The following is a 57671-nucleotide window of genomic DNA, read 5'->3' on the forward strand; positions in this document are numbered from 1 at the left end:
TCTTCTTGGCTACTTTCTTCTTAGCCTTTTTCTTGGCCTTCTTTTTGGTTTTCTTCTTAGCTACTTTCTTCTTGGCCTTTTTCTTAGCGGCCTTTTTCTTGGTCTTCTTCTTAGCTACTTTCTTCTTAGCCTTTTTCTTGGTGGCTTTTTTCTTAGCAGCCTTCTTCTTGGTCTTCTTCTTAGCTACCTTCTTCTTGGCAGCTTTTTTCTTTGTTGCCTTCTTGGCTACGCGTTTCTTCGTAACCTTCTTCTTTGCAGTTTTTTTCTTACTGGCTCTTTTCTTGGTCGCCATTTAACATTCCTCCACGGTAATGTAACAAGGTTATACAAGGTTGAGTATAACTAACCTGTTGGATAATGCTACATTTTTTTATGTTTTACAACGTGACTTAGATCGTAAATATTCTCGCAACGGTCGTGTCAAAAAATGGTTTTGCTATGTAAATCCGACAACCTCGATTCTTTGATTTACTTTACGGCCTTATCTCTTAATGATGTGCCGCTGAAAGCCGCGTCAGCTAAGGTTTTCAGAGGTATCAGGGGGTTTGAGCTTTAGTAGTGCCAGTTAGCCCATTCTGGCTATATAGCAGTGTAAACACCCCCCATGAAAATACGAGTGTCGGCTTTCCGACACCTGAAAAATTGTTTCAGGGGGTAAAAAAAACCCGCATAGATCGGAAACGGGCATGATGACCATGCAAGTGTTAAGCACCATGGTGTACTTCACGTTGGCTGAGTTTCCATCTTCAGTATGTGATGCCATTCGGCCTTGCTGACAGGCATGATTGAGAGCCGGTTACCACGTTGCACAAGTTTCATATTCTTGAGTGTTTTTTCTGTCTTGATTTCAGCCAGTGTGATGGTGCGTTTGAGCTTCCGTTTGTAGCGGACATCGACCATATACCAGCGCGGCTTGGCGGGGTTACTTTTGGGATCGAAATACTTTTGTCTCGGGTCGAAAGCGGTATGATCGACATACCCCTCCTTGACTACCTCCATAATGCCGACTATGCCTGGCTCGACACAGTTCGAGTGATAAAAGAAAACCTGGTCGCCCTTTTTCATCTCATCACGCAGCATGTTGCGTGCCTGATAATTACGTACACCATCCCAGGCTTCGGTTTTGCGTGGACGTGACTTGAGGTGCTCGATGCCGAAGACATCCGGTTCGGATTTCATTATCCAGTATTTCATTTCAGCCCCTCCCAGCGTTGTTGTATGAAAGCAACGTTTCGCCCCGCGCCCGGTATGGATTCCGGCAGTTTGTTTATCAGCATTTTCTTATGAAAAATAACTGCTTGCAATCAGTATGTGTTTTGATTTATATATTAACCTAGTAGTTAACGTGGTCTTCCGAAACGGCAAGCAAAGGAATGCTGGTAACGATAAGGGATATCGGGTCGGCCGTCGGTCGGTTGATGGAGGAGATAACATAATGAGAAGAAGAAAACCGGATTTGCTGTTACTCATGACGATCGTGATTGGTCTCGGTGTTGTGGTCAGCGGTTACGCGCTGGATATGGGTGAGCGAAAGACCCTGCCGATACAGCAAGCCAATAATTAATTCGTACGAAAAAATGCCATAAAAAAGGCCCGCTGCAGCGGGCCTTTTTTATGTGGCAGGGTAAAACTTCCGGTCGGTAAATACTCCCTGCAGGGGCACATCCCAGGCTTGCTGCGGGAGGGCCTCCAGCCGTTGGAAGTCATGGGCGACACCGAGCAGGTGTGGGTGGCGCCAGTGCCGGCGGCGACGCAGGAAGGCGAAACTACGGTCGTAATAGCCCCCCCCCATACCGATGCGGTTACCGGCGGCATCAAAGGCCACCAGTGGTGTCAGTACCAGATCGAGTTGTCGCGGTTGGCGGATCTGGTGGCGGCTTGCCACCGGTTCAGGGATACCGTAGCGGTTCAGTTCCAGGCGGCTGTCTTGGGTCATCGGCGCAAACACGAGTCGCTGGCCGGGCGAGGCCAATACCGGCAGATAACAGCGTTTGTGCATGGACCAGGCCGTCGGCATGAGTTCACTGATATCGATCTCGCCGTCGTTAGGCAAAAACAGGGCAATGTGCTGGGCACGCATGAAGAGTGGGTGGCGCAGGATCAGGTCGAGGGCCCGATCGGAGGCCTGGCGGTGTTCACGTGCCGACAGGGCACGGCGCTGGCTGCGCATCTGCTTGCGCAAGGCCGGGGTATTCAGGTGTTGACTCATAAGCAGGAAGACATCCTCCGCCTGTGCCGTTGCGTTCCGTTGTCCTTGAACCAGTGGTTCAAGTGGGGAAAGGGGACAGGACATCAGGCTTTCCGCCAGCAGCGGACTTGCACACAATCCTGACACAGTTCTCCCCGGGAGGTAATACTAGGCTCAAGAAAATACCGGGTCTGCTATCGAACACTGCAGAGGATGCCTAAACACTATATGGGGATCGTAACGGAAAAGTCCAGCGAGGAGAACCGTGGCCTCGGCCTTTGACTAGAGTTCGAGCTGCCTGTTACGGGTCAGGGCGGTCTCGATCTTTTCCTGCAAGGACTGGATGCGGGAACTCATGGATTTGACGTAGTTCTCGCTTTTGCCCTTTTGTGCCAGCAGGTCGTGGGCCATGTTCAGGGCCGCCATCATGGCAATGCGGTCTTGTCCAACCACGCCGCTGTCGCGAACTTCCTTCATACGGGTATTCAGATAATGTGCCGAGGCAAGCAGGGAGTCGTGCTCAGATTCCGGACAGGCAATACGGAACTCCTTGTCGAGGATCTTGATCGTGACTGCCAGGTTGTCGTCATTCATGGCTGTTTTCCATAGCTTTAAGGCGGTTAATCATGGCCTCAACGCGGCTGCGTGCGAGTTCGGTCTTTTCAATCAGTTTGGCGCGCTCGGACATCAGGCTGCCTTGATGTTGACGTAAGGACTGGTTCTCATCCTTGAGGGTGGCGCAGGTATCGATCAATTCCTCAATACGTGCCTCGAGTTGCCTGAGGTCCAGTTCTTCTTTTTCATTATTGTCTGTGCTCATGCAGGCACTATAAATTGGCTGGCAGACAGGGTCAACGCCGAAAATGGCTAGCGCAGGGGCGTGACAGGGCATTTTATGCCAGGCGAGGAAAGGCGCATAATAGGTCCTGTTTTGAATAGTACCCGGGATGTAACACCGAATGTCGATTGTGAACACACTGCCTGACTACGATGAATTGAACGATGCCCTGGCAAGGCTGGAGATTGTTACCGATGCAGCAGAGTGCCATGGCATGCTCTGTGGCCTGATCTGTGCCGATAAGCAGGCCCGCCAACACTGGTTGGCGGAGGTCCTGCCAGCGGGGCGTGAGAGTGGTGATCTGTTGGTGAAGGAGTTACAGGCGCTGCTCGAGACGGTATATAGTATTACCCGGGGACAATTCGATGCGGCCGAGTTCGGCGTGCGCCTGTTATTGCCGGATGATAATGAGGCCCTGTCTGTTCGCCTGCAGGCCCTGGCACAATGGTGTGAGGGCTTTTACCTTGGCCTGGGTATCGCCGGTATTAACGACCTGGACACCTTGCCGGTGGATAGTCGCGAGATCGTGCAGGACATGATCGATATCGCCCAGGTCGGGCTGGATGAAGGTGAGGTCAACGAAGAGGATGAAATTGCCTTTGCCGAAGTGACGGAATACCTGCGCGTCGGTGTCCTGCTCATCCATGAAGAGCTCTCCACGCCTAAGCAGGCCACACAACATTAACCCGCCGGACTGTATTCAATGATCGTCAAACCCAATGAATTTCAACGCCGCCGTCGTCAGTTACTGAATATGATGGAGGTGGGAGATATCGCCATCCTGCCGGCCGCTGGTGTGCGTATGCGTAACCGTGATGTCGAACACCGTTACCGACCCGACAGTGACTTCTTTTACCTCACGGGTTTCCCTGAGCCGGAGGCGGTGGCGGTGTTTATCCCCGGTCGCAAGCACGGTGAGTACATCCTGTTTTGCCGCGAGCGCGACCCACGCATGGAGACCTGGAACGGCCCACGTGCTGGGCAGGATGGCGCCTGTGACATCTATGGTGCCGATGATTCCTTCCCAATTGATGACATCGACGAGATCCTGCCGGGCCTGATGGAAAACACCCGGCGCGTGTTTCACTCCATGGGCTATAACCCCGAGTTTGATACGCATGTCATCAACTGGGTCAACGCCCTGCGCGACAAGGCCCGCTCCGGCGTGCATGCCCCGGGTGAATTCGTCGCATTGGATCACCTGTTACACGAGATGCGCCTGTTCAAGAGTGCCGCCGAGATCCGCACCATGAAACAGGCCGCAAAGATTTCTGTTAACGCCCACCAACGTGCCATGCGTGCCTGCCGACCGGGGATGATGGAGTATGAACTTGAGGCGGAACTGCTGTACGCATTCACCCTCGGGGGCAGTGTCGCGCCAGCCTATAATTCGATCGTCGGTGCCGGCGCCAACGGCTGCATCCTGCATTATGTCGATAATCGTGCCGAGATGCAGGATGGCGATCTGGTTCTTATCGATGCCGGTTGTGAACTCGAATGTTATGCCTCGGATATCACGCGCACCTTCCCGGTCAACGGCAGGTTTTCCAAATCACAGCGTGCCCTCTACGAGTTGGTACTGGCTGCACAAGAGGCAGCGATCGAGCAGGTGCAACCGGGCAAGCACTGGAACGACCCGCACGAGGCCGCAGTGCGTGTGATCACAGAGGGGCTGGTGGAGCTGGGCATACTTAAGGGTCGTCTGCCAACCCTGATCAAGAACGAGGCCTATAAACCTTATTACATGCATCGCACCGGTCACTGGATAGGTATGGATGTGCATGACGTCGGGGATTACAAACTGGGTGACGAGTGGCGCCTGCTGGAGAAGGGCATGGTCATGACCGTCGAACCGGGCCTGTATATCCCGGCCGGTACGAAAGGCGTGGCGAAGAAGTGGTGGGATATTGGCATTCGCATCGAAGACGATGTGCACGTGACGAAAGACGGTTACGATGTGTTGACCGGTGCGCTGCAAAAGACCCCGGACGATATTGAAGCGCTGATGACTAAATAGTATTTATGGAAACTCACTTTGACATTGTGATTGTCGGTGGCGGCCTGGTCGGAGCCAGCCTCGCCTGCGCCCTGGGTGGACAGGACCTGCGCATTGCCGTGGTCGAGGCCGTGCCATTCGGTGCCGCCGGTCAGCCGAGTTATGACGACCGCACAGTGGCGCTGGCCTATGGCTCACGCCGTATCTTTGAGGGTATGGGGATCTGGTCGGCGATAGAACAGGGGGGTGTCAGTGCGATTGAAAAGATCCATGTCTCGGATCGTGGTCACATGGGTAAGACGCGTCTGGATTGTGCCGATGAAGGCCTCGATGCGCTCGGTTACGTGGTCGAAAACCGTGTCCTCGGTGCGGTCCTTTCTACACACCTGCAGCAGCTAGATAATGTCAGCCTGTTATGCCCGGCCACAGTCACGCAACTGCACTGTGATACCGGCTCGGCAACACTGGAGATTGAATACGAGGGCAGCGTGCGAAGTCTGCAGGCGAAGTTGTTGGTGGCCGCTGATGGGGGAGATTCGTTTGTGCGTGAGCAGGCGAATATTCGCAGTTTTGGCACCGACTATGGACAGACCGCGGTGATCACGAATGTCAGTTGTCAGCGCCCACACCGGCACGTGGCCTATGAGCGTTTTACCGACAGTGGACCGCTGGCTGTTTTACCCTTAGCGGATATGGGTGGTGAGCACCGTTGCTCGATCGTCTGGTCGGTAAAAAAGGCGCAGCTGGATGAAATGCTGGCACTTGATGATGAAACCTTCCTGAAACGCTTACAGGCGCGTTTCGGTGACCACCTGGGCACGTTTACCCGTGCCGGCAAACGTGTCGCCTATCCCTTGTCACTGCGTCAGGCGCGTGAACATGTACGTGAACGCCTGGCCTTGATCGGCAATGCCGCGCATACGATTCATCCGATCGCCGGACAGGGTTTTAACCTGGGTCTGCGTGATGTCGCGGTACTGGCACAGGTGCTGGCCGAGGCGCAACAGGTCGGGCAGGACATCGGCACACTGGCAGTGTTGAAAAACTACGCCCGTTGGCGCCGTCGCGATCACCTGCGTGTGATCGGTTTCACTGACAGCATGGTACGGTTGTTCTCAAACAAGCTTACACCCCTGGCACTGGCGCGTAATATCGGCCTGGTTGCGGCTGACATCTTGCCGCCGATGAAGCGCCTTATCACCCGGCAGGCCATGGGCTTGACCGGCAAGCTACCGCGTTTGGCGCGTGGTTTGAAGTTGAGATGATAAAAGCCCAACGCAGAGACGCTGGCCCAATAGAACCGCTTTACGGTTCATTATGGGTACCCTAACCATCGTTCCGATGGTTCAGGGCAAGGCGCAGGGAACGCAAAGGTAATAACATAATTACGTCACACCGGCGCAGGCCGGTGTCCACATTAGGGCCATTGGATTCCGGCCTACGCCGGAATGATGATAGAGATTAATATGGGGTTGAATAGTGAAGCAGGATTTTGACATCGTCATCGTTGGCGCCGGCATGGTCGGTGCGACACTGGCCTGCGCGTTGGGCGAGGCGCGCCTGCGTGTCGCCCTCATTGAGGCACAACCCTTTAAGCATGATTGGCCTGCGGAGAGTTTCGATCAACGGGTGTCTGCGATCACGCGTGCCTCGCAAAATATCTTTACCTCGCTCGACGCCTGGCAGGGCATGTGTGCCGCGCGGGTGTCCCCTTATCGCGATATGCACGTCTGGGATGCCACGGGTGACGGCGTGATCCATTTTGACAGCGCCGATATCGGTGAGCCGCTGCTCGGGCATATCATCGAGAACCGCGTGATCCAGTCGGCCCTGCTCAAGCGTGTGGCCGCCCTCGATACGATTGAGCTGATAACACCGGCCCGTGTCGCCAGCCTTGATGTGCAGGTCGGGCAGGTGCAGGTCCGCCTCGATAGCGAACGGGTTATTCACGCAGCCCTTATTGTCGGTGCCGATGGTGGCCGTTCGCCGCTACGTGAGTTGGCCGGTATCGAGGTACAGGGCTGGTCATACGGGCAAGAGGCCGTGGTGGCACGCATCGAGACCTCTGCGCCGCACCAGGAGACTGCCTGGCAGCGTTTTTTACCCGATGGCCCACTGGCCTTCCTGCCGCTTGCCGATGGTAGCAGTTCGATTGTCTGGAGCACATCGCCTGAGCATGCCCGTGAACTGCTCGCCATGGAGGATTCTGCATTCCTTGACGCCCTGCAAGAGAGCTTTGGTGATCGGCTTGGCCGTATGCTTGGTTGTGGGCCACGCGCGAGTTTCCCCTTGCGTATGCAACACGCCAAACAGTACACACAAGCGCGCCTGGCCCTGATCGGCGACGCCGCGCATACCATTCATCCGCTGGCCGGGCAGGGTGTTAACCTGGGTCTTGCCGATGCCGCTGTGCTGGCGGAGGTCCTGGTCGAAGCACACCGCCAATACCAGGATATAGGGGCGCTTCGTGTCTTGCGCCGTTATGAACGCTGGCGTAAGGGTGACAACATGACCATGATCACGAGCATGGAGAGTTTTAAACGCCTGTTTGGTTCGCACCATCCTGCACTGCGCTGGTTACGCAATACCGGTCTGCGCTTGACCGACAAGCTGGGCCCGGCGAAGAACCTGATCATGCGTCAGGCTATGGGGTTGGAGGGAGAGCTGTCACAACTTGCGCGTGGTAAGCGCTTGTAACTTAAATCTAGTAAGTAACGCAAAGGTCGCAGAGGCGCAGAGGTAGTAATAATTGTTATCACTGCTGTTCCGTTGGCATAGCCGTAATACTTCATAAGTCCTTAATTCAGTTAGCGCCGGCCTATTCAATAGTCGGAGTTATTCCTTCTCCCTGAGGGAGAAGGCTAGGATGAGGGGGATGGTAAATAATGGCTTATACGGTATACCCCCTCACCCCAACCCTCTCCCAGAGGGAGAGGGGGCTATTGGGACAGCAGTGCACAATTATAGATCTTTTTATTTTTGAATATCTCGGCGGTCTCTGCGTCTTTGCGACCTTTGCGTTTATTACCGGGAATAAAAAAAGGAGCAACCTGAATGTCTCTCATCGATATTATTGCCATGGTTATTTCGCTGGCGGCGGTCTTCAGTTTTATTAATCATCGCACGATTCGCCTGCCAAACACGATCGGCGTCATGCTTATTGCCCTGATATTTTCCCTGCTGTTGTTGCTTGCCGATCAGTTTGTCAGTGGCATTAGTGAGTACGCCCTGGGCATCCTCAATAACATCGATTTTAATCGCACTCTCATGGAGGGCATGTTGAGCCTGCTGTTATTTGCCGGTGCCCTACACGTCAACCTCGATGACCTGGCGAAACAAAAATGGATCATCGGCAGCCTTGCCAGCGGAGGGGTCATTATTTCGACCTTCATCATTGGCGCCATGAGCTGGATGGTCTTTGACCTGCTGGATCTGTCCATCGGTTTTGGTTATTGCCTGTTATTTGGTGCACTCATCTCGCCGACCGACCCGATCGCCGTACTCGGCATACTGAAAAAGACCGGTGTGCCGAAGAGCCTCGAGACCAAGATCACCGGCGAGTCACTATTCAATGACGGGGTGGGTGTGGTCGTGTTTCTTGCCCTGCTGGGCATCGTTACGGGTGGTGAGGAGATCGATGCCGGTCATATCGCGGTACTGTTCGCGCAAGAGGCACTCGGTGGCGGTGTGCTGGGCCTGTTACTCGGTTGGCTGGCCTATAGCATGTTGCGACAGGTGGATAACTATCAGGTCGAGGTGTTGATCACGCTGGCCCTGGTCATGGGCGGTTATGCGCTGGCCGGTGCCTTGCACCTGTCCGGGCCGATTGCCATGGTCGTGGCCGGTTTGCTGATCGGTAACCACGGCCGGCGATTGGCCATGTCGGACACGACCCGTGAGCACCTCGATACCTTTTGGGAACTGGTGGATGAGGTGTTGAATGCCGTGTTGTTTGTACTTATTGGCCTCGAGGTACTCGTGCTTAGCCACGACGGCTCTATCTGGTTGGCCGCCGCCGTGCTGATCCCGGTTGTCCTGTTGGCGCGTTTTGTCAGTGTCGGTATCCCGGTCAGCCTGTTGCGCCTGCGTCTGGACTTTAGCCCCGGCGCCGTGCGCGTGCTGACCTGGGGCGGCTTGCGTGGCGGGATATCGGTGGCGCTGGCCCTGTCCCTGCCGCTGGGTATCGAGCGGGATACCTTACTCGCCGTGACCTACGCCGTAGTGATCTTCTCTATCGTCGTTCAGGGGCTGACCATCGGTCGCCTGGTGGCGCATACCTCGTCGGCAGGCTGACTTACAAGTAGATACTCTATTGTAAGTGGGCACTCACTTCATGGGCTTGTCAGTATTGAGTATTCACTTATAGAAATTGCTAGTATTAAAATAATGTCTGCATACTACTTGCATAATAAATGAGAATCATTATCATTAACATTCAAGCCATACTGGCAGGCGTAACAACAGCCTGGCCAGCATTTGATGTGATTTTCTTTATATAGAGGTGTGTGATGAAAAATGTCCTGCAACGCCTGTTGCTTGTTGTGTTACTGACCGCCCTGGGTGGTGTGGCCGCTCAGGCCGATGAGCTGGTGGTGTACTCCGGTCGCAAGGACACCTTTATCAAACCGGTGATCGAGCAGTTTACTGCCGAGACCGGTATCAAGGTGGTCCTGCATTCGGCCAAGTCGACCGCCTTGCTTAACAAACTGCGTATCGAGGCAGACCGTACCGTCGCCGATCTCTATATCAGTAACGACGCCGGTAACCTGCAAACCGGCAGCAAGCTCGGTCTGTTCCAGCCGGTCAGCACCGAGATAGCCAAGGTCATCCCGGCCAACCTGCGTGCCGGGGATAATACCTGGCTGGGTCTGTCGGCCCGTGCCCGTGTGCTGGTCGTGAACAAGAACGCCAAGGACATTGACTTTATCAAGTCCGTGTTCGACCTGGCGGACCCGCGCCTGAAAGACCGCCTCGCGATCACGCACAGCAGTAACGAAAGTTTCATAGCCGGTGTGACGGTTTACATGCTCAGTGAAGGCAAGGAAAAAACCACGGCCTGGTTGCAGGGTATGAAGACCAATGCCGATAACAAGTTGTTCTCCAAGCACAGCAAGATCGTCAAGGCCGTGGCGGATGGCAAGAAGGACGTGGGTCTGGTGAACCACTATTATCTCTATCGCCACCTCGCCAAATATCCGGATGCGCCGGTACGTATCCTCATGCCCGACCAGGGTGAAAAGGGTATGGGTGTGGCCTGGAACGTGGCCGGTATCGCCATGAGCAAGTACACGAAGAAAAAGGCCATGGCCGAGAAGCTGATCAGCTTCCTGGTCTCAAAGACCGGTCAGACAACATTTGCCGGGGCCAACAGGGAATACCCGGTACGAGAAGGCGTGTCGGCGGCGGCAGAGATCCCGCCTGCAGGCAATTACCACGTGGCCGATGTGCCGATGTCTGCATTGGGTACCCACCGTATCGAGACCCTCGACCTGCTTGATGCGGTGGGTATGCCGTAAACGGAATGCCGTTAGTCGAAGCCCAAACTCTGCCGGGGCCTGCCATACCCGTAAAGTTATGGCAGGCCTTGTCGCGTCGGCTTGGCTGGTTGGGGGTGGCGGCCGGCCTGGTCGTGATGGTTGCCGCCATTCCCCTGTTGTTCGTCCTTTATAGTAGTAGCCAGTTATCCCTTGAAGGCTGGCAGGCGCTCTGGAGTCAGCGCCTGCCTGGCCTGCTGGGCAATACCCTGTCGCTGGCGGTGTTGGTGGCGGTGGGCTGTTTTGCCCTCGGTGTGTCATCGGCCTGGTTGGTGGCGCGCCGACGCTTTGTCGGCCGAGGCCTGGCGAGCTGGCTCATGGTCTTGCCCCTGACCATCCCTACCTATGTCTTTGCGCATATCTACACGACCCTGTTCGAGGCCGATGGCTGGTTGGGGCGGACCTGGCTGGCGGTGTTCGGTGAAAGTGTCGCGATCCCTGAGCTTTACAATATCTGGGGGGTCACATTCATTCTTTCACTGGCCGGCTTTTCCTATGTGTTCCTGCTCGTGCGCACGGCGCTTGCGCATAGCAACCCGAACCTTGAGGAGGCGGCACGTATTCAGGGGGCGCGCCCCTGGCAGGTATTCTGGCGTGTGAACCTGCCGTTATTGCGTCCGGCGATTGCGGCGGGCCTGGCGCTGGTGGTCCTGCACGTCCTCTCCGATTTCGGTGCGGTCAGCATGTTGCGTTACCAGACCTTTACCCTGAGCATTTACCTGCAGATGAATAGCCGCTTTGATTACCAGGGCGCGGCGGGCCTGAGTATGGTGCTGGTGATGCTGAGCCTGATGTTTCTCGTGCTCGAGCGCTTCTCGCGTCGCAAACAACGCTATTACGCCAGCGCCCAGCAACGCCTGGCGGTGCTGCGTCCGGCCACGGCTCTTGAGCAAGTGTTGATCTGGGGTTGGCTCGGTCTCATAACCCTGTTTGCCTTTGGCCTGCCGCTGGCCTGGATGCTCGACTGGAGCTGGCAGGCCTGGCAGCAGGAACTGATCGATATGACTTTCTGGGGCTATGTCTCAAATTCCTTGATCGTCGCCGCCGGGGCAGCGACGATCGCCATGGTCTGCGCCTTCCCGGTGGCCTTCTTCCATACGCGCAAACGCTCGCTGCTGAGCACCAGTTATCTGCAGCTGTCGAGTATCGGTTTTGTCCTGCCTGGCCCGGTCATTGCCCTCGGTGTCCTCAGTTTCATCCTCGCCGTGTTTGCGCCCTTATACGGCGGTCTGGCGGCCCTGTTGATGGCCCTGGTGGTGCGTTTTCTGCCCCTGGCGGTGCAGTCACAGGAGGCCTCCCTGCAACAATTGACGCCGTCGATTGAACAGGCCGGGCGCAGCCTTGGTGCCGGGCCATTGGAAAACCTGCGTCGCGTGATCCTGCCGATGATCCGCGGTGGTATGGCCGGGGCCTGGGTGCTGGTGTTTATCGACGCCCTGAAGGAATTGCCGGCGACCCTGATCCTGCGGCCGACCGGTTTTGATACCCTGCCGGTGCGGATCTGGATCGAGGCCAGCGAGGAGATGCTGGAACTGGCGGCCCCGGCTGCCCTGATGCTGGTCGTCGGAACCCTGCCCGCGTTATGGTTAATGATGCGTGGTGAGAAAAGGCTCGAGTGATCCGGTATTGGGAGTCGATCCCTGACCCTGATATAGGGTATAGTCCGCTTGCAACAAATGCTCTTGTGGGAGAGGTTTTGTGTCTGTGCAGAGAACCACAGGCAGGAAACGCCGAAGGCGCAACATCCACCCGGAAACGCTCAGGCAAAAGGACCGCAGGAGAGACGTTGTCTCTGGAGAGCGATCGTGTCGATCCACCGAAGGGGCTCAAGCTCTCAGGTTCAGGACAGAGGGGTGGCGAATAACCATATCAGTAAGGTTATTCGCCACCCTTTTTTTTGTTTTATACGTTAGATTTTTGAAATGAGAATGACGAATGGCTAAACAAACACCGCTGTACGACAAGCACGTCGTGATGGACGCGAAGATGGTGGATTTTGGTGGCTGGGATATGCCGCTGCGCTATGGCTCGCAGATCGATGAGCACCACCAGGTGAGAAAGGATGCGGGCATGTTCGATGTCTCGCACATGAGCGTGGTCGATTTTACCGGTGCGCAGGTAGGCGAATTCCTGCGCAAATTGTTTGCGAATAATGTCGATCGCCTGACCACACAGGGCAAGGCGCTGTATACCTGCATGCTCAACGAAAAAGGCGGAGTCATTGATGACCTGATCGTCTATTACATGGACGACAACTGGTTCCGTGTTGTCTTCAATGCCGCTACGCATGACAAAGACCTCGCCTGGGCCCGGCAACAGGCCGCGGCCTTTGCCGTCGAGATCACCGAACCGACGGGTCTGGCCATGATCGCCGTGCAGGGGCCCAATGCCCGTGCCAAGGTCTGTGCCGTATTTGATGAGCCGGAGCGCTCCATCGTCTCCGGGCTTGCGCCGTTCACGGCCGCCCAGGTCGGTGACTGGTTTGTCTCACGCACCGGTTATACCGGTGAAGACGGCTTTGAAATCATCCTGCCGGGTGCACAGGCCGGTGACCTGTGGCGTTCCCTGTATGGTGAGGGTGTGCAGCCGATCGGCCTTGGGGCACGCGATACCCTGCGTCTTGAGGCCGGCATGAATCTGTATGGCACTGACATGGATGAACAGACCTCGCCACTGGTGTCGGGGCTGGGCTGGACCGTGGCCTGGGAACCGGCATCGCGTAATTTTATTGGTCGTGAGGCACTGGAAAAGGCCCGCGCTGAAGGCGTCACACAAAAGTTCGTCGGACTCATCCTTGAGGACAAGGGTGTGCTGCGCAGTCACCAGAAGGTCATTGTCAATGGCCACAACGATGGTGAGATCACCAGTGGTGGCTTTTCGCCGACCCTGGGCAAGTCCATCGCCTTTGCCCGCGTGCCCAAAGATGCCACGGGCACCTGCAAGGTCGAAATACGCAATAAGCAGGTGACCGCACAAATCGTTAAACTGCCGTTTGTTCGTAACGGTAAAGCCGTACAGTAGTATTTCGGAGAATTTTTATGAGTAACGTACCAACAGAACTGAAATATACCAAGTCACACGAGTGGGTCGCCATTGATGGTGATACCGCGACGGTTGGCATTACCGACCACGCCCAGGACCTGCTCGGCGATATGGTTTTTATCGAACTGCCGGAAGTCGGCGATAGTGTCGAGGCAGGTAAAGAGTGTGCCGTGGTCGAGTCGGTGAAGGCCGCCTCGGATGTCTACAGTCCACTCTCCGGTGAAGTTGTGGAAGTTAATGAGACACTGGCGGACAGCCCGGAAACGGTCAACAGTGACCCTTATGCCGGTGGCTGGTTGTATAAGGTCAAGATGAGCAATGCCGCTGAAGTCGATGCCATGCTCGATGCCGCTGCCTATAGCGGTGTCGCGGCTGAAGACGCGCACTAATTTTTAATTATTTATTTCGACCGGGCGCGTCGCGTAATGGCGCGTCCGGTTGTCTATTTTACGTACAGGGTTTAACCCATGCCGTTTATACCGCATACCGAAGAAGATATCCGTAGCATGCTTGAGGCGATTGGCGCCGACAGTATTGATGACCTGTTTGACGAGATCCCGGCCGCGCTGCGCAGCGGCAAGCTCGACACCGTACCCGCAACCGCCAGTGAGATGGATGTCTCGCGTCTCATGCATGCACGTGCCGCAGAGGATGCCGGCGCACTGTGTTTTATCGGTGCCGGGGCCTATGAACACCACATACCTGCAGCGGTGTGGGAGATCACCACGCGCGGCGAATTCTACAGCGCCTACACGCCTTACCAGGCCGAGGCCAGTCAGGGCACGTTACAGTTGCTGTATGAATTCCAGACCATGATGGCCTCGCTGACGGGCATGGATGTCTCGAATGCCTCGTTGTATGACGGTGCCTCCGGTATGGCCGAGGCCGTACTCATGGCCGTGCGTGCAAACCGCAAGTCAAAGTCAAAGCGCATCCTTGTGCCACGCACCACGCATCCGCATTACCGCGATACCACGCATACCCTGGTCAAGAACCAGGGCATCGTCCTTGAAGAGATCGACTATGACCGCGACAGCGGCGTGCTTGATCCGTCCATGCTGCCGGCCGAGCCGGGTGATATCACCGCCGTGGTGATCCCCTATCCGAATTTCTTTGGTGGCCTGGAAGATGTCGACACCCTGACCAACTGGGCGCATCAGCACGGCGCGCTGGTCATCGCCGTGGTCAACCCGTTCGCCCTCGGTCTGTTGAAGTCTCCGGGGCAATGGGGTGATAACGGCGCCGACATCGTCTGCGGTGAAGGTCAGCCGCTGGGCATACCGCTGGCCTCCGGCGGCCCTTACTATGGCATCATGTGTTGCAAGCAGGCCTATGTGCGGCAGATGCCGGGTCGTATCGTTGGCCGTACCGTCGACCTTGATGGCAAGCCGGGTTATACCCTGACCCTGCAGGCACGTGAACAGCATATCCGCCGTTCCAAGGCGACCTCGAACATCTGTACCAACCAGGGACTGATGGTGACGGCCTCAACCATTCACATGAGCCTGATCGGTGCCGAGGGCCTGAAGCGGGCTGCGGCGCAGTCACACGCCAACCGCCAGGCTCTTATGCAGCGCCTGACGCAGATCGAGGGTGTACAACAGTGTTTCGAAGGTCCGGGTTTCCACGAGTTTGTCCTGCAACTCGAGCTGCCCGTCGACGACGTGCTGCGGGCCCTGGCGTCGGGTAATATTCTCGGTGGTTATGCCCTGGCAGAAGATTACCCGGAACTTGGCGAGGCCCTGCTGGTGTGTGCGACAGAAACAAAGTCTGCAGCCGACATCGAGGCCTATGCCGAGAAACTTGAACGTGTATTCGTGATGTAAAAGGCGGCACGTTGTCCCGTACCACCCAAAAAATGCGCTGATGCCTGTAGTCCGGCGTGCAAAGCAAGATAAGGAGAAAATAAGATGGCAAAGATTACCCTGAAAGGAAATGCAATTAATACCAATGGTGAGTTGCCGGCCGTTGGCGGTCAGGCACCGGATTTTAAACTGGTGGATGGTGAGCTGAATGATCGCAGCCTGGCTGATTATGCCGGCAAGAAAAAGCTGCTCAACATCGTACCGAGCCTGGATACGCCGGTGTGTGCGACCTCGACAAAGAAGTTTAACGACTACGCCAAAGGGCGCGATGATACCGTCATGCTCATGATCGCCGCTGATCTGCCGTTTGCCATGAGCCGCTTCTGCGGTGCCGAGGGTGCCGACAAGGTGATCCCCCTGTCGCTGATGCGTTCCAAGTCCTTTGCCAAGGATTACGGTGTGCTGATCACCGATGGTCCGCTTGCCGGTATTACCGCGCGTGCCGTGGTGGTGCTCGATGCAAACGACAAGGTTGTCTACACCGAACTGGTGCCGGAGATCGCTCAGGAACCGGATTATGATGCGGCGATAGCAGCATTGGATTGATTTTGTACATGGCAAGGATTGTTCCTGACAATCCTGTTGCATTTCCGCCGTCCATGGCGGTCAGATGTACTTATGCCGTGAAGGCCATGGATGATGTACATAAACGTACGAATGTCACGAGAGGGCAGGAAGCCCGGAGTGACTGGACGGGAACGGCTTGTGAATGATGGTTGCTGATTGGTTTTTAAGTTCATCAATCAGCAATCTGCATTCATCAATATGTTTATCGAGGAGGTTGTGATGAAAACAATCGGAACATTCAGTATTGGCATATTTGCCCTATTGCTTGTTGCCTGTGAGCCTGCCTCGAAGACACAACAGGCCAAGCAACCACCGGGTGCAGAGTTAAAGATAGTGACGCACCCTGACTACCCGATGCAGGCAAGACAGGTCGCCGAGGGTGTGTATGCGGTCATCACCCCGGCGCGTGATTTCCCCAACGCCGAGAACAAGGGCTGGAACTCGAACAGCGGTTTTGTCGTCACGGCTGAGGGTGTGCTGGTGGTCGATACCGGTTCCTCGGAAAAGATTGGTGCCGCCCTGCGCGAGACCATCCGCACAGTAACTGACAAGCCGGTGAAGTGGGTGGTGAACACGCATGGCCATGGTGATCACTGGTTGGGCACGCATGCCTTTATCGGCGAGGGTGCCGAGGTGATTGCCAGCGACACGGTCGCCGGGCGTATCGAGAATGAAGGTGAGTACTGGGTCAACCTGTTTAACAGTATGACCGAAGGTGCGATTGGCCAACCGCAGACCGTGGTGCCGGCAACGCGTGTAACCGGGCATATGAAACGTCGCCTCGGTGGTCTGGAGGTTGAACTGCTGCCTTCTGGCAGCAGCCATTCGCCCGGCGATGTGTTGGTGTGGTTGCCCGGCAAAAAGGTCTTGATCGCGGGAGATGTGGTCTACACCGATCGTGCACCGGCTACCTTTGATGGCAAGGTAAAACAGTGGATTGCCTTTCTGACCGAGCTTGAGGCGATGCCGGTTGAGGTCGTGATCCCCGGGCATGGCAATGTCGGCAGTAAGGCGGATATCACGCGGCAGCGAGATTACCTCGCAGCCATCTGGGCAAGCGTTAGCGCCGGTTTCGAAGAAGAACGGCAGGCCTTTGAGATCATCCCGCAGGCCAGGGCAAACACCGCGCAGTTTGCCGAGTTTTATCCGGGCTACGAGAAAAACCTGCCCGAGTCCGTCTCGCATGTGTACCTGCAGGTTGAAGCGGCTGCTTTTTAATAAGGCCCAAGGCAGAGATGCCGAGGATGCAAAGGTTTTTTTAAGTGTGTAGTTCGGTACTGAGTTTTTTGGATAGTAATAGTATTTAGGTAGATATATTTTATTTTCTCTCAGCGTCCTTTGCGCCTCGGCGTCTCTGCGTTGGGCTTTTTTGTAGGAATGAATACGTGTTGATATTTGAACAATCCCGTCCCGGTCGTCGTGACCCGGCCCAGGCCCCACAACAAATGGCCGATGTTAGCGCCATCCCAGCCAGCTTCCTGCGTGAAGACAGCCCGACCCTGCCGGAGGTCTCTGAGATGCAGGCCGTGCGTCATTACACGCGACTGTCGCAGAAAAATTTTTCCATCGACACGCAGTTTTACCCGCTCGGTTCCTGCACCATGAAATACAATCCGCGTGCCTGCAACTCGCTGGCAATGCTGCCGGGTTTCCTTGGTCGTCACCCGCTTGGCCCCGTGAGCCATGCACAGGGTTTCATGGCCTGCATGTATGAGTTGCAGGAGATGCTCAAGGACGTGACCGGCATGACTGAGGTCTCGCTGACCCCGGCCGCCGGGGCGCAGGGCGAGTTTGCCGGCGTTGCCATGATCCGTGCCTACCATGATGCCAATCAAGACACTGCGCGCAGCGAGATCCTCGTCCCGGATGCCGCCCACGGTACCAACCCGGCTACCGCGGTCATGTGCGGTTACACGGTGCGCGAGATCCCGACCAATAATGACGGCGATGTCGATATTGAGGCGCTGAAGGCCGCCGTCGGTCCACAGACCGCCGGGCTCATGCTGACCAACCCGTCCACGCTGGGCGTGTTCGAGCGCAAGATCAAAGAGATTGCCGGTATCGTCCACGAGGCCGGTGGTCTGCTTTACTATGATGGTGCCAACCTGAATGCGATCCTCGGCAAGGTCCGTCCGGGTGACATGGGTTTTGACGTCATCCACATGAATCTGCACAAGACCTTTTCTACTCCGCACGGCGGTGGCGGCCCGGGCGCCGGTCCGGTCGGCGTTAATGCGCGCCTCAAACCCTTCCTGCCCGTGCCGATGGTGGCCAAGGAGGCGGATGGTTATCGCTGGCTGACGGAGAAGGATGTGCCGCAGACCATCGGCCGTCTGTCGACCTTCATGGGCAATGCCGGGGTACTCATGCGTGCCTATATCTATGCGCGCCTGCTCGGTCGCGAGGGCATGCACCGCGTCGCCGAGTTTGCGACCCTGAATGCCAACTATATGCTGGCGCGCATGCGTGATGCCGGTTTTGAACTGGCCTTCCCGAACCGTCGTGCCACACACGAGTTCATCGTCACCCTGCGTCGTGAGGCCAAGGAGCAGGGCACCAATGCGATGGACTTTGCCAAGCGACTACTGGATCATGGTTACCACGCGCCAACTACCTACTTCCCGTTGCTGGTTCCCGAGTGCCTGTTGATCGAGCCGACCGAGACCGAGGCCAAGGAAGAGCTGGATGGCTTTATTGCGGCCATGGTGGCGATCGCCGATGAGGCGAAACACGCGCCAGATATGCTTAAGACCGCACCGCATACTTTGCCGGTGCGCCGCCTCGATGACGTCAAGGCCGCGCGGGAGCTGGACCTGGCCTGGAAACCGTAGAAAGATACTCACACGAAAAGAATAGGGGAAAACGATGTCAGCTCTGATTTGTGGTTCTTATGCCTATGACACCATTATGCTGTTCCACGACAAGTTCGCCAATCACATCCTGCCGGACAAGGTGCATATCCTGAATGTATCCTTCCTCGTGCCGGATATGCGTCGCGAGTTCGGTGGTTGTGCCGGCAATATTGCCTATAACCTGAACCTGCTCGGCGGCGATGCCTTGCCGATGGCGACCGTCGGTAATGATTTTGCCCCGTATGCACAGTGGATGGACGATTGTGGTATCTCGCGCCTGCATATCAAGGAACTCGAGCATACTTATACCGGTCAGGCCTTTATCACCACCGATATGAGTGACAACCAGATCACCGCCTTCCACCCGGGGGCGATGGGTTTCTCACACGAGAACCAGGTCGAGGATGCCAGTGGCGTGACCCTGGGTATCGTTTCGCCGGACGGTCGTGACGGCATGATTGAACATGCCCGCCAGTTTGCCGAGGCCGGTATCCCGTTTATCTTCGATCCGGGTCAGGGCATGCCTATGTTTGACGGCGATGACCTGAAGACCTTCATCGAACAGGCCACCTACATCACCGTCAATGATTACGAGATGCAGCTGCTGCAGGACCGTACCGGGCTGTCGCCACATGAGATCGCCGAACGCGTCGAGGCCCTGATTGTGACTCTCGGTGGCAAGGGTTCGCACATCTACACCGCCAACAAGCGCATCGATATCCCGACTGCCACGGCCAGGGAACTGAATGACCCAACCGGTTGTGGAGACGCCTTTCGCGGCGGTCTGCTGTACGGCATGATGAATGACATGGACTGGGAAAACAGCGGACGAGTGGCGGCACTCATGGGGGCGACCAAGATCGAGCATCACGGTACGCAGAACCACAGTTTCACCCGTGACGAATTTGATGCCCGCTTCAAGGAGGCCTTTGGTTACTGCCTCTAGGCATGCACCAGAGGACAGAAAAAGCCGCCCCCGGGGCGGTTTTTTTGTGCTCATGTTTTTCATACAAACGGCAGCAAACTTGGTATGGCCTGATATGATGAGTGGTGTCAGGTCAGTGAACAGCAGGTGAACCATGGGCTTTTATTCTCGCGTACTCTTTCCCTGGGGCATGAACTGGCTCATGTCCGGGGAACCGTTTGATTCCGCTCGAGCGAACCTGTTGAATAGGGTTTCGGGCAAGGTGCTGGAGATCGGGTTTGGCAGCGGCCTCAACCTGCCGCATTATCCCCATAGCCTCTCCGCACTCACGGCCATCGACCCGAACCCGGGTATGCGCCGCTATGCCGAGGCGCGCATGTTACAAAGTCCGATCAAAGTGGAACATTGCGAACTGAATGGCGAGGCCCTGCCAATGGCGGACGCCAGTTTTGATACCGTGGTCAGCACCTGGACCCTGTGCAGTATTGAGCATGCAGAACAGGCACTGGCCGAGATTCACCGTGTACTAAAGCCGGGTGGCCGGTTTGTCTTTCTTGAACATGGCCTGAGTGATGAGCCCGGGATACAGCGTTGGCAGCACCGCCTGAACCCGATACAAAAGGTCATTGGTGATGGTTGCAACCTGAACCGGAATATCCGTGAACTGGTGGCGGCGGCGGGTTTTCGTTCCCTGGAGGTGGAAAATTTCTACCTGGAAAAGACACCACGTCTGCTCGGTTATATGTACCGCGGAGAGGCGCTGAAATAGGCTCGTGCGCCTGTTTGTGATGTATTTACGGTTTATTTTTTTATTGGCGGCTATAATTTTTAATAAGTAGTCCTGGAGAATAATAATGAAACAGACGCTGTTGGTTTTGCTGGTGGCTATCGGTCTGGCTGGCTGTATTACCGCCCCCGAAAATACCTCGGGCCGTGTTGTGATGCATGGCGACAGGGCGAGTGTCGATATCCGCTTCAATGATCATGATCGTCGACTGATCCATGATTACTACAGCAAACATCGCAAAAAGGCTAAACGTACGCCCCCTGGTCTCGCCAAGCGTGGCGGTAACCTGCCGCCGGGCCTGGCCAAGCGTGAGCGCCTGCCACCTGGGCTGCAAGGGCGTGGCCTGCCGGAGTCACTCGAATCAAGCCTCTCGCCACTGCCGGGTGACTTCGTGCGAGTAAAGGTGGGGACGGATATCGTGCTGATGAACCGCAACACCCGCGTGGTCTTCGACATCCTTTACGGTGTGGACTGATATACTCCTGGCAGGGATTTCTTTTTGCCGGGAACCATGTCTGAGAACGAATACCATTTTAGCCTGAACCTCAGCGCCGCCGAGTATATGCAATACTATCAGGGCAGTGCGCAGAGCGTGGTTGTTACCACATACCAGGGCCTGCGGGTCAAGTTTCCGGCCTCGGCCCTGCGCCCGTATGTCAGCGAGGGCGGGGTACATGGTCAGTTTGTACTGCTGACCGATGCCAACAATAAAATGCGTGATCTACGCCGTATTTAATTCAACTACGTTTTACCTTTGTTCTCTGATGGTTCGAGGCAAAAAAAGCCGCGCATAAGCGCGGCAAATGTGGAACGGAGAAGGTTGTCGATTTTATTCTTGCAGTTGAGCCAGTAGCTCCTCACCTTGACGGCGGATCGTCTCGGCCAGTTCTACATCAATGGTGATCTTGGTCACCTTTACACACTTCTTCCACGCGGCACTGAGTGCCAGGTACTCCTCAGGCAGTGAGGAGATACTGTGGATCATCTTTTCAGCAGCGGCCTTGATACTCGCATCCGACTTTGAACCCAGTTCAACCTGTAGCATGCTGATTAACCGCCACTTAACATTTTTATGCGAGGGGGCATCGGTATTCTGCTTAGGCGCTTCGTGGGGTGTCCCGTCAGCATTTTCAGCCATCGCTTTGGGGCGTTCCCTCTGCGGCTGAGTAATCTCAATAAAACCCTCTGTGAAAAGTGTCTCAAGGGATTCATCCAGGTCATCATAGAGCGGTGCCATGGTATGCAGCTCACCCACATTACGCTGTCCGTCAACGATGATTAATGCGCGCATCAGTGAGTGCGGCAGCTTTACGTACCTGTCAGTGAGGGCGTTTTGCCCTTTTTCTGTCCTGACGTAAAGCGTATCGATATTCATTCCGCATGTTTCCCCGGAGGACGGCTTAGTCCATTAATTCCGTGATAACGGTATGAATCAGTTTCACTGTTATGACGACGTAAATGGCACCGAACAGGAAAATCAGTGCGACGATCAGGCGTAGCAGATCTTCCGGTATCTGGTTGAAAAACGGCGTGGCCAGGTAACCCAGGCTAAACAGGCTGACCAGTCCGGTGAGCATGCCCCATTTTTTGCCGACCAGGCCGCCGGGGATACTGTTCTTCAGTCTTAAGGTCAGCCACAGACAATAGAACATGATCAGGATGGCGCTGGCGGTAATAATCATCACGATGTCGATATTCACGGATTCTCCCCATTTTAGAAATGTTGCAGTTAGCTATTATATGTTTCTTTTTAGCAACAATGTTGTATTAATAATACAACTAGAATTAGTGCAAAATGTAACGAAGCAGCATTATAGGTAAATATGATGAAACAGGGAAGGAATAAATTTTTACAAATAGTAATTATTAACAATGACTTACGGTTAACAAGGTCATTTGCCACGGTTATCCAGCATCTGGCGCATGCGTGCAGGGCTGAATCCATTCATGCGTTGCTGGCCGACCAGGATGATGGGTACGCCGCGCCCCTTGAGCCTTTTGTAGTCACGTTTGCCCTTGTCACTGTTCTCGACATCGTATTCCTGAAAACGGATGCCATTCGCCTTCAGCCAGTTCTTGGCCTTTACGCAGACGCCACACCAGGTGGTGGAATAGACCGTGACGCCGGCCGCCCGGCCCTGTACGCCGGTCGGGCGGGCAAGGGTCTTGTCGATGAAGATCTTCGAGGGGGCACCATAGGTGTTGATACGACCGAGGTCGACGGTTTCCGTATTGTCGGCCGACTGCGGGCTATCGCCAAAATGCACACGACCGTTTTCATCGGTCCACTTGTAGATATCGGCCCCAGCCACGCCGAATGGCAAGAGTAAGCTGAGCAGCAGTAACAGCCTTTTCATGTCTATGCTTCCGTCCCTGTTCGTGAATGGCTACGGTGAACCGCTATTTTTCCGGCCATAAATAAAAACATAGACGTTTTACGCCTAAATTAATACGAATAGCGCCGACTGCAGGCAAGCCAGTGATTTTCCAGACAAGTAGGTATATTGTTATAAGAGACTATAAGTGAATGACACAATGTGCTGTAGCAACCGTTCACGTACAGCATAAGCCATTCGAATCAAAAGCAGATGAGAGTGGTTATGTATTTAATGACGTAAGGATATCAGGGAGTGAAAGCTGTTGGATATTTTTGATTTCGCAGACGAACTGGGGCCGGCAAAGGTCATCCATGTCCATGAACCATCCATTAACCTGAAGGCCATCCTGGTCGTTGATAATGTTGCCAAGGGGCCGTCTATTGGTGGGGTGCGCATGGCAGCGGATGTTAGCATTGAGGAATGTGTTCGTCTGGCCCGCGCCATGACCCTGAAGAATGCCGCCGCCGGCCTGCCGCATGGTGGTGGCAAGGCCGTCTTATTCGGGGATCCGAAAATGCCAAAGGCCGACAAGGAGGTCCTCATCCGTGGCCTGGCCAATGCCTTGCGCAACGAAGAGGCATACATCTTCGCCCCTGATATGGGCACGGACGAGGAGTGCATGGCCTGGGTACGGGATGAGATTGGCCGGGTCGTGGCACTGCCCCGCGAGATCGGCGGTATCCCGCTGGACGAGATCGGCGCCACAGGCTGGGGACTTAGCCATGTCACCGAGGTGGCGCTCGAGTTCTGTGACTTTGGATTAAAGGGTGCGCGCCTCGCCATCCAGGGCTTTGGTGCGGTGGGTACGCACACGGCGCGTTTTCTCACCAACAAGGGTGCCGTGCTTGTCGCCGTGGCCGACTCGGCAGGGGCCACTCACAACCCGGATGGCCTGGATGTGAACGAGCTGCTCAGGTTAAAAGGGGAAGGTAGAAGTGTGGCCGAGTACGCGAAGGGCACGGCCATTGAGCGCGACGCGATTATCGATGTCGAGTGTGATATCTGGATACCGGCGGCGCGCCCAGACGTTATTCATGAGGACAATGTGCGGCGGCTGAATACAAAGCTGGTGGTGGAGGGCGCCAATATACCCATTACCCACGGCGCAGAAAAGATCCTCGCCGAGCGGGGCATTCTCTGTGTACCTGACTTCATCGCCAATGCCGGTGGCGTGATCTGTGCGGCGATGGAATACCACGGCGCCAATGAGTCAGCGGCCTTTCAGACCATCGAGGACAAGCTACGCCGCAACACGCGACAGGTACTCGAGGCGGCGGAGAGTAAAAACATCCTGCCACGCCAGGCCTCAACGGAAATGGCCTTGCAGCGGGTGAAAAAGGCCATGAGTTTCCGCCGTTATTCGCTGTTCTCGTCGGGTCCGGGTTTCCTCTAGGCGAGGGCCAGGCTTATGTACCGGATTCGTTTTCATGGGCGTGGAGGACAGGGCATGAAGACGGCCAGTCGTATCCTCGGCACGGCCTTCTTTCTTGAAGGGTTTGAGGTTCAGGATGCCCCCCGTTATGGCGCGGAGCGACGTGGTGCGCCGATCTTCGCCTATGTGCGTGCCGCCCGGCAGCCCATCAACGAACGCGGCATTATTCAACGGCCGGACCTCGTGATCGTCGCTGATGATTCCCTTGTGCCCGTGCCGGCGGCCGGTGTGCTCGGCGGACTGACGGCGAACACGTTGTTGTTGATCAACAGCCATGACCCCGCCGAGACCTGGACCGAGCGCCTGCGTTGCAGGTCGCCCATCATCATTTTGCCGATAACAGGCGAGGTCGAAGACCGTGCCGAGATGCCGTATATCGGTGCGACCTGTGCCGGTGCCGCGGCGCGCCTGGTCGGCGTGATCAGTCGCGAGGCATTGGCGGCGGCGATCCGTGAAGAACTCGTCGCACTGGGTCCTGACATTATCGAGCGGAATCTTGATAAGGCGCTGGCCGCCTTCGACACCATGCAGGCTCATGCCGGTGCCGTCAGCGAGGCGGCCGAGGTCTTGGCAAGCAGCTATACCCCACCCGACTGGATCAACCTGCCGTTCGAAGATGCGCGCAGATCGGCCCCCGTGATCCACGCCGGCCTGACCAGTGTCGAGGTAAAGACCGGTTTGTGGCGCACCCTGCGTCCGGTGATCGACTATGAGCGCTGTGTGCATTGCTGGTGGGTGTGCAGCAGTTTTTGTCCGGATGGCGCTATTGCCGTGACCGACGAGAAGTTACCGGTGATCGATTATGACCACTGCAAGGGTTGCATGATATGTGTCGCGCAGTGTCCGCCGCACGCGATTGAGGCGGTCCCGGAGCACGAGGCCCAACAACAGGAAGCCAGCGACAAACAAGGGGTCGGGAAATGAGCCGCCGCCTGCTGACCGGCAATGCCGCCGCCGCCTGGGCCGCACGGCTGGCGAGGGTCGACTATATACCGGCCTTCCCGATTACCCCGCAGACCGAAATCATCGAGTCGCTGGCCAACTGGATAGATAATGGCGAGATGGCCGGCCGCCTCGTCACACTCGAGTCGGAACATTCCATGCTCACCGCCGCCGGTGCGGCGGCCGCGACCGGGGTGCGTGTGTATAGCGCGACCTCGAGCCAGGGCCTGTTGTACGGCATGGAGATGCTCTACAACGTCGCCGGCTGGCGCACGCCGTTTGTGCTGACCAATGTCTCGCGTGGCCTGTCCGCACCGATCACCCTCGAGGCCGACCATAACGATATACTCGCCGCCCGTGATTCCGGTTGCCTGCAGATCCACTGTGCGACCTGCCAGGAAGTGCTCGACAGCACGCTCATGGCCTACCGTCTCGCCGAGGACGAACGCGTGCGCCTGCCGGTGATCGTCAACATGGACGGCTTTTATCTGTCCTTCACCCGCGAGCCGGTGCTGATCCCGGCGGCCAGCGACGTGGATGCCTTCCTGCCGCCCTTTGACCCGGAGAACATCGCCTTCCGTGCGTCTGCGCCGGCCAGCCAGGCCGTGGCCGTGCTCGGCGGTTCGCCGTATTCATATTTCCGTTACGAAATGCATCTGGCCGCCATGCAGGCGCTTGAGGTCTACGAAGAGATCGCCACGAAATTCGCTGAAAAATTTGGCCGCCGCCATGATGCCGTCGAGGCCTATCACTGCGAGGATGCCGAGATCGTGCTGGTCATGATGGGTTCGTTTGCGACCAAGGCCAGGGCCGCCGTCGACCAGTTACGCGCCGCCGGCCAGGCGGTGGGACTGTTACGGCCTCGCCTGTTGCGGCCGTTCCCGGCCGCACACCTGCAACGTCTGCTCGCCGGTAAACAGGGCGTAGTGGTGATCGATCAGAATCTGTCGATGGGCAAGGGCGGGGTGCTGCATGCCGAGCTGGCCTCTGTGCTTTATGGGCGCAAGGATGCCCCGCCCATACTGACCAGTTTTATCGGCGGGCTGGGTGGTCGTGATATTACTGCCGAGGAATTTTTTGAGATGGTCAAGGTCACGCGCGAGGCCGTGGCTAGCGGTAACACACCACCGCCGAGGTTATTGTATAACCGTGATGAACTGCGAGAGGTACACAAGCTGCAGGCCATTGCCCATGTCGAGCGCGAGGAACTGGGTAAAGGGGGAGACAAGCCATGACGGATGAAACGACAAGTGCCTTCCGGCGCATGAAGGACCTGCCCTCGACCCACCTGCTGGGCACGGGCACGCCGATGTGTTCCGGTTGCGGGGGCCTGCAGGCCCTGCATGAGATTTATGACATCCTCGGTGAAAAGACCGTGTTTGTGAACGCCGCCGGCTGCATGACCTTGCTGTCGGTCTATCCATTTACTCCGTTCCGCGGTTCCTGGCTGTATACGGCGATGGCCTCGGCACCGGCCGGCGCGCAGGGTGTGCGTGACGCGCTTGATATCCTGCTCGAAAAGAAACGCATCCCGCCTGAAGATGACCTCGATGTCGTGGTCCTGACTGGTGACGGCTCCGCCTACGGCATGGGTCTGTCCGCAACCTCCGGGGCGATGGAGCGTGATCTCGACTTTTTGTATATCTGCTACGACAACGAGGGTTACGGCAATACCGGCCAGCAGTACTCCGGCGCGACGCCACACGCCGCCAAGACCGCGACGAGCAAGGGCGCACACGGCTTTGCTGGTTACAAGAAAGACCTGTTCTCGATCTGGGCCGCGCACAAGCCCGCCTATGTCGCCACCGTGATCGGTTCCGAGCCACTCGACCTGGCGCGCAAGATCGAAAAGGCCAAGAGTATGAAGGGACCGCGCATGATCATCGCACTCGCCCCCTGTCCACCTGGCTGGGACTACGACCCGAAGGACAGCGTCGAGATCGGCAAGCTCGCGGTGAAGAGCGGGGTCTGGCCCCTGAAAGAATATGTCGATGGCGAGGTCGTGCATACGAAGCTGCCGCATCCACGCATACCCATCGAAGAGTATTTACAGAAACAGGGACGGTTTGCCCACCTGTTCACGCCAAGGCGTGATGAGGCATTGCTGGCACAACTGCAGGCAAAGGTGGATGCGTATTGGGAAGGGATAGAGTGAGGTTTCCCCCCACCCTAACCCTCCCCCTGAAAGGGGGAGGGGATAAGCATTGCCACCTCTCTGTGAGAAATGAAGAGACAAGTAATTCCCTCTCCTGCAGGAGGTGGAGGGGTAAGTATTGCCTCCTCTCCTTGCGGGAGGGATTGAGGGGAAGGGGGGATAATAATAAGCAATATATTTTATCCCCCTCCCCTTGCGGGAGGGGGGCTAGGGGGAGGGGAAGAAAGTGACAGGTACTGAACTAACATGACACACACGAACAAAAGTTATTTTCATCGTGGCGGTACCGAGTCATTACTCGGTGCGACTATACCGGAGTATTTTGCCGAAATTGTGCAGCGCTTCCCCGACCATGAGGCCGTCGTTGCCATAGCGCAGAACCGCCGTCTCAGTTATGCCCAGCTCGCCAAGGCCGTCGATGAGCTTGCCCGCGGGCTGGTCGGTATGGGCTTTGCCAAGGGCGATCGCATCGGCATCTGGTCAACCAATAATATCGAATGGTTGTTGTTGCAGATGGCCACGGCACGCATCGGTGCGATCCTCGTCAATATCAACCCCGCCTATCGAACGCGAGAACTGGCCTATGCACTGCAGCGATCCGAGGTGCAGGGCCTGTTTGTGATCCCGAGTTTTCGCAGCAGCGACTATATCGCCATGCTGGTCGAACTCATCCCAGCACTCAAGGACACGGCGGCCGGCGCATGGCAAAGCAAGGACTATCCCTTGCTGCGCCACATCGTTGTCTATGACCCCTCGGCGGCGGATATAACGGCGCGACCGCATGCCGGTTTTACCCTCTGGCAAGAGGTGCTGGCCGCCGCCGAACAGGTTACGAAGGCAAGACTCGATGAGATGAGTACGTTATTAGATCGCGATGACCCCATCAACATCCAGTACACCTCCGGCACCACCGGCTTCCCCAAGGCCGTGCTGCTCAGCCATCACAATATCCTCAACAATGCCTGGTTCTCAGCACAGGCCATGCATTTTAGTGAAGCAGATCGCCTGGTTGTGCCGGTGCCGTTTTATCATTGTTTCGGCATGGTGCTGGCCAACCTGCTATGCCTGTCGACCGGCGCCTGTCTTGTTATCCCCTGCGAACACTTCGACGCACTGCAGGTTCTGCAGGCCGTCGAGCAGGAAAAGTGCACTGCCATTCATGGCGTGCCGACCATGTTCATCGCCGAACTCGAACACCCCCGGTTCACTGACTTCGACCTTTCATCACTGCGCACCGGGATCATGGCCGGTGCCTCGTGTCCGCCGGCGCTCATGCAGCGCGTCATGCAGGACATGCACTGCAGCGAGATCCTGATCGGTTATGGTGAAACCGAGGCCTCGCCGATCACCCATCTGACGACGAGAGACGATACGCTGCAACGGCGTACCGAGACGGTCGGCAAGAACCTGCCACACCAGGAGGTCAAGGTCGTTGACCTCGAATCCGGGCAGACGCTGGCACTCGGCGAGGTCGGCGAGATCTGCTTTCGTGGTTACCACATCATGAGCGGCTATTACGCTGACGAGCAGGCGACCCACAAGGCCATCGACGAACATGGCTGGCTGCATTCCGGTGACCTCGGCACGATGGATGCCGACGGCTATGTACAGATCACCGGCCGTCTGAAGGAGATGATCATACGCGGTGGCGAGAACATTTACCCGCGCGAGATCGAAGACTTTATTTTCACGCACCCAAAGGTGGCGGGTGTAGCCGTGTTCGGTATACCGGACGAGTTCTATGGCGAGGAGGTCATGGCCTGGGTCCAGCTGCATGCGGGCGAAACCGCCAGCGAGGAGGAGATCCGTGAATACTGCAAGGAACGCATCGCGCACTTCAAGGTGCCGAAGCACATCCACTTTGTCGACGAGTTTCCGATGACGGTGACCGGCAAGTTGCAAAAATTCCGTATGCGCGAGATGGAGATGGAAAACCTCCAGGTCTGACGGGCCGCGCCATGAGTTTCTGTCCCTTTCCCTCCGACGAGGCGGTACAATCCCCGACTATGAATGAATATAGTGACGTTCTGCAGCTGAAGAAAAACGAAGACCGGCGCCTGCGCGCCGGCCACCTGTGGGTATATAGCAACGAGGTTGATACGAAGGTCACACCCCTGGTCGATCTTGCCCCGGGCAGCCTGGTCACGCTGCTTGCCCACAACGGTAAGCCACTGGGTACGGCCTATGTGAACCCGCACTCCCTGATTTGTGCGCGTCTAATCAGCAACCAAATCGGCCAGCTATTGGATCGTGATTATTTTGTGCAGCGTCTGCAGCGCGCCTTGCGCCTGCGTGAACGGTTTTATCCGAAACCCTATTACCGCCTCGTCTTCGCCGAGGCCGATGGCCTGCCCGGACTGGTCATCGATCGCTATGCCGGGGTCTGTGTGGTACAGGTCACGACTGCAGGTATGGAGCAGGTGCGCGAGGTCTTGCTCGAGGCCCTGCTCGAGGTGGTCAGGCCGACGGCCGTGTTATGGCGCAACGACAGCAGCGCCCGCCAGCAGGAGGGGCTGGAGACTTACGTCGAGCCTGCCTTGGGCGAGGTGCCGAAATACGTCGAGGTCGAAGAGGGCGGCCTACGTTTCCGGGTGTCATTACTGGAGGGACAGAAGACCGGCTGGTTTTATGATCAGCGCGATAACCGCCTGCGTCTGCGCGAGTATGTGCGCGGGGCGAACGTCCTCGATGTGTTCGCCTACCTCGGCGGCTGGGGTATCGGCGCCGCGGCGGCCGGTGCTGATGCCGTGACCTGTATCGACGCCTCGGCCCCGGCCTGCGCCGGGATCAGGGCCAACGCGGAACTGAATGGTCTGAGCGACAAGGTGACAGTGCTGCAGGGCGATGCCTTTGAGGTCATGAAATCCCTGCGTGGTCAGCATTTTGAGGTCATCAATGTCGACCCACCGGCCTTCATCAAGCGACGTAAGGACGTCAAGGCCGGGCAACAGGCCTACCGGCGCATTAACGAGCAAGCCATGCAGCTGCTCGGTGATGACGGCATCCTGGTCACTTCGTCGTGCTCGCACCATCTGCATGAGGATGCCTATTTGCGTCTGCTGGCTCAGGCCGCCAGCAATACGGGTCACCAGTACCAGATTCTGGAACAGCGCTATCAGGGCCCGGATCACCCGGTGCACCCGGCTATCGCCGAGACCCGTTACCTGAAGACCTTTATCCTGCGCGTGTTCCGCCCCTGACTGCGAGTGGCGTGTTAAGATAGCCCATTATTATGATTATTCACGATATTGACCCGGTTGCCTTCAGTCTCGGCGACTTCAAAGTTCATTGGTATGGCATCACCTACCTGGTCGGTTTTGCGTTGGCGTGGTGGCTGGGTAACGTACGTGCCCGTCAGCCCGGTTCGGACTGGAATGCCGAGCAGGTCAGCGACATCATCTTCTATGCCGCGGTCGGTGTCATCGCCGGGGGCCGCCTCGGTTACATGCTTTTTTATAATCCTTTCCTGCCGGCAGGCGAGGCCTCACAATTTTGGGAGGTCTGGAAAGGCGGCATGTCCTTCCACGGCGGGTTGATCGGTGTGCTGGGGGCGATGTGGCTGTTCGGCCGGCGTTACCAGAAATCCTTTTTTCAGGTCGCGGACTTTGTTGCGCCGCTGGTGCCGCTGGGGCTGGGTGCCGGGCGCATCGGTAACTATATCAATGGCGAGTTGTGGGGCAAGGTCTCGGATGTGCCGTGGGCGATAGTCTTCCCCAGCGGCGGGCCCCTGCCGCGCCACCCGTCGATGCTGTATGAATTTTTTCTTGAAGGCCTGGTATTGTTTGCCCTGCTCTGGTGGTTTAGTAAAAAGGCGCCGCCGCGTATGGCGATATCCGGTCTGTTCCTGCTTGGCTATGGCGGTTTTCGTTTCCTGGTCGAGTTTGTGCGTGAGCCGGATCGGCAGCTGGGTTACCTGGCCTTTGACTGGTTTACCATGGGCCAGGCCCTGTCCCTGCCGATGATCGCAGGCGGCGGCGCACTCATGTGGTGGGCCTACCGGTCGGCAGGAAAAACGGCACATATTAATTAAGAGACGTTTCAGGAGAGAACAGCAGCATGCAGCAGTATCTCGATCTCATGCGCCACGTGCGCGACCACGGTACGCAAAAGGGCGATCGTACCGGCACCGGCACCAAGAGTGTGTTTGGTTATCAAATGCGCTTTGACCTGCAGCAGGGCTTCCCGCTGGTCACTACCAAGAAGTGCCACATGCGCTCGATCATCCATGAATTGCTGTGGTTCCTGAAGGGCGATACCAACACGAAATACCTGAAGGATAACGGCGTCAGTATCTGGGATGGCTGGGCCGATGAAAACGGTGACCTCGGTCCCGTGTATGGTTATCAGTGGCGTAACTGGCCGACCCCGGATGGCCGTCACATAGACCAGGTACAGGAAGTGGTCGGGCAATTGAAGAACAACCCGAATTCACGACGTATTATCATTAATGCCTGGAACGTTGCCGACCTGCCGGATGAGAGCATTTCGCCACAGGCCAATGTCAAAAATCACAAAATGGCGCTGGCACCCTGTCATGCCTTTATCCAGTTCTATGTCGCCGATGGCAAACTCTCCTGCCAGCTCTACCAGCGCAGTGCCGATATCTTCCTCGGTGTGCCCTTCAATATCGCCTCTTATGCGCTCATGACCATGATGCTGGCGCAGGTTTGCGATCTTGAAGCGGGTGACTTTATTCATACCTTAGGCGATGCCCACCTTTACAGTAATCATGCCGAGCAGGTCGAAGAACAATTGAGCCGCACACCCTATGCCCTGCCGACTATGAAGATAAACCCGGCAGTGAAGGATATCTTCGCCTTCGGTTTTGAAGATTTCGAGCTGGTCGGTTATGAATCACACCCGCACATTAAGGCACCGGTAGCGATTTAATGGCGGTAATTTAGTCCTGTTCAAGAGGTTCGGTTTGCAGCATGTCAGACGCGTATATCTTTGATGTAGAAGAAAGCAATTTTCAGAGCATTGTTGTTGAAAACTCGCACAAGCTGCCGGTGCTGGTCGATTTCTGGGCCGACTGGTGTCAGCCCTGCCAGAGCCTGATCCCGATCCTGCACAAGATCGCCGAGGACTTTGCCGGCCAGATCATCCTTGCCAAGGTCAACAGCGATCAGCAGCAGGCACTGGTGCAGCAATACGGTGTGCGCAGCCTGCCAACGGTGAAACTGTTTGTGAACGGCGAGGTTGTGGATGAATTCACCGGTGCCTTACCTGAGTCGGATATTCTCGCCAGACTGGACAAATATCTGCAACGTGAATCCGATGCCATGATGGCCGCTGCGGTAGCCGAGTACGAGCAGGGCAATATCGAATCGGCCATTGCGCATATGCGTCAGGCCGCCGAGTCCGACCCGAATAATACGCGTGTGCAGGTCACTTATGCGCGGGTGTTACTCGAGCATGGACAAACCGATGCGCTGACGGATTTTATTGAGAACCTGTCGGCGACCATGCAGGCCTTGCCGGATGTCGTCGCCATCAAGGCACAACTGGATATTGTCGGCCAGCTGGGCGAGGGTGTACAGGTTGAAGACTTATTGGCACGTATCGCGGCGAATGAAAAGGACTCTGCGGCACGCGAACAGCTGAGTGCCGTTTACGTTAGCCGGGGTGATTTTGCCGCGGCACTGGAGCAGTTGCTCGAGATCATGAAACGTGACCGGGCCTATAATGATGATGCCGGGCGCAAGGGCCTGCTGCGGCTGTTTGACATGCTGGGCGCGGAGAATCCATTGACCGCCGAGTACCGGCGCAAGATGTCCTCATTATTGTTCTGAGAGACTAGTCGAGCATTCTCTCGATGAGTTGTTTGATGTTCTTCGGCTCGAAGGGCTTGTCGCATATGGCGGATACCCCGGCCTGCTGCACTACGGCCAGCCGGCTTTGATCCTGTTCACTGGAGACCATGAGGATAGGCACACTGGCCTGCTGGCTGTTCTGGCGTACCTGCTCGACGAGTTCCTTGCCATCCATCTCCGGCATGTTCAGATCGGTGACGATCAGGTCATAGTAATTGCCGAGCACCAACTCGAAGGCCTGCTGACCATTTTCGGCCTCGGTGATGTTCTCAATACCCATTGAGCGCAGGATATTTGCCAGGTGACGACGCGACAGGCCGCTGTCATCGACAAGCAGTACGTTGAGGTCGTCATAGGCGATGGTGCGGGTGTTCAGGTTGCCGGGGTCAAAATAGTCCAGTGTCGAATACAGGCCGGTACGCAGTTGCTCGAGCTCAAAGGGTTTGGGCAGGATGGCAATTGCCCCCGCCTGGCGAATAGGCTCCAGGTAACGGTAGTCGGTCTCGCTCGAGATCAGCATAAATGGCGTATCGGCATGCTGCTGACCATTGCGTAAGGCCTGCAATAAATCCGTACCGGTCATGTCCGGCAGGTGCATGGCGCTGATCAGTAGGTCTGGCTGCTGTTGCTGGAGATAATCGAGCGCCTGTTGCGCATCCTGCACCCAGTGGATATGTTCAACCCGCAACTGACGCAGATAGGACTCGATAATAAGGTGTTGGGCTGAAGAGGGCTCTACCAACAGGACTTGTAATTGTTCTATTGCTACACTGCTCATGGTTATTTAGCTTAGCATGTTATACACAGCTTGCTAGTCGGTTTTAGAAACATTTATTCAAGACAAAAGACATGAAAATATCCCTGATCGCCGCCATGGCCGATAATCGTGTTATCGGCCTCAATAACGCCCTACCTTGGAAGCTGCCGGCAGACATGCAGTGGTTTCGCAGGCATACCCTGGGTAAACCCATTATCATGGGGCGCAAGACCTTTGAATCCTTCGGTGGTCGTACCCTGCCGGACCGTACCAATATTGTCATTACCCGTGACAGAGACTATGAGGCTGATGGCGACGTAATCGTTGTGCATGATATCGACGCGGCGCTGGCCGCCGCCGGGGATGTCGAGGAGGTTATGATCATCGGCGGCGCCTCATTCTACGCGCAGATGCTGCCACGCGCCGACCGCTTTTATGTTACGCGTGTGCACGGTCGCTTCGAGGGCGATGCCTGGTTCCCCGATTACGAGGGCTATGACTGGAAAGAAATCAGCCGCGAGGAACATGCGGTTGATGACAAGAACCCTTATGCCTGCAGTTTTCTCGTCCTTGAGAAAAACTGATTTCCTGACTTACGAATGTGCTTGCCGGAAAGAAATCAACCGCGAAGAACTCGCGGCCGGTAGTAACAACAGTCGTAGTTGTAGCGCCCTGGTTATTTGTAGGTTGTAACTCGCATCATGCGCAGGCCGACCGCCAGCAACGGCAACAGCCCGAGTACCGAGACCACGGTGGCACCAACCGGTAAATCTGCGCTGAAGGATAACCATAGCCCGGCGACTGCGCCGGATATCCCCAGCCCCCAACCCAATAGCAGGCGACCGAGTAATGAATGGGTGACCAGTGAGGCACTGAAGGCGGGGATGATCAGGAAGGCAAACACCAGCAATACCCCGGCAACATTGACGGCGAGGGTAATAACAATGGCAAACGATGCAAAGAACAGGAATTCCCACAGGAAGCCGGGCGGATGGGCCTCCTCTGTTGCAAACGACAAGGCATAAAACCGTTTTCGATAGAGCCCATGTAAAATAGCCAGGGTTAGATAGCTGCCTGCCACTACCGCAATTTCCTGCCAGCGTATCCAGAGGATGTTGCCATTGAACAGGGATTTAAGTTCCTCCATGCCCTGGCTCGAACGGCTGAGGATGACAATGGAAAGCGCGGTAGACACCACATAGACACAACCAATGATAACCTCACGCGTGGTTTTACCCGGGATGCGGCGCAGGCCGGCAAAGGCCAGCGCGGCGGCAAGTGTGGCGCCGAAGGCATAAAGCTGTGCGCTCAAACCATGCGGTTCTTCTCCCAGTAAAAAGGCGAAACTGACCCCCAGGGCGGCGACCTGGGCCAGTGCCAGGTCAACGAAGATGATACCGCGCGCCAACACATGCAGCCCCAGATAGGTATGGGTCACGATCATCAAGGCACTCATGACAAATGCCGGCAACAGGATTAACCAGGGCTCCATGTTATTTCCTCCCCGCGCTCAGCACGGCGACAATGGCGTCAATCAAATCGAAATAGGTGTGAATACCGGGTTGTGCCCCCACCGACTGGGGTAGTACGGCCACGCGGATACCTGTTTGCTCTGTTAGATAACGCGCTGAGCGCCGTTCGTAATACGGTTCCATTATGAGCCAGTCAATCTCCTCGGTCTTAATGCGTGTCACCAGTGCGCCCAGTGAGGCCGCACTGGGGGCGATGCCAGGCCTGGGTTCTATTTCATCGACGATATGAAAGCCGAAGGCATCGGCTAAATATATAAACGACTTATGATAGGCGATGACCGGCCTGCCTTTGAGTTGTGCCAGTCCGGCGTGCCAGTCGGGCAGTTTATTCTCCAGCCTTTGTGCAAAAGCTCCGAGGCGGCGTTGGTAATCGCCTTTATGTGTAGGGTCCAGTTCAGCCAAACGCGCGGCGATGGCCCGCGCCATGCGTAAGCCGTTGCGTGGGTCCAGCCAGTAATGGGGATTGCCTTTGGCGTGTACGTCACCCATGGCCCGGGATAGTGGGCCGCTGGCTTTATCCAGTAATGGCACGACCTCGGAGAGGTCCAGGTAACCGGGGTTGCCGGGTTGTACCCTCGCATTACGCGCCGACTGCAGCAGTGGTGGTAGCCAGCCGATCTCCATGTCGGCACCAATAACTAACAGCAGATCGGCACGATAAACCTCGCGGATCATGCTGGGTTTGGCGGCAGCAAAATGTGGGTCGCGGGTACCGGGTGTCAGGCTCTGCACCGTCACCTGTTCGCCGCCCACGGCCTCGGCGATGGCCGCCAGGTCCTGTGTGGTCGTCACGATGCGTAATGTCGCGTGGCTTGAAAAAGAGATCGCCAATAACAGCGAACCCAGCAGGCATATAAATACTTTTTTCATATGTCCCCCTTAAAATACGTGTGCGGCATGGCTACCGAGGTTGAATTCCATCTGTAACCAGAGCGAGTCAGCGGTCTTATCGGGCAAGTGTTGTGTCCAGTCGCGGTTATATTGCAAGCGGACTTTGCTGTATTCGCTGGGATACCAGGTCAGATTGGGCGACAAGCGCTTGCGGATATCGCGCAGTGGGTCGGTTGAGGTATTGCCGTCCGCACTCGCGTATTCGGCACGCAGGCCTGCTACCCAGCCAGGTCTGAAGCCCCAGGTGGCCTGGGTAAACAGTCCCCAATCTTTGAGGGTTTCATGGTTGGGGTCGCCTGCGTCACCCGCCTCATAGCGACGTTTCAATACTTCGCTATGCCAGGCGACGAAAGGAAAACCACGCTGGCTGTAGATGGGCTGCCACTTCAGATACATATCTGCACCAACGATATTGGTATCCGTCGTCGTGCCGCTGGCGTTAGGCCCCCATAACCCGGAGACACCGAGGTTCATGCTAAGTGTATCCGACAGATCGAAGCCATTCAGCCAACGCGCGGTATAGAGCAAGTCACCCACGTCACGTGCATCCCTGTCGATCAGGTTATGGCCGCCGATCGCTTCCCCCGGGGCATTCAGGAAACTGGTGACGGTTTCACCCTTCGGATTCTGGATGCCGAAATACAGTTCCGAGTACCAGTCCGTGGGCATCAGCCAGGAGGCACGCAGACCCTGGCTACGTAAACCATCGCCGCCAAAAAAGCGTGATAACACTACGGGTTGATCAACAAAGTCCCAGGTGTGGGGGTGTTGGGGATTCTGTCGGCCAAACTCGGTAAAGTACTGGCCGCCTTTGACTTGCAGACCCCAGGGTAAGCTGCGGGTAGTGAAAAAGGCCTCTTCCAGTTCTACCACCGTCTCACCATCGGCGTCGATCTGAAAAATGATATTGGCCTGGGCGTCAAAGTAAGGGCCGACTGTACCGCCTAGAGACAATTCGACGTTCTGCACGGTGAAGCCGTTCTGGTTAGGGTCGTGCGCGCCGGCTTGTAAGCCTTCCAGTGCATCGTTATCGACACTGGAGCCACCGACTGTGAACAGGCCGGTCAGGCCTATCTTGAAGTCACTATTGCTTGCCACTACGGTAGAGGCTGGTGGTATGGCAGGGGATATGGATGTGGCGGCATTATCTGATTGTGCCTCAAGTCCCTGCAGGCGCTGCTCCAATGCATTGATCTGCTGTTCATAGGTTTGTTGCAGGTGCTGCATTTGTTGCCTGATTTCGGCTAATTGCTGGCGCAAGACCTCAGACTCCTCTTCGGCAACGGCAGTGAGTGGATAGAGGGATAGCAGACCCATGACGGCTACCAGTCGTTTTATACGAAAGTATGAATAATCCATAGTGGATACCTGTTCTGATTCATCAGTTATACATTGCCGCTGACGACGTGCATGCAAAACAGCATGCGGATTAACAGTCAGCGGTTAGTTAAGGAATGGATCAGGACAGGGGTGGGGCGCGCGCCCACTGGACAAGGAGAAGGTGCGAGTATTGATATTCTGTATCGGCAACAGGAGGTGCATACGCCAGGGTCTGCAATGGGGCGAGCAGGCTGGGCGTGGCCAAAGCGGCCACCGGTACATGGTTGAGACGGCAGACCTCGCATTCATCGTGTACATTCTGGCCATCGCCACTGACGAAGTCATGGAGAGAAACGTGCGCGGCAGCGAAGAGCAGGGTGAACACCAGCACCATCTGGATGAGACGGTTCTGTTCTGTGCGCTGCTGGAATGCCTTTCTGAACATACGATTATGATCGCATAGATAGTACTTGGAATTCGACACATTTATTATCTCGAATTACAAATTTCCTCGTTGCAGACGGGCCGTTGAGAGGAATCACTGCCGCCCGAATGGCATAGGCCACCGGCCAGGCATTTATATCATATTTTCAGTTTTTGTGGGTGAATGCGAGGATCCGCCCCTGGCCCTGTTCTGCCAGTAGCAACCGGCCCTGTGCATCAAAGGCTATACCCTGGGGGTTGTGCAGGTGACTGGCGATAACCGACATTTTGTTATTGTGATAATTTAGCAGCCGACCCGAGTTGGTACGGTCCTCGGTTATCCACAGGTCATCATTGCTTGCACAGAATACGACCCCCGGTTTGTGCAGGCCTTCGAGCAAGACCTTCTGTACACCCTTCTCCAGTAACAATATACGGCCACTGGCCTTCTCGGCAATATAGATAAGTCCCGTCTTGCCAATGCATACACCCTCGGCTTTATTCAAATTATTTAATAGCATATTGACATCGCCGTTCTTCAATACCCGCACCAGCCGCCCCGGGTTGCGGTCTTCAACGACGAGAAAGTTGCCATTGTTATCTGCACTGATACCTTCCGCTGACTGCAGCCTGGCCAATGTCCTGGAGCGGTGGTTCGATGGGGTAAAGCGAATCAATCGGCCATTACTGCTTTCTTCCGAAATAATAAAATCATTGCCGTCTGCAATCATGCCATCCGGTTTATCAAGACCATCGAGCACATGCTCACGGACACCATCGTGCAAGCTGAGCAAATAGCCCTGTCCTGATTTATCTTCAAGCAGGGCGTAAATATTTCCCTTGGCATCGGTATCAACGGCTGAAATATTCGGCAGGTCACGGGCAACGACCGTATATTGCCAGGCCGCCTCGGCAGAGACCGGCATGTAGAGATAGTAAATGACTGTGCTGGCCACCAAGAGAGAGATCAGCCCTGAGGCAAGCAGAAGTTTTTTGAATGCAGACAGATGGCGATGAAAAAATGCTGTTGTTATCATTTTCCCTGACCACGCTGAGTGAAGAGTGCAAGCTCGTGCATAATAGAGATAACCCTGTCCTGTTTCTCAATAAAGAATGCCTTTTCATCATTCACCGGTGCATCATCGGCGGTTGTCACCGCATTGTTAATAAAACCGGCTGATTTCAATGGCAGTACGGCTTTGTAGTCATTGCCGATATAACCAATATTGTTCCAGTCAGAGACCACGGTATATTGTCGTCTGTAATCACCGAGCAGATCATTGCCGAGCGAATAATCAGCGGGTGGGTTCATTACCCCCATGTGTGGCAACAGTGTTGCAGGGATATCAACATGACTGGTCATCCGATCAACAACACTTGCCCCCGTGCCCGGCGCCGATATAACCAGCGGCACCCTGATCTGTTCTTCAGAAAACTGTGAGCCATGCCCCCAGCGACCTTTCTCCATAAATTCCTCACCGTGGTCGCCGGTAATGATAATAAGAGTATTCTCGGCAAGATTTTTTTGCTGCACATACTCGAGCACACGGCCAATCTGACCGTCCAGGTGATGGACTGAATTAATATAGCGGTTCTTGATGAGCGGCATTCCTTCACGATTGATAGATGTCGCATAATTAAAATCTTCGAGGTAGTCGGTGCGGATAATGCTTTCGGCAGGGAAATAATAGCGCGAATGGGGTGATTCAAAAAACATAAAGGTCATAAATGGTCGGCTCGCATCGCGATGTTCAATAAAGTCGATAAGCTTGCCGACATTCACCTGATCACTCTGCCAGCCCGTTTTTGCCGGGGCTTCATGCAGGTGGCTGGTTGCTATATTTGAAAAAATCGTCTTGTCGAACTCGGGATAGGTGAACACCGCACTGGTATACATTTCGTACTGGTAATGCTGTTGCTGAATGATATCCATGAGCACCGGGCTGCGATGCGCATCAAGAAATGAAAACCAATAGGCACCGTGCAGACCATAGAACATGGAAAACATGCCCATGCGCGTCATGTTTGCACCACTGTAATGATGGGTGAACCGGTGCGATTCCTCGGCAAAGGCCCAGGTGGCCGGCATTATCTCAGGGGTCAACATGTCCGCGCGCAAGGATTCGGCAACCAGCCAGATAATATTCAGTGGTTTGTCTTTTTTTTGTACCTTGATCGGTGCTTGCGGGTAAACAAGTTGTGAGGCCTTTACCTGCATCGTATTCTGATGGCTACGTTCGACATTAAGGCCTAACCTCTTTGCCCAGGATCTGAATGTCATCGGCAGGTAGAAGGGAAATGCAGTGGATGCTGCCAGTACCGGGGTATGCCCCTGGATAGAACTTATCCCGTAGGTCACTCGCTCACCAAGCGTGGCGATGATAAATATCGCCAGTACATAACGGTATAGTCTTATTTGTCGGGTGTTACTATCGGCAGCCCGTTTGCCGTGTAGCTGTAGTAGCAGCCATAAGATTACAGACTGGAGGCTAAAGAAGCCGGCTACAAACAGGCCATAGGTGAGGCTCGAAGAATCACTGCCCCCCATCGACTCGATACCCCCTGGTGTTGTAATCAGGTTCCAGACAAAACCGTTCAGGTGGTAGCCGAATATGCTGTAGACAGCATGGTCAGCATAGAGCATAACCAGCGTCAGGCTCGTTACTAACACGGCGATGCCGTAGACCATTTTACGCAGTAATGCTGCGTTGCCCGGTATCCAGCTATAAAGCTGCACTGCAAGCTTGCTCACAAGCAGGGCCGGCAGTAAATAAATAAATCCGTAGGTCAGAAATACCGCCGTGGTGAATAGTCCACTGCGCAGATCGAGAATGTTTATGCCGTGGAGATTTTCTGAAAGCACCGCCAGCACGATGAAATACGTGGCAAAGAAATAGTGATTAATGAGTCTGGAAAGTGTTTGTGGCGGCATAACATGATGTCCAGTAAGTCAGTTTTATTATATTTGGCTCATGTCGGAAATAGATTCAATAATAGGCTCGATGAGGAAAATGCGTAGCGCCTATTACATGATGCCGACGGGAGTCAATCGACTATGTTATAGGTGCTACCTTAAGACAGGCTTAACGGTTGCCAGAATCACATCAAGATGTGATGTAACCAGTCTCTGAATTACTTGTGGGGTTTGCGCGCACCGGGGCAGTCGATACTGAAGATGCGGCGGTCTTCGAGGCGCAGGGCGGTAAGGGCATGCCCCCAGAGGCACCCCGTGTCCAGGCCATAGACATTGTCGTGGTCGATAAAACCGAGACTCGACCAGTGGCCGAAGAGTATTGTGTGCTCGCGTGTGCGGCGGCCCTTGAGTTCAAACCAGGGTGCATAGCCGGCAGGCTGGCTGCCGGGCGGGCCTTTCTCATCAAGGGCCAGTCGGCCATGTTCATCGCAATAGCGCAGGCGACTAAAACAATTGGTGATAAAGCGCAGGCGGTCAAGGCCCTCGAGGTTGTCATCCCAGCGGTCGGGGAGATTGCCGTACATGTGCTCAAGAAAATGCACGTAGTCCGGGCCCTGTAATACGGCCTCGACTTCCTTGGCGCAGGCCTGGGCGGTGGCCAGGTCCCACTGGGGCGGCAGGCCGGCATGGACCATGCTCAGGCCCAGTTGCCCATCGTGATGCATGAGTGGCAGGTGGCGCAGCCAGTAGAGGAGTTCGACGCCGTCCTCGGCCTCGATGACGTCATGCAGGTTATCGTGTTTGGCGTATTTCAGGTGGCCCTCGGCCACGGCCAGCAGGTGCAGGTCGTGATTGCCGAGCACGATAGTGGCGCGGTCGCCGAGGCCCAGGATAAGGCGCAGGACACCAGCAGAATCAGGACCCCGGTTGACCAGATCGCCGACTAACCAGAGTCGGTCTGCGGCGGTGTCGAAATCGATATGTTCGAGCAGGCGTTGGAGTTCGTTCAGGCAGCCCTGGATGTCACCGATGGCATAGGTTGCCATTAGTGCAGGGTATTGGGCATCGTCAGTGAAAACGCGGGGATTTCTGCGTCGAATTCGACGCCATCGTCGGCTAACATCCGGTAACTACCATTCATGTCGCCATAAGGGGTTTCAAGGATGGTGCCACTGGTATAACGAAACCCCTCACCGGGACGCATATAGGGCTGCTCACCAATCACGCCCTCACCGCGGACCTCCTCGATCTTGCCGTTGGCGTGGTTGATCACCCAGTGTCGGGTCATCAGGCGCGCCGGGACCTTGCCGTCATTGCGGAGGGTAATCGTGTAGGTGAAGACGAAGCGGTTTGCCTCTGGCTCCGATTGCTCGGGGATATAGTCGGTCTCTACGTCGATGTGGATATTGTGGTCTGACTCAGAACTCATCATGTTTTACCTGTGTGCCGGCCCATCTGCCCAGCAGTGAATAGGCAAAGGATACATGGCCGGGGCCCGAGATTAAATAGTCCCGAGCCCGCTTCCGGGGGCTATTTCGTGTGTATCCGTTCACAGTTCAGAAAATGAGGACTATAGTTGAAGGAAACCGGGCCGATATGAATAATATGAAGGTCTTATTCCCGGAATGTGCGCCAGGCCCGCTTTTGCTGTGATGGCAGTCGCGGAAGGTCGTTGGCAAAACCGGAGAATAAGGATCAGCTATCTGTCAGCGGGTGGCAAGGAGCCAGAAAATGTATAAGCGTAAAACTAAACCAGATTTATTGTTCATCCTTACCATATTCGTCTGTTTGGGCGTGTTGGTGACCGCCACGGTCAATGCGGACGAGTGGGGCATTAACCTGAGCGGTGAGGCGGGTTGTAGCGAGGCCGTTGGCGAGTGGCAGGGTTGTTCACAGTGGCTGGGTAGCAACCAGGAGGAGCCCGCCCCAAACCGTGCCGCCCTGCGCCTGAGTAGTGACGAGCGCCCGGGTCTGGGGCTGGTCTGGTACTACACACAAAGCCAGGCCTCTGCGGGGGCCGAACAGCGGGAAAATGCCCTGCTGTCCTCTCCGCTGCTGGAAAATAGCCGTGCCCAGGGTCAATTTGGTCTGGCCGTCAAGCAGCAATACCGACACTTTGGCCTGAGCCTGGGTATCGAGGCCGAGCGCCCCGAGGGCCTCACCGACGAACCCTTGCTGTACTTCGGCCTGAGTAATCGCTGGTAAGCATTTACCTGTCTCCCCGACGGGCACAAATCCCCGAGCAGTGCTAAAATGGCCCACTTGAGCCACCCGACGGGGGTGGCCGGGCGCTTCAGACCTCGCCCTGAAGACGGTTGAGTTAAGTTAGAGCACTTTTTCATGACAACACCTATCCGAGTCGGCGTAGTGGGCGTCGGTTACCTGGGCAATATCCACGCAAAAATCTATTCGAATATGGGCCACGTTGAGCTGGTCGGTGTTGTCGATAACGACGCCTCAACGGTTGAGAAAGTGGCCGCCGAATATGGTTGTGCCGCATATACCGATCCGGGTGAACTCATCGGCAAGGTCGATGCGATCAGCATCGTCGTGCCGACCTCTCTGCATTTGGAGATGGCCAAGCCCTTCCTCGATGCCGGTATTCACATGCTCATGGAAAAGCCACTGGCTCCGAGTTATGAAGAATCCCTGGCGCTGGTTGAGCACGCCGAAAAATCCGGTGTGGTGTTTCAGGTCGGCCATCTTGAACGCTTTAATGGCGGTGTTATGGCACTGGCCGAACGCATCAAGAATCCACGTTTTCTTGAAGTCACCCGCATCGGTCCCTTTGTTGCCCGTGCCACGGATGTCGACGTGGTAACTGATCTCATGATCCACGATATCGATATCGTTATGTCGCTGGTCAATTCACCGATTAAAAGCATTGCCGCGAACGGCACACCAGTGATCACGGATCACATCGACATCGCCAATGTGCGCCTCGAATTTGAAAGTGGCGCCGTGGCCAATGTTACCGCCAGTCGTGTCTCGACCAAGCAACAACGTCGTATTCGTATATTTGAACAGCAACATTACTATGGTCTCGATTACACCAATCAGCAGATCACCATGGCCACTACCGAACCACCGGCTGACGGTGAGCAGTGGCCAAAGATTATTAGTGAAGAACTCGATATCGAAACGCGCCTGCCGCTGAATGCCGAGCTCGATGCCTTTATTGAAACCGTACAGAACAACGGCACACCGCTGGTCACCGGGCGTATTGCCCTTGAGGCCGTGCGTGTGGCACATATCATCAAGGAGAAAATGACTGCATGTCTGGCGTAAACGATCCTATCCCGTTTCTGGACCTGTCCGGAGAATACCACGCAGTGGAAGCAGAATGGTTTGCCGCCATTCATGAAACCGGCCAGAGTGGCCGTTACATCCTCGGCCCGAACGAGCAGGCCTTTGAGGAAGAACTGGCCGCGCATGTCGGCACGAAGTTTTCCCTTGGTGTTGCAAACGGTACCGATGCCTTGCTGCTGTCTCTGCGTGCCCTCGACATCGGCCCGGGCGACGAGGTCATCACCACGCCTTACACCTTTTATGCCACGGCCGAGGTCATCAGCCTGGTCGGTGCAACACCGGTGTTTGCCGATATCCTCGAAGATTGTTTTACCCTCGACCCGGCCAGTGTCAAGACCAAGATCACCGACAAGACCCGGGCCATTATGCCAGTGCACATCTTTGGTCACCCGGCACGCATGGATGAACTCAATGCAATAGCCAGGGAACATGACCTCGCCGTCATCGAAGATGCCGCCCAGGCCTACGGTGCCGATGTCGGTGGCAAGCGCGTCGGCAGTCTTGGTAACGCCGGGGGTTTCAGTTTCTATCCGACCAAGGTGCTGGGCTGCTATGGTGATGGCGGCATGATCACCACCGATGATGAAGCTATGCTTGAAAGGCTCAAGAAACTGCGTAACCACGGTGCCAGTGCGCCGTTCATGCACGACACGGTCGGCTACAATAGCCGTCTCGATGAGATCCAGGCCGCGCTGTTGCGCATCAAGTTGCGCAAGCTCGATGATGATGTCGCCAAGCGTCGTGCTGTGGCCGCACGCTACACCGAGTTGTTCGCCGGCTCTGTCGTCAAGGCGCCAACACTACCGGCTAACGGCGGTCATGCCTTTAACCTTTATACCATCCGTATGCCGGAACGGGACCGCGTGCGCGGGGTCATGAACGACAACGGCATCCCGAGTTCGCAATGTTACCCGCTGGGGCTGCACCTGCAAGAGGTTTATGAACACCTTGGTTACAAGGTCGGAGACCTGCCGGTCTGTGACCAGGCCAGTACCGAGGCGCTTTCGTTGCCGGTGTATCCGGCCATGAAGATGGAGCACGTCGAGCGCATCGCCGACACGATAATAAAAGCACTTGGCTAAATTCAACAGTTAAGCATACTTATGTCGTTCCAGCTGACTTATGTGTTATTAACGCAGAGGGCGCAAAGGCGCAAAGGCGCAAAGTTCGTTGAGAAATAATGAAAGCGACAAGGTAACAAAACAGCGTCAATTGTAAACGATCTAATCGATGGATCCGGGTATGGGCATATTCGAGGCTATAGTAATAGCTTTTTTGCTTGTTATAAGTAATTCTTTGTGTTCTCTGCGCCTTTGCGAGCTTTGCGTTAAAGTTCGGAAATAAATATTATTATTAAACTTCGCCAATCGCCCGGATTGTTTTGCTGACGGCGGCTTCATCCTTGGCACACACAGTAATGTGACCGATCTTGCGACCGGGGCGTTCATCCTTGCCGTAGAGGTGCAGGTGGGCATGCGGCTGGGCAAGGACCTTTCTGTTATCAGGGAGTTTGCCGATCAGGTTCAGCATCACGCTATGCCCGAGCAGGGCCGTGGAACCGAGTGGCCAGTCGAGGATGGCACGTATGTGGTTTTCAAACTGACTGGTCTCGGCACCCTCAATGGTCCAGTGGCCGGAGTTGTGCACACGCGGGGCCATCTCGTTAACCAGTAATGCATCACCGACCTGAAAAAACTCGATGGCGAGCACGCCGACATAGTCGAGGTGCTCGAGTAAGCGCTCGGCATAAGATTCGGCAAGTTTCTGCATCGGGTCATTAGCCAGTGCCGTGGACTTGCGCAGGATACCCTCGCGGTGTTCGTTCTCGGTCAGCGGGTAGAAGGCCATCTTGCCGGAGACACTGCGCGCGGCGATGATCGAGACCTCGCGGTCAAAGGGTACAAAGGCCTCGATAATGGCCGGGACACCGTGCAGGGCCTCCCAGGCCGCGGCCAGTTCTGATGCATCACGGATAAATTGCTGACCCTTGCCATCATAGCCCTCGGTGCGGGTTTTGATGATCGCCGGCAGGCCGATCGTCGCCACCGCCTGTTGCAGGTCTTCGAGGCTGGTCAGGTTGACGAACCCGGCGGTCTTGACCCCGAGTTCATTAAACAGGGTTTTTTCATGCAGGCGGTCACGCGCCGTGGCCAGTGCCTGGGGAGGCGGGTAGACGGGCAACTGGCGGTTGAGATACTCGACGGACTCGGCGGGCACACTCTCGAATTCATAGGTGACAAGGTCAACCTGCGCGGCGAGTTGCTCGAGGGCCTGTTTATCATCGAAGCGGGCGTGCAGGTGCTCACCGACGGTCGCGGCACAGGCGTCATGGGCCTGGCAGAGAAACACAAAGTCCACACCGAGCGGGGTACCGGCCAGAGACAACATACGGGCCAGTTGCCCACCGCCGAGGATGCCTACCTTCATGCGCCGTTCTTCGGGTTCGGGTTGTCGAGCACACGTTCGGTCTGCGCCGCACGATAGGCCTTGAGTGCCTCACGGATCTCCGGATATTTATTGCCGAGCATGGCGGCAGCGAGCAGGGCGGCATTGGTGGCGCCGGCATTGCCGATGGCGAGTGTGCCGACGGGGATACCCGCCGGCATCTGGGCGATGGAGAGCAGTGAGTCCATACCATTGAGGGCCTTGGACTGTACGGGCACGCCGAGCACAGGCAGGGCAGTCTTGGCCGCCGTCATGCCAGGCAGGTGCGCGGCACCGCCGGCACCGGCAATGATGACCTCGATGCCACGGCCTTCGGCGGCCTCGGCATAGGCAAAGAGTTTGTCCGGGGTACGATGGGCCGAGACAACCTCGGCCTCATAGGCGATGCCCAGTGCCTCAAGTGCCTCGGTGGTGTGTTTCATGGTTTCCCAGTCAGAGGTGGAACCCATGATGATGCCCACTAATGGCTGCATTGCGCTGTCTCCGGTTTGTGCATGGTCGTGTGTCGTGCCGCCACGCAAATGGGTAAACCGCAATTATAGCGTAAAACTACCCCTTTACGCCCTATAAAGTCGGGATACGAATAGCGGGGTTAGGCCGGGCCGGGGCAGTTTTCAACCGGGATATTGGCCAGGCCGACAAACTCGGCAATGCTGAGGGTTTCGGGGCGGCGCATCGGGTCGATGCCGATGGCCTCCATCTGCGCAGCGGGAATGAAGGACTTCAGTGATTTGCGCAGAGTCTTACGTCGCTGCGTAAAGGCGTGATTGACGAGCTGGGCAAAATATTTCTCATCACGGGCCGGGTGGGGCAGTTCGGCATGCGGAGTCAGACGCACGATCGCCGAGTCGATTTTGGGCTGTGGCGAAAAGGCGGTGGGCGGGACGACAAACAGATTATCGACCTGGCAACGGTACTGCACCATAATGCTGAGCCGACCGTAATCGCCACCGCCGGGAAGGGCTGCCATGCGTTCGACCACCTCCTTTTGCAACATGAAGTACATATCTTTAATGATGTCGGCCTGTTCGAGCAGGTGAAACAGCAGGGGGGTAGAGATATTATACGGCAGGTTACCGACCACGCGCAGCTTTTTATCTGCAGCTTTCTGTAATTGACGGAAATCAAACTTCAGCGCGTCGGCACTGTGTATATGCAGGCCGGGATATTGCTCACGTAAGGGTTCGAGCCTTGCGACCAGGTCACGGTCGATCTCGATAACATCGAGTGCATCAAGCTGTTCCAGCAATTTTCGGGTCAGGGCGGCCTGACCCGGACCGATCTCGACCATGTTGTCGTCGCTCTGCGGGTTAATCGCATCAACGATTCGCGCGATGATGCTGGCATCACTGAGAAAATTCTGGCCGAAACGTTTACGCGCCTTGTGCCCACCACTCACGATGCGGACACCATATCGAGCGCAGTGTTAATGGCGATGGTCATGCTACCGGCATCGGCACGGCCCGTGCCGGCGAGCTCGAGGGCCGTACCGTGATCCACCGAGGTACGGATGATCGGCAGGCCGAGGGTAATGTTTACTGCGCGACCAAACCCCATGTGTTTGAGTACCGGCAGACCCTGATCATGATACATGGCCAGCACCGCATCGGCCCGTTGCAGGTAAGGCGGCGTAAACAGGGTATCGGCCGGTAGCGGGCCTTGTAACTGCAGGCCCTCGCTACGCAATGCCTCAAGTGCCGGCTCAATCACCTCGATCTCTTCACGGCCGAGGTGGCCACCCTCACCGGCATGTGGGTTCAGCCCGCAGACGAGGATGTTTGGCCGTTTAATGGCAAAGTGGCGGCGCAGTTCACTGTTGAGAATGCGCAGGATAGTCGTCAGGGACTCGCGCGTAATATTCCTGCTGACCTCGGCAAGGGGCAGGTGGGTAGTGGCCAGTGCCACGCGCAGGCCTTCGGTGGCCAGCATCATCACCGGCGGGGTATCGATGTGGCACAGCCCGGCGAGGTACTCGGTGTGACCGCTGAAGCGGGCGCCGGCCTCGTTGATAATACCCTTATGGACGGGGGCGGTGACGAGGGCGGAAAATTCCTCATTCAGGCAGCCCATGGTGGCCTGGCGTATCAGTTCGAGCACGTAATCGGCATTGGCCGTATTCAGTTGCCCGGCCTCGCAGGTCGCCTCAAGGGGAATGTGCAGGAGGCTGATCTGCCCGGGGCGGGGGCTGTCGGCAGCATACTCGGGCCAGTCGAATGGCATACCGAGCTGAAGCGCGCGTTGTTCGAACAGTGGACGATCGCCGAGTACCACGAGCTCGGCAGACGCAGGCGCCTTGAGTTGTAGGCACAGGTCGGGGCCGATACCGGCGGGTTCACCCGAGGTGATCGCAAGTCGTGGGGTCACGTTGTTCATGACGGGAGTGTATCGCCTGACGGCGAACTCTGCAGTGGCAAATTTATTAGAAGTTGTCTTCGAGACGGTACTCAACATAGGCCTCGTCACGCAGACGGCGCAGCCAGGTCTCGGTCTCTTCCTCGGTCTTGCGCTCGGTGAGGAATTCACGGGCCTTGTTCTTGAGGAACTGCTCAGTATCGTCATGGGTGCGGCGGTCGATCAGTTGTACGATATGCCAGCCAAACGGTGAACGGAACGGCTGGCTGATTTGTCCTGGCGCAAGATTGTTCATCTCTGCCTCAAACTGCGGCACCAGGGCTCCGGGGCTGGTCCAGCCCAGATCACCGCCGTTAGCGGCCGAACCACGGTCATCGGAGTGGGCGCGGGCGAGGGTGGCAAAGTCTTCACCGCCTTCAAGACGTATCAGTAACTGATTAAGACGGCTACGGGCGTCATCATCTGAGGTCAATTCGTTAGTACGGATGAGAATATGTCGGGACAGACTCTGCTTGGTGACATGGCGTTGGTCCTGACCACGCACATCGGTGAGCTGCACGATGTGAAAGCCGCTCGGGCTACGGATCGGGTCACTGATATCACCTTTACCCATGCTCGTAACGACATCGCTAAACAGGCTGGGCAACTGGGCGGCCTTACGCCAGCCAAGGTCACCGCCCTCAAAGGCCTGCTGACCGGCGGAACTCGCGGCAGCGACCTGACCGAAGTCGGCACCGCTACGCAATTTGGCGACAGTGGCATTGGCCGTGCGCTGCGCGGCATCGACTTGCTCGGCGCTGGCGGCCTCGGGCAGCTGGATCAAAATGTGTGACAGGCGGAATTCATTGGCGCCGCTGGCCTGATTCTTATTGGTGGCGAGGAAGTTGCTGACTTCCTGATCGGTGACGTTGATGCGTTGCTTGACCGCACGTTGCAGCAGCTGGCTGATGGTCATCTCGCGGCGGATATCTTCACGGAATACGTTAAAGTCAAAACCGTCGCGCTCGAGGGTGTTGCGGAACTGGGCAATGGTCATTTTGTTCTGGGTGGCAATGCGCGCAATGGCGGCATTCAGTTGCTGCTCACTGACGCGGACGCCGGTTCGCTCGGCGGCTTGCAGTTGCAGACGCGAGAGTATGAGACGTTCGAGCACCTGCTTGCGCAGGATGTCTTCGGGTGGCAACGCGGTCTTGCGCTGTTCAAGTTGTCCCTTGATGGTTCGCAGGCGCGTCGCCAGCTCACTTTCCATGATGACATCATCATTGACCACGGCAATAATACGATCGACGGGCAGGACAGCGGCTTGCACCGACAGGGCAGCCAGCAATGTGCTTAACAGGATTAAACTACGCATGATATTTTCTCTACAGACTTAAAACTCACCGTCGAGGGGCTCCCGGCCATAGCCGAGTATACCATCACCGATGATCTTGGTGACCTTGTCGCCAAAGCTGGTCAGACCCTTTAGCTCAAGCTGGAAGAGAATGGCAAAGTTTTCGTCTTCCTGATCCAGGTCGTTAATGTATTGGCGTGCGACGACGCGACCAATCCAGCAACAGCTTTCATACTCGAGGCCGGCAAAGGCATCGATGACTCGTGTGCGGTCGATGGCATAATTCCAGCGACCAACGGCGTTCCAACGGTCACTCAGTGGCCAGCTGATCGAGGTATCGACTTGTTCGAGCAGACCGCGGCGACGGCGGTAGGCCAGGTTAAAGACGCGATCAGCATCCGGCTGGTAACGGGTCGAGAATACATTTTTCTCAGTGACATCATCATGCACATCCCATTGCGCACCGGCACGGACACTCCAGGCGCGACTCAACCGGGCACTGACCTCGGCGACCACGTCAGAGCTGTCGTCGGTTTGATCCACCTGCCCCGGCAGGTTGACCTCGCGGTCTTCAAAATAATGAATCTGGCCGATGCTGGCCGAGAGGCGTTCGAGACCACTCTGCTGATCGATGATACGCGTTGTCAGGGCGGCGGTCAGCTGGTTGGCATCGCCAACCCGGTCGGCACCGCTGAAGCGGTTCTCGCGGAACAGTTGGGAAAAGCTGAAATCAAACAGACCCGTGTCGAAGACCTGGTCTCGCCCGGCTTCGTTGACGATCAGGCCATCCTGGTTGCGGTGTGCGACGTTCAGGTAATACAGGCGCGGCTCCAGGGTCTGGATCATGTTGCGCCCGGCCCAGGTCATGTCGCGGTCGAAGAACAGACCGCTGTCGATACTGAAGATCGGCACGGTGCGGTCCGGACTGTCATCAATGTTGGCGGCCACGTCATCGAGGTTGTAGCGGGTATGGCGCAGGGCGAACTTCGGCGTGACATAGCCGTAACTGTTCTGCAGCGGCAGGCTCACACTGGGTTCGATATCGATACGCGTGCCGGTGGCATTGGTATCGTGCGCAAATTGTACCGCCTCGGCACGCAGCCCGTAGTCGAGACCAAAGTGCTGGTCCGGCAGGTTCATGTTGAAGGTGATCTGGGGCAGGCGTTCGTAGGGTCTTCCGGCATTGCCGACGGTTTCATAGCCCTGCAACAGACCCGCGACATTCCAGAAATCGCCTGCATAATTAAGATTCACGTAACGGTTCAGGTGGGTCTGGCTGGTCAGGGAGATGTCGGTGCCGAGGTCTTCAAAATATTCGTCATCCGAGACGTAGTTGAGGTCGGCACTGGCGCTCAGACGCGGTGTAAAACGGACCTGGTTCTTGTAGGCAAACAGGTAACGGTCATCGTTATACAGGTCATCGCTCGGCAATATTTCGGCGTTGAACTGGCCCTCGTTGTCGACGTTGAGGAAGCGGTATTCACCGGCCAGTTGCAGGCCACGTTTGCCCATGTAGCGCGGGGTCAACGTGGCATCGCGGTTCGGCGCGATGTTCCAGTAATAAGGGGCGATGATCTCAAAGCCATCATCGTCGGAGCTGCCGAAACTCGGGGTCAGGAAACCGGTCTTGCGACGGTTATCGATCGGGAAGGTCATCCACGGCGTATAGAAGAATGGGATCCCCTTGAAGGCGACCGAGACATCCCGCGCGGTACCGACCCCCTCTTTGTGGTCGAGGTCGATCTTGTCAGCATTCAGCTGCCAGTCACGATTGCCACTCGGGCAGGTCGTGTAGGTAGCGGCAGTGAGTTTACTCTGATTCGCGGCGCCGTCACGATGGATCTGGTCGGCCGTACCACGACCATGGCGATCGTAGAGCAGAAAATCGGCCTGTTCCACCGTGCCCTGATCGGTGTTCAGGTCAAACCTGATGGTTTCGCCGTCAATGCGCATCTGATTATCCTGCAGACTGGCGTTGCCCTTGGCGGTCATGAGCTCCTTGTCGCGGTCATAATCAACGGCATCGGCACTCAGGCGCTGGTCGGCACGACGGATATCGACATTACCGCGGAAATGAGAGATCCCTTCTTTGGCGACATCGGCCTCATCAGCGGTCAGTTGCACTTCCGCACCGGCACGGCCCGTGGGGGGTACCGGGACCTTGGCCGGGCGCGGCTCGCTGGGGCACAGCCCCCAGGTGTCGTCTTTGGTGGTGTCCTTCGCTAGTGCAGTCGGCTGGGGTGTGTCGGGTGTTTGCGGCGCGGTGCGCGGCTCGGCGGTGGAAACGGCCGGTCGTGTCTCCTGCTCACGCGGGGGCTGCGGGGCGGGTGCAGCCACGCGCCGGGGTTCCGGGCTCGGTTGTTCCGGTGCCGGGGCTGCCTCCGCGGCGGCAGGGGCCGGTTCCGGTTCAGATACCGCGTCTTCTGTTGGTCTGACCGGCAGGCTTGCCGCCGGGGGCGTGATCGGGCCCTGGGCCTCGACCGGTGCCGGGATCGGAGCAGGTTCAGCGGCAGGCAGCTCACCGGCACGGCATTGCCACAGGCCGCTCGGAGACTGTTTACAGTCCCAGCCGCTTGCCGAGGCCGCGTGCACCGCCGGTATATGCCAGATTGTCAGCCCTGCACCGAGCAAGGCACTAAAGAGTTTTGGAGTATTTTTCACAGAGTGATGTCTAAAATCGTGTTTTATTATTCCCACCCCCATCGTGGGGTCGACTAAAATCGCATAGAATGGCGGCTGCTTCAAATTTATTATCAGGGATAGCTGGAAATCGTGATAGAAAAATCAATAAAAAGCCTACCCAGGCAATTACGCATCGCAGTGGTCATTATTGGTACGACTTTCCTTATTATAGTACTCCTGCTACTGACCCGGCCAGATAAAACTTCCGAGCCGGAGCCATTGGCGGCGGTATCGGTGCGAGGCTTCGTGGTCAAGGCCGTGGATTTACGGCCCGAGGTCGAGGTCACTGGACGACTACAACCGGCCAACCGCGCCCTGCTGCGCTTTGAGGTCAGCGGTCAGCTGGCCAGGCGTCATGTTGAGCCTGGGCAGGTCGTCGAGAAAGAGGCACTGTTGCTGAGCCTGGAAGAGGGCGATGCGCGAGATGCCCTGGCCGAGGCGCAGGCAAATATGGACATGGAGCGGGCCGCTATCAAGCGCGATCGCCGACTCCTTAAAATATCCATTAAAGACAGGAAGTTGCAGGAAAACGAGGTGGCCAGGATGGTGAAGCTTGGCGCCAAATCACTGGCCTCGGCCTCGCTGCTGGACCAGTCCCGCCAGCGCCTGTTGCAACTGGAGTCTGCCGAGGCGCAACTGCAATACAGCGTTGAGACGGCCACGGCACGACTGAGTGCGCTTCAGGCGGCCCTGGCACGGGCGCAACGTAATCTGGCCCGAACCGAGCTGCGCGCGCCCTTTGCCGGTACGGTGAACACGGTCGAGGTCGAAGCGGGTGACTACGTCACCCCGGCGAGCATGGCCATGGAGTTGGTGGACCTGGCGCAGATAGATTTTTATACCGAGGTCACAGGTTCCACGGCGGCCGCCCTGCACCTGCAACAGCCGGTAAACATCCGTGTGGCGGGACGCGAGATTGAAGGACAGGTCATTGCCCTGCGCAGCGACCCCGACCCAAGCACCTTTACCCATGCCCTACGCATTCGTCTGCCGGGTGAGGGCCTGTTGCCGGGTGGGCTGGCCACTACGCGCCTGCCGCTGACCCGCCTCGAGTCGGTGCTGGCCGTGCCGATAGCAGGTGTCCTGCAAGAGGAAGGGCGTGCCTATGCCTTCGTCATCCGTGACGGTCAGCTCGAACGTCGCGAGGTGGGCAGTGGTTTGCGGCATGCGGAACAACTGGTCATCACGCGCGGCCTGCGCGCGGGTGACATCATCGTTGCCAATGACGTCGCTGCCCTGAGTCACGGCCAGTCCGTGCGCCTCAGCCAGTAAAATCTATGTTCCTGATCCGCTTTAGTATCAATAACCCGCTACTGACCAACATGCTGTTGGTCATCGTCCTGATCATGGGCGTGCTGTCGTGGAATGCCATGCCACAGGAAATGTTCCCCTCGGTCGAGCTCGACAAGGTGCGCATTACTACCGAGTTTGAGGGCGCAACCCCCGAAGAGGTGGATAGACAGGTGACCTTGCCCATCGAGGAAGAGTTTGATGGCGTGTCTGACATCGACATCATCACCTCGGTGAGTCAGGAAGGCGTATCGACGGTTTTGATCGAGGTAAAGCCGGGCACCAACGTCGATGAGTTTCTCAACGATACCCGGGATCGTGTCGGTCGTATTACTGATTTGCCTGACCTGGCCGAAGACCCGGAAGTGGTACGCCTCGAGGCCCGCTTTCCGGTGATCAGTGTCGCCCTGTACGGTGAGGTTGCGCGTGGCGAGTTGTACGAACAGGCCGAGCGGGTAAAGCGCAAGTTGTTACAGCTGCCTGGTGTCGCCGGTGTTGGCGTGGCCGGTGACCGGGAGTGGGAATTGTGGGCGATAGTGGACCCGGAACAGCTGGCGACGCGAAAGATCCCGCTGGCAAGCGTGATTGATGCCTTGCGTAATAACCTCAACGATACACCCGGTGGTTCAATCAAATCGGTAGAGGGCGATATCCTTTTGCGCGGCAAGGGCGCGAGCCCGGATGTTGAGGGTCTTTCCGCTATCCCTCTGCGCAGTAATGCCCGTGGTGGGCAGTTATTACTGGGTGACATTGCGCATATCGAGTTGCGGCTCGAGGAGGCAAAAACCCTCGGGCGTTTTAACGGCAAGCCCTCGGTTAACCTGACCATCACCAAGACTGCCGAGGCCTCGACGATTGAAGTGGCAAATCGTGTGCGGGTATTGGCGGCACAACTTGAAGGTGAACTGCCGGCGAGTCTGCACGTCGGCCTGTTCAGTGACCTGTCGGTTTACGTCAGAACCCGTTTGAACACGGTGAAATCCTCGGGGCTGGTCGGTTTGGTGCTGGTATTGTTGTCGCTGTATTTATTTCTGAATTTCCGCGTTGCTTTTATTACCGCACTCGGCATCCCGGTATCGTTCCTGTTTGCGATCGTGCTGATCCAGTATTTTGGCTACACCATCAACATGGTTTCGTTGTTTGCGTTCCTGATCGCGCTCGGCATGATTGTCGATGATGCGATCATCGTCACCGAAAATATTTACCGGCACATGGAAGAGGGCATGCCGCATTACAAGGCGGCCACGGTAGGTGCACGTGAGGTCTTCTGGCCGGTGATCGCCTCGACCACCACAACCATTGCCGCCTTTCTGCCGATGTTCTCCATCGGTGGCACGCTCGGTGCCTTTATCGCCGTGATCCCGGCGGTGGTCAGCTTCGCCCTGATGGGTTCTCTGCTCGAGGCCTTTGGTGTATTGCCTTCGCATGCGGCTGAAATCCTGCGCGTGAAGAAGAGTAACCACTCGCGTTTTGTCGACTGGGCAAAATGGTTGCAGGAATACCTGAAGGTATTACGCCGTGCCCTGCACAACCGTTACCTGGTTACGCTGGGTACAGTCGGTGTGTTGTTAGTCCTGATGGTGTTCGCGCAAACCCGTCTGCCGTTCCAGTTGTTTGGCAATGTCGATATCGGCCAGTTCTTTGTCAATATCGAGGCACCGAGTACTTACAGCATTGATGACTCGCAACGCCTCGCTGCTGAAGTGGAAAGTGCGATTGAAGGTGTGATGGAAGATGGCGAGCTAAAGACCATGTTGACCAATGTCGGCGTGACGATTATCGACTTTAATCGTTTTCGTTTTGGCAGCCACTATATCCAGCTCGTTGTCGATCTGGAAAAGCAGGTGCCGAAGGGCTTTATCGAGCGATGGGTAACACCACTGGTGAATCTGCGTTTTCAACATGAAGGCTCACGACAGCGCGAGGCCGGCGAGATTATCGATGCCGTACGTGAGCGGATGGCGCAGATTAATGGCGTGCAACGACTCTCCATACTGCGACCACAGGGCGGACCGGCCGGTGCCGACATCGAGGTGGGCGTGCGTGGCCAGGATGTATCGGTATTGCAGCGTGAGGCGATCACGATCCGTGATTATCTGCGCGGTCTGCCCGGCGTCCACGATGCGCGCCAGGACCTGGAGAGTGGCAAACTCGAATACCAGTACAGCCTCAATGACCGCGGCCGCCAACTGGGTCTGACACAACGCGACCTCGCCGATGCCGTGCGCAGTGGTTTTCTTGGTCTTGAGGTCACACACGTCACCTGGGGTGACAAGCGTATCCCGGTGCGTGTGATCTATCCTGAGGACTGGCGGCATACCTCGGCACAGCTGAAGAAACTGCGCATCACCCTGCCAACGGGTAACTCGGTCTACCTCGGCGAAGTCGCCGACATCCGTATTGATCGTGGCCTTAACGCGGTGAACCGTCGTGATGGCCGCCGCCTGGCCACGGTCACCGCCGAGGTGGATAGTAAAATCATCACTCCACTGGAAGCCGCCGAATTGATCCGCAAAAAGTTTGATGGTTTGTCTGAACGCCTGCCGGGTTACGATTTGATCTTTCTCGGTGAAAAGAAAGAGGCGTCGGATTCCATTGCCGATATGATCCGGGCCACCATCCTGGCACTAGCGATCATTTATTTTATTCTCGTCGCCCTGTTTCGTTCCCTGCTTGACCCGTTGGTGGTCATGTTTGCGATCCCCTTCGGCATCATCGGGGTTATCGTTGGTCACGTGTTGTTCGGTTATCACCTGCAGTTCCTGTCACTGGTGGGTTTCCTCGCGCTGTCGGGTATCGTAGTGAACGATTCCCTGATCCTGGTCGACTTTGCCAAGCGCTTGCGCAGCCAGGGCTGGCACCGTGTCGAGGCCGTGATCGAGGCGGGTCGCGTACGTATTCGGCCGATTCTGCTCACCAGCATCACGACCTTCCTTGGCATCTCGCCATTGATCTTCTTTGCTACCGGGCAGACCGCCTTCCTCTCACCGATGGCGGTGAGTCTCGGTTTTGGTTTGCTATTCGCCACGGTGCTGATCCTGATTGTGTTACCCTGTTTTTATCTCATCGCCGATGACATGCGCCTTTATACCTGCCGCTGGCTGCGCCG

The 57671-nt window shown here is 56.3% G+C and carries 56 protein-coding genes, 1 other RNA gene and 2 riboswitches (2 of these 59 running past the window's edge); of the genes, 33 read left to right on the top strand and 24 right to left on the bottom strand.

The window, feature by feature from the left end; all coding sequences use genetic code 11:
* Together EL386_RS02000 and EL386_RS02005 are read right to left on the bottom strand one after the other, a co-directional pair.
* Positions 1–292: the 5' portion of a histidine biosynthesis protein HisIE gene (locus tag EL386_RS02000; protein ID WP_126452778.1), read on the bottom strand. 110 nt of this gene lie to the left of the window's left edge; 292 of the gene's 402 nt are visible here — the first part of the coding sequence; the start codon lies at positions 290–292; its stop codon lies off the left edge, out of view.
* A 431-nt stretch (positions 293–723) separates the two neighbouring features.
* Positions 724–1194 (bottom strand): EVE domain-containing protein, encoded by a 471-nt coding sequence (locus EL386_RS02005; RefSeq protein WP_126452780.1) that lies wholly within the window; start codon positions 1192–1194, stop codon positions 724–726.
* A 241-nt stretch (positions 1195–1435) separates the two neighbouring features.
* Here EL386_RS02005 and EL386_RS15850 point away from each other — a divergent pair, with 241 nt between their 5' ends.
* Complete coding sequence (locus EL386_RS15850; protein ID WP_269471113.1) at positions 1436–1564, top strand: hypothetical protein; 129 nt, start codon at positions 1436–1438, stop codon at positions 1562–1564.
* A 48-nt stretch (positions 1565–1612) separates the two neighbouring features.
* On the opposite strand, the gene EL386_RS02010 is transcribed toward EL386_RS15850, so the two are convergent.
* The 4 genes from EL386_RS02010 to EL386_RS02025 form a co-directional block, all read right to left on the bottom strand.
* The gene (locus EL386_RS02010; protein WP_126452782.1) at positions 1613–2209 is read right to left on the bottom strand and encodes a 5-formyltetrahydrofolate cyclo-ligase; all 597 of its coding nucleotides are present in this window, start codon (positions 2207–2209) and stop codon (positions 1613–1615) included.
* Positions 2210–2219: 10 nt separating this feature from the next.
* Positions 2220–2404: non-coding RNA, 6S RNA (gene ssrS / locus EL386_RS02015), on the bottom strand.
* A 66-nt stretch (positions 2405–2470) separates the two neighbouring features.
* On the bottom strand, positions 2471–2782 hold the full coding sequence (locus EL386_RS02020) for a cell division protein ZapA (RefSeq protein ID WP_126452784.1): 312 nt from the start codon (positions 2780–2782) through the stop codon (positions 2471–2473).
* Positions 2775–3008 (bottom strand): TIGR02449 family protein, encoded by a 234-nt coding sequence (locus tag EL386_RS02025; RefSeq protein ID WP_126452786.1) that lies wholly within the window; start codon positions 3006–3008, stop codon positions 2775–2777. Before EL386_RS02025 ends, EL386_RS02020 begins: the two co-directional genes overlap by 8 nt.
* A 139-nt stretch (positions 3009–3147) precedes the next feature.
* Between EL386_RS02025 and EL386_RS02030 the strand changes: the two genes are divergently transcribed.
* From EL386_RS02030 to EL386_RS02110, 17 genes are all read left to right on the top strand, one after another.
* A complete protein-coding gene (locus tag EL386_RS02030; protein WP_126452788.1) occupies positions 3148–3711 on the top strand; it encodes a UPF0149 family protein in 564 nt (187 codons plus the stop codon).
* Between the two features lie 18 nt (positions 3712–3729).
* A complete protein-coding gene (pepP, locus tag EL386_RS02035; RefSeq protein WP_126452790.1) occupies positions 3730–5043 on the top strand; it encodes a Xaa-Pro aminopeptidase in 1314 nt (437 codons plus the stop codon).
* 5 nt (positions 5044–5048) lie between these two features.
* A complete protein-coding gene (ubiH, locus tag EL386_RS02040; RefSeq protein ID WP_126452792.1) occupies positions 5049–6287 on the top strand; it encodes a 2-octaprenyl-6-methoxyphenyl hydroxylase in 1239 nt (412 codons plus the stop codon).
* A gap of 214 nt (positions 6288–6501) precedes the next feature.
* Positions 6502–7719 (top strand): UbiH/UbiF/VisC/COQ6 family ubiquinone biosynthesis hydroxylase, encoded by a 1218-nt coding sequence (locus tag EL386_RS02045; RefSeq protein ID WP_126452794.1) that lies wholly within the window; start codon positions 6502–6504, stop codon positions 7717–7719.
* Between the two features lie 357 nt (positions 7720–8076).
* Positions 8077–9315: a cation:proton antiporter gene (locus tag EL386_RS02050; RefSeq protein WP_126452796.1), complete on the top strand. Its 1239-nt coding sequence runs from the start codon at positions 8077–8079 to the stop codon at positions 9313–9315.
* A gap of 215 nt (positions 9316–9530) precedes the next feature.
* The gene (locus tag EL386_RS02055) at positions 9531–10538 is read left to right on the top strand and encodes an extracellular solute-binding protein (protein WP_126452798.1); all 1008 of its coding nucleotides are present in this window, start codon (positions 9531–9533) and stop codon (positions 10536–10538) included.
* 5 nt (positions 10539–10543) lie between these two features.
* Positions 10544–12175, top strand: a complete 1632-nt coding sequence (locus EL386_RS02060; RefSeq protein WP_126452800.1) for an ABC transporter permease — start codon at positions 10544–10546, stop codon at positions 12173–12175.
* 56 nt (positions 12176–12231) lie between these two features.
* Positions 12232–12341, top strand: a riboswitch (glycine riboswitch).
* A gap of 1 nt (position 12342) precedes the next feature.
* Positions 12343–12415, top strand: a riboswitch (glycine riboswitch).
* A 76-nt stretch (positions 12416–12491) separates the two neighbouring features.
* Positions 12492–13577: a glycine cleavage system aminomethyltransferase GcvT gene (gene gcvT / locus EL386_RS02065; protein WP_126452802.1), complete on the top strand. Its 1086-nt coding sequence runs from the start codon at positions 12492–12494 to the stop codon at positions 13575–13577.
* A gap of 17 nt (positions 13578–13594) precedes the next feature.
* Positions 13595–13987 carry a glycine cleavage system protein GcvH gene (gcvH, locus tag EL386_RS02070; RefSeq protein WP_126452804.1) on the top strand — a complete coding sequence of 131 codons (393 nt, stop codon included), beginning with the start codon at positions 13595–13597 and terminating at the stop codon, positions 13985–13987.
* Between the two features lie 78 nt (positions 13988–14065).
* Positions 14066–15424, top strand: coding sequence for an aminomethyl-transferring glycine dehydrogenase subunit GcvPA (gcvPA, locus tag EL386_RS02075; RefSeq protein ID WP_126452806.1), 1359 nt, complete (start codon positions 14066–14068; stop codon positions 15422–15424).
* A gap of 84 nt (positions 15425–15508) precedes the next feature.
* Positions 15509–16009, top strand: coding sequence for a thiol peroxidase (gene tpx, locus EL386_RS02080; RefSeq protein WP_126452808.1), 501 nt, complete (start codon positions 15509–15511; stop codon positions 16007–16009).
* Positions 16010–16249: 240 nt separating this feature from the next.
* The gene (locus tag EL386_RS02085) at positions 16250–17248 is read left to right on the top strand and encodes an MBL fold metallo-hydrolase (protein ID WP_126452810.1); all 999 of its coding nucleotides are present in this window, start codon (positions 16250–16252) and stop codon (positions 17246–17248) included.
* Positions 17249–17415: 167 nt separating this feature from the next.
* Positions 17416–18861, top strand: coding sequence for an aminomethyl-transferring glycine dehydrogenase subunit GcvPB (gene gcvPB, locus EL386_RS02090; protein ID WP_126452812.1), 1446 nt, complete (start codon positions 17416–17418; stop codon positions 18859–18861).
* A gap of 34 nt (positions 18862–18895) precedes the next feature.
* Positions 18896–19828: a carbohydrate kinase family protein gene (locus EL386_RS02095; protein ID WP_126452814.1), complete on the top strand. Its 933-nt coding sequence runs from the start codon at positions 18896–18898 to the stop codon at positions 19826–19828.
* A 133-nt stretch (positions 19829–19961) separates the two neighbouring features.
* Positions 19962–20576, top strand: coding sequence for a class I SAM-dependent methyltransferase (locus EL386_RS02100; RefSeq protein ID WP_126452816.1), 615 nt, complete (start codon positions 19962–19964; stop codon positions 20574–20576).
* Positions 20577–20661: 85 nt separating this feature from the next.
* Complete coding sequence (locus tag EL386_RS02105; RefSeq protein ID WP_126452818.1) at positions 20662–21069, top strand: hypothetical protein; 408 nt, start codon at positions 20662–20664, stop codon at positions 21067–21069.
* Between the two features lie 36 nt (positions 21070–21105).
* Positions 21106–21330: a DUF2835 domain-containing protein gene (locus EL386_RS02110; protein WP_126452820.1), complete on the top strand. Its 225-nt coding sequence runs from the start codon at positions 21106–21108 to the stop codon at positions 21328–21330.
* 93 nt (positions 21331–21423) lie between these two features.
* Here the strand turns inward: EL386_RS02110 and EL386_RS02115 are convergent, their stop codons facing one another.
* The 3 genes from EL386_RS02115 to EL386_RS02125 form a co-directional block, all read right to left on the bottom strand.
* Positions 21424–21969 carry a hypothetical protein gene (locus EL386_RS02115; RefSeq protein ID WP_126452822.1) on the bottom strand — a complete coding sequence of 182 codons (546 nt, stop codon included), beginning with the start codon at positions 21967–21969 and terminating at the stop codon, positions 21424–21426.
* A gap of 25 nt (positions 21970–21994) precedes the next feature.
* Entirely contained in the window at positions 21995–22294 is a 300-nt protein-coding gene (locus tag EL386_RS02120; protein WP_126452824.1) for a hypothetical protein, read from the bottom strand.
* Positions 22295–22486: 192 nt separating this feature from the next.
* Positions 22487–22951, bottom strand: a complete 465-nt coding sequence (locus tag EL386_RS02125) for a DUF4124 domain-containing protein (protein ID WP_126452826.1) — start codon at positions 22949–22951, stop codon at positions 22487–22489.
* 283 nt (positions 22952–23234) lie between these two features.
* On the opposite strand from EL386_RS02125, the gene EL386_RS02130 reads away from it, so the two are divergent.
* The 9 genes from EL386_RS02130 to EL386_RS02170 all read left to right on the top strand — a co-directional run bounded on the left by EL386_RS02130 (position 23235) and on the right by EL386_RS02170 (position 33293).
* Positions 23235–24365 carry a Glu/Leu/Phe/Val family dehydrogenase gene (locus EL386_RS02130; protein WP_232020229.1) on the top strand — a complete coding sequence of 377 codons (1131 nt, stop codon included), beginning with the start codon at positions 23235–23237 and terminating at the stop codon, positions 24363–24365.
* A gap of 15 nt (positions 24366–24380) precedes the next feature.
* Positions 24381–25328, top strand: coding sequence for a 2-oxoacid:acceptor oxidoreductase family protein (locus tag EL386_RS02135; protein WP_126452828.1), 948 nt, complete (start codon positions 24381–24383; stop codon positions 25326–25328).
* Positions 25325–26581: a pyruvate synthase gene (locus EL386_RS02140; RefSeq protein ID WP_126452830.1), complete on the top strand. Its 1257-nt coding sequence runs from the start codon at positions 25325–25327 to the stop codon at positions 26579–26581. Before EL386_RS02135 ends, EL386_RS02140 begins: the two co-directional genes overlap by 4 nt.
* Complete coding sequence (locus EL386_RS02145; RefSeq protein WP_126452832.1) at positions 26578–27501, top strand: thiamine pyrophosphate-dependent enzyme; 924 nt, start codon at positions 26578–26580, stop codon at positions 27499–27501. Before EL386_RS02140 ends, EL386_RS02145 begins: the two co-directional genes overlap by 4 nt.
* A gap of 246 nt (positions 27502–27747) precedes the next feature.
* A complete protein-coding gene (locus EL386_RS02150; RefSeq protein ID WP_126452834.1) occupies positions 27748–29448 on the top strand; it encodes an AMP-binding protein in 1701 nt (566 codons plus the stop codon).
* A 59-nt stretch (positions 29449–29507) separates the two neighbouring features.
* The gene (locus tag EL386_RS02155; protein ID WP_126452836.1) at positions 29508–30701 is read left to right on the top strand and encodes a class I SAM-dependent rRNA methyltransferase; all 1194 of its coding nucleotides are present in this window, start codon (positions 29508–29510) and stop codon (positions 30699–30701) included.
* A 32-nt stretch (positions 30702–30733) separates the two neighbouring features.
* The gene (lgt, locus tag EL386_RS02160; RefSeq protein ID WP_126452838.1) at positions 30734–31531 is read left to right on the top strand and encodes a prolipoprotein diacylglyceryl transferase; all 798 of its coding nucleotides are present in this window, start codon (positions 30734–30736) and stop codon (positions 31529–31531) included.
* Positions 31532–31557: 26 nt separating this feature from the next.
* On the top strand, positions 31558–32391 hold the full coding sequence (locus tag EL386_RS02165; protein WP_126452840.1) for a thymidylate synthase: 834 nt from the start codon (positions 31558–31560) through the stop codon (positions 32389–32391).
* Between the two features lie 41 nt (positions 32392–32432).
* Entirely contained in the window at positions 32433–33293 is an 861-nt protein-coding gene (locus EL386_RS02170; protein ID WP_126452842.1) for a tetratricopeptide repeat protein, read from the top strand.
* Between the two features lie 4 nt (positions 33294–33297).
* On the opposite strand, the gene EL386_RS02175 is transcribed toward EL386_RS02170, so the two are convergent.
* Positions 33298–34092: a response regulator gene (locus EL386_RS02175; protein ID WP_126452844.1), complete on the bottom strand. Its 795-nt coding sequence runs from the start codon at positions 34090–34092 to the stop codon at positions 33298–33300.
* 71 nt (positions 34093–34163) lie between these two features.
* Between EL386_RS02175 and folA the strand changes: the two genes are divergently transcribed.
* Positions 34164–34655, top strand: a complete 492-nt coding sequence (gene folA, locus EL386_RS02180) for a type 3 dihydrofolate reductase (protein ID WP_126452846.1) — start codon at positions 34164–34166, stop codon at positions 34653–34655.
* A gap of 92 nt (positions 34656–34747) precedes the next feature.
* Here folA and EL386_RS02185 read toward each other — a convergent pair whose 3' ends face one another.
* The 8 genes from EL386_RS02185 to apaG all read right to left on the bottom strand — a co-directional run bounded on the left by EL386_RS02185 (position 34748) and on the right by apaG (position 42580).
* Complete coding sequence (locus EL386_RS02185; RefSeq protein WP_126452848.1) at positions 34748–35563, bottom strand: metal ABC transporter permease; 816 nt, start codon at positions 35561–35563, stop codon at positions 34748–34750.
* A 1-nt stretch (position 35564) separates the two neighbouring features.
* Complete coding sequence (locus EL386_RS02190) at positions 35565–36473, bottom strand: metal ABC transporter substrate-binding protein (RefSeq protein ID WP_126452850.1); 909 nt, start codon at positions 36471–36473, stop codon at positions 35565–35567.
* Positions 36474–36482: 9 nt separating this feature from the next.
* Positions 36483–37853, bottom strand: coding sequence for a hypothetical protein (locus tag EL386_RS02195; RefSeq protein ID WP_126452852.1), 1371 nt, complete (start codon positions 37851–37853; stop codon positions 36483–36485).
* 100 nt (positions 37854–37953) lie between these two features.
* Positions 37954–38259: a DUF2946 family protein gene (locus EL386_RS02200; RefSeq protein WP_126452854.1), complete on the bottom strand. Its 306-nt coding sequence runs from the start codon at positions 38257–38259 to the stop codon at positions 37954–37956.
* Positions 38260–38404: 145 nt separating this feature from the next.
* Positions 38405–39274: an NHL repeat-containing protein gene (locus EL386_RS02205; RefSeq protein ID WP_126452856.1), complete on the bottom strand. Its 870-nt coding sequence runs from the start codon at positions 39272–39274 to the stop codon at positions 38405–38407.
* Positions 39271–41169, bottom strand: a complete 1899-nt coding sequence (locus tag EL386_RS02210) for a DUF3413 domain-containing protein (RefSeq protein WP_126452858.1) — start codon at positions 41167–41169, stop codon at positions 39271–39273. The genes EL386_RS02205 and EL386_RS02210 overlap by 4 nt, the downstream gene beginning before the upstream one ends.
* Positions 41170–41369: 200 nt before the next feature.
* Positions 41370–42197: a symmetrical bis(5'-nucleosyl)-tetraphosphatase gene (locus EL386_RS02215; protein WP_126452860.1), complete on the bottom strand. Its 828-nt coding sequence runs from the start codon at positions 42195–42197 to the stop codon at positions 41370–41372.
* Complete coding sequence (apaG, locus tag EL386_RS02220; RefSeq protein WP_126457190.1) at positions 42197–42580, bottom strand: Co2+/Mg2+ efflux protein ApaG; 384 nt, start codon at positions 42578–42580, stop codon at positions 42197–42199. Before apaG ends, EL386_RS02215 begins: the two co-directional genes overlap by 1 nt.
* Positions 42581–42882: 302 nt before the next feature.
* Here apaG and EL386_RS02225 point away from each other — a divergent pair, with 302 nt between their 5' ends.
* The 3 genes from EL386_RS02225 (at position 42883) to EL386_RS02235 (ending at position 45542) form a co-directional block, all read left to right on the top strand.
* A complete protein-coding gene (locus EL386_RS02225; RefSeq protein WP_126452862.1) occupies positions 42883–43356 on the top strand; it encodes a hypothetical protein in 474 nt (157 codons plus the stop codon).
* Positions 43357–43491: 135 nt separating this feature from the next.
* Entirely contained in the window at positions 43492–44439 is a 948-nt protein-coding gene (locus EL386_RS02230; RefSeq protein WP_126452864.1) for a Gfo/Idh/MocA family protein, read from the top strand.
* Entirely contained in the window at positions 44427–45542 is a 1116-nt protein-coding gene (locus EL386_RS02235) for a DegT/DnrJ/EryC1/StrS family aminotransferase (RefSeq protein ID WP_126452866.1), read from the top strand. The genes EL386_RS02230 and EL386_RS02235 overlap by 13 nt, the downstream gene beginning before the upstream one ends.
* 271 nt (positions 45543–45813) lie before the next feature.
* Here EL386_RS02235 and EL386_RS02240 read toward each other — a convergent pair whose 3' ends face one another.
* From EL386_RS02240 to lptD, 6 genes are all read right to left on the bottom strand, one after another.
* On the bottom strand, positions 45814–46887 hold the full coding sequence (locus EL386_RS02240) for a 5-(carboxyamino)imidazole ribonucleotide synthase (protein ID WP_126452868.1): 1074 nt from the start codon (positions 46885–46887) through the stop codon (positions 45814–45816).
* Positions 46884–47354, bottom strand: a complete 471-nt coding sequence (purE, locus tag EL386_RS02245) for a 5-(carboxyamino)imidazole ribonucleotide mutase (protein ID WP_476756006.1) — start codon at positions 47352–47354, stop codon at positions 46884–46886. The genes EL386_RS02240 and purE overlap by 4 nt, the downstream gene beginning before the upstream one ends.
* Positions 47355–47497: 143 nt before the next feature.
* Positions 47498–48304 carry a 16S rRNA (adenine(1518)-N(6)/adenine(1519)-N(6))-dimethyltransferase RsmA gene (gene rsmA, locus EL386_RS02250; RefSeq protein WP_420856720.1) on the bottom strand — a complete coding sequence of 269 codons (807 nt, stop codon included), beginning with the start codon at positions 48302–48304 and terminating at the stop codon, positions 47498–47500.
* Positions 48301–49278, bottom strand: coding sequence for a 4-hydroxythreonine-4-phosphate dehydrogenase PdxA (pdxA, locus tag EL386_RS02255; protein WP_126452874.1), 978 nt, complete (start codon positions 49276–49278; stop codon positions 48301–48303). The genes rsmA and pdxA overlap by 4 nt, the downstream gene beginning before the upstream one ends.
* Before the next feature lie 46 nt (positions 49279–49324).
* Positions 49325–50614, bottom strand: a complete 1290-nt coding sequence (surA, locus tag EL386_RS02260; protein WP_420856727.1) for a peptidylprolyl isomerase SurA — start codon at positions 50612–50614, stop codon at positions 49325–49327.
* A gap of 15 nt (positions 50615–50629) precedes the next feature.
* The gene (gene lptD, locus EL386_RS02265) at positions 50630–53251 is read right to left on the bottom strand and encodes an LPS assembly protein LptD (protein ID WP_172597580.1); all 2622 of its coding nucleotides are present in this window, start codon (positions 53249–53251) and stop codon (positions 50630–50632) included.
* 111 nt (positions 53252–53362) lie between these two features.
* Here lptD and EL386_RS02270 point away from each other — a divergent pair, with 111 nt between their 5' ends.
* Both EL386_RS02270 and EL386_RS02275 read left to right on the top strand, forming a co-directional pair.
* Positions 53363–54544 (top strand): efflux RND transporter periplasmic adaptor subunit, encoded by a 1182-nt coding sequence (locus tag EL386_RS02270; protein ID WP_172597581.1) that lies wholly within the window; start codon positions 53363–53365, stop codon positions 54542–54544.
* A gap of 5 nt (positions 54545–54549) precedes the next feature.
* Positions 54550–57671, top strand: partial view of an efflux RND transporter permease subunit gene (locus EL386_RS02275; RefSeq protein WP_197722131.1) — the 5' portion only. 85 nt of this gene lie beyond the right edge of the window; 3122 of the gene's 3207 nt are visible here — the first part of the coding sequence; it begins with the start codon at positions 54550–54552; its stop codon lies off the right edge, out of view.

Source organism: Sulfuriflexus mobilis (genome assembly GCF_003967195.1).
In the GTDB taxonomy this organism is placed as follows: domain Bacteria; phylum Pseudomonadota; class Gammaproteobacteria; order AKS1; family AKS1; genus Sulfuriflexus; species Sulfuriflexus mobilis.

Bases quoted from the DNA above. Each gene is read 5' to 3' on its own strand.
- EL386_RS02005 (WP_126452780.1), bottom strand. From the start codon at position 1,194: ATGAAATACTGGATAATGAAATCCGAACCGGATGTCTTCGGCATCGAG.
- EL386_RS15850 (WP_269471113.1), top strand. From the start codon at position 1,436: ATGAGAAGAAGAAAACCGGATTTGCTGTTACTCATGACGATCGTGATT.
- EL386_RS02010 (WP_126452782.1), bottom strand. From the start codon at position 2,209: ATGAGTCAACACCTGAATACCCCGGCCTTGCGCAAGCAGATGCGCAGC.
- EL386_RS02020 (WP_126452784.1), bottom strand. From the start codon at position 2,782: ATGAATGACGACAACCTGGCAGTCACGATCAAGATCCTCGACAAGGAG.
- EL386_RS02025 (WP_126452786.1), bottom strand. From the start codon at position 3,008: ATGAGCACAGACAATAATGAAAAAGAAGAACTGGACCTCAGGCAACTC.
- EL386_RS02030 (WP_126452788.1), top strand. From the start codon at position 3,148: ATGTCGATTGTGAACACACTGCCTGACTACGATGAATTGAACGATGCC.
- pepP (WP_126452790.1), top strand. From the start codon at position 3,730: ATGATCGTCAAACCCAATGAATTTCAACGCCGCCGTCGTCAGTTACTG.
- ubiH (WP_126452792.1), top strand. From the start codon at position 5,049: ATGGAAACTCACTTTGACATTGTGATTGTCGGTGGCGGCCTGGTCGGA.
- EL386_RS02050 (WP_126452796.1), top strand. From the start codon at position 8,077: ATGTCTCTCATCGATATTATTGCCATGGTTATTTCGCTGGCGGCGGTC.
- EL386_RS02055 (WP_126452798.1), top strand. From the start codon at position 9,531: ATGAAAAATGTCCTGCAACGCCTGTTGCTTGTTGTGTTACTGACCGCC.
- EL386_RS02060 (WP_126452800.1), top strand. From the start codon at position 10,544: ATGCCGTTAGTCGAAGCCCAAACTCTGCCGGGGCCTGCCATACCCGTA.
- gcvT (WP_126452802.1), top strand. From the start codon at position 12,492: ATGGCTAAACAAACACCGCTGTACGACAAGCACGTCGTGATGGACGCG.
- gcvH (WP_126452804.1), top strand. From the start codon at position 13,595: ATGAGTAACGTACCAACAGAACTGAAATATACCAAGTCACACGAGTGG.
- gcvPA (WP_126452806.1), top strand. From the start codon at position 14,066: ATGCCGTTTATACCGCATACCGAAGAAGATATCCGTAGCATGCTTGAG.
- tpx (WP_126452808.1), top strand. From the start codon at position 15,509: ATGGCAAAGATTACCCTGAAAGGAAATGCAATTAATACCAATGGTGAG.
- EL386_RS02085 (WP_126452810.1), top strand. From the start codon at position 16,250: ATGAAAACAATCGGAACATTCAGTATTGGCATATTTGCCCTATTGCTT.
- EL386_RS02095 (WP_126452814.1), top strand. From the start codon at position 18,896: ATGTCAGCTCTGATTTGTGGTTCTTATGCCTATGACACCATTATGCTG.
- EL386_RS02100 (WP_126452816.1), top strand. From the start codon at position 19,962: ATGGGCTTTTATTCTCGCGTACTCTTTCCCTGGGGCATGAACTGGCTC.
- EL386_RS02105 (WP_126452818.1), top strand. From the start codon at position 20,662: ATGAAACAGACGCTGTTGGTTTTGCTGGTGGCTATCGGTCTGGCTGGC.
- EL386_RS02110 (WP_126452820.1), top strand. From the start codon at position 21,106: ATGTCTGAGAACGAATACCATTTTAGCCTGAACCTCAGCGCCGCCGAG.
- EL386_RS02115 (WP_126452822.1), bottom strand. From the start codon at position 21,969: ATGAATATCGATACGCTTTACGTCAGGACAGAAAAAGGGCAAAACGCC.
- EL386_RS02125 (WP_126452826.1), bottom strand. From the start codon at position 22,951: ATGAAAAGGCTGTTACTGCTGCTCAGCTTACTCTTGCCATTCGGCGTG.
- EL386_RS02135 (WP_126452828.1), top strand. From the start codon at position 24,381: ATGTACCGGATTCGTTTTCATGGGCGTGGAGGACAGGGCATGAAGACG.
- EL386_RS02140 (WP_126452830.1), top strand. From the start codon at position 25,325: ATGAGCCGCCGCCTGCTGACCGGCAATGCCGCCGCCGCCTGGGCCGCA.
- EL386_RS02145 (WP_126452832.1), top strand. From the start codon at position 26,578: ATGACGGATGAAACGACAAGTGCCTTCCGGCGCATGAAGGACCTGCCC.
- EL386_RS02150 (WP_126452834.1), top strand. From the start codon at position 27,748: ATGACACACACGAACAAAAGTTATTTTCATCGTGGCGGTACCGAGTCA.
- EL386_RS02155 (WP_126452836.1), top strand. From the start codon at position 29,508: ATGAATGAATATAGTGACGTTCTGCAGCTGAAGAAAAACGAAGACCGG.
- lgt (WP_126452838.1), top strand. From the start codon at position 30,734: ATGATTATTCACGATATTGACCCGGTTGCCTTCAGTCTCGGCGACTTC.
- EL386_RS02165 (WP_126452840.1), top strand. From the start codon at position 31,558: ATGCAGCAGTATCTCGATCTCATGCGCCACGTGCGCGACCACGGTACG.
- EL386_RS02170 (WP_126452842.1), top strand. From the start codon at position 32,433: ATGTCAGACGCGTATATCTTTGATGTAGAAGAAAGCAATTTTCAGAGC.
- EL386_RS02175 (WP_126452844.1), bottom strand. From the start codon at position 34,092: ATGAGCAGTGTAGCAATAGAACAATTACAAGTCCTGTTGGTAGAGCCC.
- folA (WP_126452846.1), top strand. From the start codon at position 34,164: ATGAAAATATCCCTGATCGCCGCCATGGCCGATAATCGTGTTATCGGC.
- EL386_RS02185 (WP_126452848.1), bottom strand. From the start codon at position 35,563: ATGGAGCCCTGGTTAATCCTGTTGCCGGCATTTGTCATGAGTGCCTTG.
- EL386_RS02190 (WP_126452850.1), bottom strand. From the start codon at position 36,473: ATGAAAAAAGTATTTATATGCCTGCTGGGTTCGCTGTTATTGGCGATC.
- EL386_RS02195 (WP_126452852.1), bottom strand. From the start codon at position 37,853: ATGGATTATTCATACTTTCGTATAAAACGACTGGTAGCCGTCATGGGT.
- EL386_RS02200 (WP_126452854.1), bottom strand. From the start codon at position 38,259: ATGTTCAGAAAGGCATTCCAGCAGCGCACAGAACAGAACCGTCTCATC.
- EL386_RS02205 (WP_126452856.1), bottom strand. From the start codon at position 39,274: ATGATAACAACAGCATTTTTTCATCGCCATCTGTCTGCATTCAAAAAA.
- EL386_RS02210 (WP_126452858.1), bottom strand. From the start codon at position 41,169: ATGCCGCCACAAACACTTTCCAGACTCATTAATCACTATTTCTTTGCC.
- EL386_RS02215 (WP_126452860.1), bottom strand. From the start codon at position 42,197: ATGGCAACCTATGCCATCGGTGACATCCAGGGCTGCCTGAACGAACTC.
- apaG (WP_126457190.1), bottom strand. From the start codon at position 42,580: ATGAGTTCTGAGTCAGACCACAATATCCACATCGACGTAGAGACCGAC.
- EL386_RS02225 (WP_126452862.1), top strand. From the start codon at position 42,883: ATGTATAAGCGTAAAACTAAACCAGATTTATTGTTCATCCTTACCATA.
- EL386_RS02230 (WP_126452864.1), top strand. From the start codon at position 43,492: ATGACAACACCTATCCGAGTCGGCGTAGTGGGCGTCGGTTACCTGGGC.
- EL386_RS02235 (WP_126452866.1), top strand. From the start codon at position 44,427: ATGTCTGGCGTAAACGATCCTATCCCGTTTCTGGACCTGTCCGGAGAA.
- EL386_RS02240 (WP_126452868.1), bottom strand. From the start codon at position 46,887: ATGAAGGTAGGCATCCTCGGCGGTGGGCAACTGGCCCGTATGTTGTCT.
- purE (WP_476756006.1), bottom strand. From the start codon at position 47,354: ATGGGTTCCACCTCTGACTGGGAAACCATGAAACACACCACCGAGGCA.
- pdxA (WP_126452874.1), bottom strand. From the start codon at position 49,278: ATGAACAACGTGACCCCACGACTTGCGATCACCTCGGGTGAACCCGCC.